A 57671-nucleotide genomic window follows, 5' to 3' on the forward strand; every position below is an offset into this window, starting at 1 on the left:
CGCAGTGGTCGACGTGGGCCTGCCGGACGTCGACGTCCAGTTCGAGAACCGGCCGATCGGCAAGACCAACAAGAACGGGAAGATGCTGGTCACTGGCCTTCGCGCCTTCGAAGAGAATACGATCAGCATCGACGCCGAAACGCTGCCGCCTGGCGCCACGGTCGAGGCCGTATCGCAGAAGGTTATGCCGCGCAAGCGGAGCGGCGTCGTCGTCGGCTTCAAGACGAGGGACACGAGCGAGGCTGTCACCATCACCCTGCGGCGTCAGGATGGAACCTATGTCGAGGCGGGGTCACTCTTGCGCGTCGAAGGCAGCGACGACCGCCATATCGTCGGATACGACGGCCAGGCCTATCTAGCGGGCCTGACCGGACCGACCCGGCTGACCATCGAGACATCGGGCCGCCCGCCGTGCCGAGTAGAGATCGATCCTGCCGCATCAAAAGCCTTCAATCCAGCCATTTGCGGAGAAGTCGAATGAGCATACACAAGGTCATGCTTGGCCTGCTGGGCGTCGTTACCAGTATCGGTTTTACATTGGCAGCGATGCCGGCCAACGCGCAGAGTTGCACGGTCACTATGGCGAACTTAAACTTCGGCACGGTCAACCTGCTGGGTGGCGCCAGTGTCGACAGTTCGACAACCGTTTCGATCAACTGTTCAAACACCTTAAACGTCAGCACAAATGTCCGCGTCTGCATCAACGTCGGCGGGGGCAGTGGCGGAATGGTGGGTGGTGCGCGGACGATGGCAAATGGTGCAAACCTGCTGCAGTACCAGCTTTACCAGGATGCCTCACGCTCGACACCCTTGGGCTCGCTCGATCTGCCGGCTTTGGGCGCGCCGCAGCCATTCGACCTCTTATTGCTACCACTAACAAGTGCATCGATGACCCGGTCCGTCTACGGGCGTATTCTTGCCACCCAGCCGACAACGCCCGGCGGCGCCTACTCTTCGCTGTTCACAGGTAGCTCGTTTCGCGTAAACTGGACACCGTACACTCTCACCGCCCCGGCCTGCAGCTCCGTGACTCAAAACCCGACATTCTCCGCCTTCTCAGTGCAGAGCTTTGTTGATCGCACGTGTAGCGTCACGGCGCAGAACTTGAACTTTGGCTCCCAGGGACTGCTCAAGACCAAGGTCGATGCTTCCACAGATCTGTCCGTCACCTGCACGTCCGGCTTGCCATTTTCCATCAGCCTCAATGGCGGCTTGACCAATGCGGTGCCGGCGCAACGCAAGATGACGAACGGCACAAATTCGATCACATACGGGCTGTTCCGGGATGCGGCAAGGTCGCAGCTGTGGGGTAGCTTAGCGGGGCTCCTCGCTTCGGGCACTGGTACCGGCCTCGTGCAGCGGCTCGTCGTCTATGGCCGGGTACCGGCACAGACAACACCGCCTATTGGGACCTACAGCGACACAGTCGTCGTGACTATAACATATTGACCTCGTTTTGGCGGAACGCTCTGATACATCAATAGAGGCCTACTGAAGCTCGTAGCGCTGCGCTGGCACCAGCTGGCGCAGCCCGGCAGTATTTGCCAGCGCGTATTTAGATCGTCGCCCGCGAGGCTTTGTTGCAAAGAACGTTGAGAGTTTCAGCTGGGTTTGCGCCAGAAAGGCTTTGCCGGGCTTGGATGACGGATAGATCCGGCTGGCTATCCGCCGGAAGCGCGACCGAGGCCGATCTGCGGCAGTTTCATTATCGAATTTCGAGGCGGCTGGCGGCAGATCGTTCGAATGCCATCCCCAATCATAAGGTTCCCCTAAGCTGTCACGCAGGCAGGAAGGTCTTTATGATCTCCTTTGCCAAGCGATGGGGACGTCGCGTCGCGGCGTTTATGCAGCACCAGGAGCTTTCTATCTCGGCGCAAAGCTCATCGCGGTGCTTCACCCGTGTGGTAAAGGACGCCCGGGGTCCAGAAGCGTGGGTCGCTGTCACCAACACATGGATCGGATCGCCCAAGAGCACCGGCTTTCTATATCGGATGTGATGGGCCAGCGCGACCCAGACCAGATCATTTCTGGCGTCGATTGGTGCGATGTGATGCCAGTAGCCGAGCACGGCTTCCTGCACCCACTGAAGATAGACGGAATTGTTGACGTGCCCCTGCTGATCGATGTCAGCCGGTGAAACGGTAATTGAAAGATTGAATGTGGGTGCGCTTGACGAAAGAAGCGAAGGCTCAGGGCGCTGCCTACGATCAACGGGTGGACATATCAATGGTCATGCTCTCGGTGGTTGGGGACGCGGCCTGGCTGACGCGGGCCAGGAAGGGCTTTGCCTTTTGAAAAGTGACGCAGCGGTCAGGCGCCTAGAGCTTCGGACCATGATCTGCCCATGATGGCGGCGCGCCGAGGAGGCCGAGGGCCAGTCCCGGGATTCCGGGCGAACGGCCGTAAGCTTCGCATGCGGCGTTCTTCGGCGCGCCTCCGAGTTGCGACTGCAATTTCTGCCGGGACGGGAGCGACAGGTTCAAGCCGGAGGTCTTCTTTCCCTTTGCAAGCATTTCCGCGAACTGACCGGCAAAGGACGACGCAAGGCCGTAAGCGTCCCCGACTTCGGAAATGCGAGCCTCGTTGGTGATAGAGTTGGCGCCGCGGGACCAGACAATAGCCGCCCTCTGTATCCCGTTATTGTCGAGGGCCTCCGCTTCCACCGCGAGGCCACCCAATCCAATGGGCAGACGAGGCACGCCGACGGGCAGGACGACCGAGCTTCCGAGACTGACCGCCGTAGACAAGCCGGCCGCGAACTTGCCGGTTGGAACTATGTCCGTAATGACGACCTTTACGATGATGTCGGCGGGCTCACCGGGACCGACGACATGGTATTTATCACTGAGGTCAACGCATAGCGCGCGATCAAGCGCATTGGAAACAAGACGGCCGTTGCCGATGTTGTGAACACGCGAGTAGGCTTCGGGTGACAACCGCGTCGGTGATATGGCAATTGAACTGGCTGCTAGCAACGCCGGTGTATCGACGTAGGAGCGGGACTTGGTGAAACGCCCTTCGCTTGCTCCCAGACTGCTGTACGAAGTCAGCGACCCGGACTCCGTGAGAGGAACCGAGCTGCAACTTCCAAGACTGAGGCTGACACAAAGTCCGGCCGCCTTCCAGCTGACGCGACGAGTCTTGAAAACGTGCTGGCTCAAGTCTTTGTTCGTCATAGCTATTAAAGTCCTACCTTAATTGAGATAAACATTGTCGTGGAATGGGACTTTGGTGTTGCGGCGCTCACTTCCGTCAACTCATGTCCTCGGCGCTCCGCGAGGGTCCCGCCGGAGCAGTCCGCCTGCCTTCTGCCGCAAGTAAAAGCGACATCGCGCAGGGCAGGAGAGTCAGGGTCAAGAGTGTGGCAACCGCAAGCCCGCCGATGATTGCTGATGCCATCGGGCCCCAAAAGATTTCGGACGCGATTGGGATCATGCCGAGGATTGCAGCGCAGGCTGTCAGGACGATGGGCCGCGCACGGTGCAGGGACGCCGCAATGATCGCCTCGTTGGGTAGTTTTCCCCGGGCAACGTTCTGGTCGATCTCCTGAATGAGAATGACCGAGTTGCGAATAATCATGCCGGCAAGGGCGATCACACCGAGTTGCGCGACGAATCCCATTGGCGTGCCCGTCGGCAGCATCGCAAGAACCACACCCACAAGCCCAAATGGCGCCATCAGAAGGGCAAGCGCCATGCGTGTGAAACTCTGCAGTTGGATCATGAGGAGCGCGACGATGACGAATATCATGACAGGAATGACCGCGAAGATGGAGGAATTGCCCTTCTCGGATTCTTCCGTGATGCCGCCTGCGGTGATGGTGTAGCCGGAGGGAAGTTCCTGACGCAGCGCGTTAAGCTGTTCGTCGACCTTTCCAGCGACCGTTGCGGCCAGGGCGCCATTCTGGACGTCCGACTGCACGATGATCATCGGTTTGCCTTGCCACCGCCAGATGATCGGGTCTTCCATGCCATAGGCAACCGTCGCCACCTGTCGGAGCGGTACATGGCTTCCATCGCCGGTACGCAGCTCAATATTGCTCACCTCGGAAACGGATGTGCGGTCAGGCTCAGTGCCCTTGACGACGACGTCCACCAGCCTGTTCCTGTCGCGGATCGTCGTGACGGTCGACCCGGAGAAGATCGCTGCGATCTGGTTGGTGATCGATTCCGAGCTCATCCCGAGCGCACGGGCCTCGATCTGGTTCACCAGGATGGTCACGCTTTTTTGCGGCTCCCCGGCGGTCATATTGATGTCTCGGGCATCCGGATTGCTGCCGATGACGGATGCTACTTTTGCCGAGAAGACGCGAACCTGCTGATAGTCAGGCCCGGACACCCGAAATTTCAGAGGCCAACCGACGGGAGGCCCAAGTTCGAGCGGCGAGACGCGCGTCACCAGATCCGAGAAATTCTCGTCCAGGGCCGTTTCGATTCTCTGGCGAACGGCCTCCCTCGCCTCGACGCTCTTGGCGACCACAACGGTTTCAGTCACGTTGTCGTTGTCGAGTTGAAGGTCCATCGGAAGGTAGAAGCGGACGGATCCAGATCCGACATAGGTGGTATAGTGATCGATGTCCGGGTCCTTGGCGAGAACGTCCTCCAGCTGCCTCGCGCGGATCTCCGTTGCTGCTCGCGACGCGTTCTGGGGCAGCGTCAGGCCAACCAGCAGCTCCGGCCTGTCGGATGCCGGGAAGAATTGCTGCTCGAGGCGACCGACACCCGCAACTGCAAGGCCGAAGGCCACAAGCGAGAAGATGATCGTCAACCATCGATGCCGCAGTATCCAGGTCAGACTCCTTCGGTAGAGAGTCGATATCCGGCCCGCATCGGCGTGAGAGTGAGTCAGGGCCTTCGGCAATATCCACGTGCCGAGAAGCGGCGAAAACAGAACCGCTACGATCCAGGACGACGACAGTGCAATGAGGATCACCATGAACAGGGAGAATGTATATTCTCCGGCACTGGACGCGGCGAAGCCGACGGGAATGAAGCCGGCGATCATGACCGCTGTACCGGTGAGCATGGGGAAGGCGGTCGTCTCGTATGCGTATGTCGCGGCAACTGAGCGTGATTTGCCGTTCTCCAGGCAGGAGACCATGCTTTCGACGGTGATCATGGCGTCATCGACCAGCAGACCAAGGGCGATGATGAGAGCACCGAGAGAGATACGCTGAAGACCGACGCCGGCGATTTCCATGCCGAAAAACGTCAGTGCCAGGACGAGAGGTATGGAGATCGTCACGACCAGGCCGGCCCGTGTGCCCAGCGAGACAAAGGAAACAGCAAGCACGATAATGATTGCTTCGACCAGGACTTTCGTGAAGCCGTCGACCGCATCCTCGACCACCGTAGACTGATCGGCGACCTGGGTCATTTCGACACCGGCTGGCAGCTGGGATGCAATGGCGTTCATTTGCTTTTTCAGCGCTTGGCCAAAAGTCAGGAGGTTGCCGTCTTTAGCCATGGAAATAGCAAGCGCGATCACCTCCTTGCCATTGACGCGCACGGATGGTGCGGGCGGGTCAACGATGCCTCGAGAGATGGTTGCTATCGAATCGAGCCTGACATATCGACCGCCGAGCTTCAGCGTCATATCTTTGAGATTGTCCTCGGAAGCGAAAGCCCCGCTGACCCGGACGGAGATCTTTTCTTCCGTCGTCTGGACCAATCCGGCTGGGTTGACCGAGTTTTGGGCACGGATAGCCTCGACTGCGGCAGCTGGATCAATCCCGAGACTGGCAAGTTTACCCGGCGAGAACTCGATCAGGACCTGTTCTTCCTGGGTGCCGAGCAGGATGACCTTGCCGATGTCGGGTAGCGAGAGAATTGCGTCGCGGATCGCCTCAACGCGATCCGTCAGTTCCCTTTGGCTAAATCCGTCGCCATGGAACGCGTAGATGCTTCCATAGGTGTCGCCGAATTCATCGTCGAAGAAAGGCCCGGAGACGCCTTCCGGAAGCGTCGCTGAGATATCCGACATCTTCTTGCGAACGATATACCAGATTCCATCCACCTCTGCGGGCGGCGTGTCGTCGCGCAAATTCACCATGATCACGGCCTGACCGGGGCGCGTATAGCTTTGCGTGTAGTCGAGGTGTGGGGTTTCGGAGAGTTTCTTTTCAAGTTTATCGGTCAGCAGACTGACAGTGTCATTGACGCTCGCCCCGGGCCAATTGGCGCTGACGACCATCGTCTTGATGGTGAACGGCGGGTCTTCGTTGCGAGACAGCTTCAGATAGCTCAGCACGCCGGCCGTGACCGCCGCGAGCATCAGGAAAATCACCAGCGAGCGGTGGGTAATCGCCCATATGGAGAGATTGAAGCGGTTCGAGGGGGGGCTCGGCTGAGGGCTCATAGGCGGTCGTCTTTCTCGATGGTGACAGCTTCCCCGTCACGCAGCTTGGTGACACCGGCTGTCGCAACGAGATCGCCGTCCCCGAGGCCATCGGAAACGAGCATGCTCTTGCCCGCGTACCGCTCAATCTTGACGGTCCGTGCTTGAATGGTTTTGCTCTGGGGCATGTAGACAAATACGGCCTGATCCTGTCCGAGACGGGCCATTGCCGCCGACGGGACCTCGAACAGGCGCTTTGGCGAAAGGATTACCTTGCCGCTGACGGCAGCGCCCATCGGGAAGCCCTGAACCGGGTTTTTCAAGGTCACCCTGACGCGATAGGTTCGGGTTGTTGCGTCGGCTGACGGCGTGACTTCCCGTACTTTTCCCGTTGCGGTCTTGCTGGGGTCGGATAGGAGACTGATCTGTACCTCGGGGTCGGTCAGGTTCTCGTTCCACAATTGCTCGGGGATATCGAAAACCGCATCCAGCTCGGCGTTCGAGCTCAACGTCAGCACGGTCTGGCCGGAGGTAACGACCTGACCTTCGTTGGCTGAGACGCCGGAGACTATACCATCCCGATCAGCTTTCAGGTCCGTGTAGGAGAGAGACTGTCTCGCGCTATCCAAAGTCGCGTTGGCGGCCTCCAGCTTGGATTTTGCTGCCTGGAGATTGGCGTCGCCTTGCTGAACCTGCGCGCGCGAAATCGCATTTTTTGAAAAGAGTTCCCAATTGCGCGCTGCGGTGAGCTCGGCAAGCCCGACGTCGGATTTTGCCACATCGACCTGGGCCGACGCCGACGAGACGTTGATCGATGACGGGATCTTGTCGACTCTGGCGAGAATATCGCCCGCCTTGACGGAAGAACCGTTCTCGATCCGAAACACGATCTGGCCATCCAGCCGGAAGCTCATCGGGATCTGATACCGCGGCTGGACCTCGCCGGTTTGACGGAAGGTTTCGCCAATAAGCTCCGACTTGACCGATACAACCCTGATGGCGTGCGCCCTTGCCTGAGGGGCCGCGTCGTCCGAGCAGGCAGTCAGTCCTGCTGCACACAGGGCGGCGCAACAGGCAAGGATACGGCTGAGCATGGGCACTCCGGTATGGCTATATGCCGCTCGAGAAAGCGGCGCAAATTCGATGCCTCATCTCTGCCACAGGGGTTTCAGCGCGCGCATTGCATTGTGTAAAGTTTTGTTTCAGCCGAAGTGCCGATCTTGCCCGCTTGCAACAAAACTTAATATTTCGCTCCCCGGAAGCACGGCGTACCGTGTTATAAATGACCAAATACGGGAGATAATTGCTCATGGAGCCAGCCTGCACCCCCACCTCTAGCGCGCCGAAAATCCTCATTGTCGAAGATGATGCCCAGATTGCAGGTCTCGTCCGGGATAGCCTCGTAGAGCAGGGAATGGTGGTCGAGGTTACGGCAGACGGTGCGGCTATGGACGCGAAGATGAGAACGGAGGACTTCGATCTCGTGGTTCTCGATGTCATGCTGCCCGGCGAGGACGGTTTTAGCATATGTCGGAGGTTACGCCGCGCAGGCGACATTCCCATCCTGATGCTGACATCCGTCGGTGGCGACATCGACAGGGTTGTCGGGCTGGAGATCGGTGCGGACGACTACGTCACCAAGCCCTTCGTCCTCAGGGAACTCGTTGCCCGCATAAAGGGGCTACTTCGAAGATCGAGACTTGCCTCCCCCCCGATCGAGGTTCGGCCAAAGCGCATTTTCCGTTTCGACAACTGGCGTATTGATACGATCCGGCGGCAGGTGCACGACCCGAGCCATGCGCGCGTTGCCATGACAACACATGAGTTCGACCTTCTGATCGCTTTTTGCCAGAACCCCGGTCAGGTGCTGACCAGGGAGCAACTGCTGGCGCTTACCCACGCAGGTTTAGCGGGGCCAATCGAACGCAGCATCGACGTGCACATAAGTCGCCTGCGGCAAAAGATCGAACTCGACCCTCGCGATCCCGTCATTGTCAAAACGGTACGCATGGGTGGCTATGTATTCACGGCGGCGGTGGAGGAGGTTGATGCCTAAGACTGCCACTAGCGTCCCCAAAACCCTTCGTGGTCAGATCACCCTCATCATTCTGGTGGCTTTGGTGACGGTCATCGTCTGTGGGCGGGCGCTGGAAAACCTTGCCAAACGGGACTTTACCGCACCCAACCTCGAAAGGGCTGTCGAGCAGGTCAAGACCCTGGCGATGCTTCTGTCGCAGACGTCTCCGGCTGATCGTCCCGCCATCGTGGCAGGCGCCCGGCGCGCCGGGCTGGACGTGTCGCTCGCCCCGGCCTCCATGGTCTCGCAATTCAAGGGATCGTCCGAACTCCAAAGCGTCGCAGAAACGTTTGCAGACTTGCTGTTTCCACCGGACGGAGAACCGCCTCTTGGCGGATGGCGCGCCCAATTGGAAGGGAGACGGGTCATCGCGGAGCCGGTAGACGAGCAAAACATCGTCGTATCCTTCGGCTTTCCGGACACGATTATAACGAGCTCTTTCCTCAGCCAAAGCACATACTATTTCATGGCGGTCATCGTACTGATCGTCTTCTTCTTCATCTTCGCAATTCGTACGGTCACAGAGCCGATCAAGAGGATCTCCGAGGCTGCAACGCTCTCGGACATCAGCAGTGGCTCGCAGATTTTCGAGGAACGCGGCAGCGTCGAGATCGTCTCCCTGGCGCGCGCGCTCAACGGCATGCGAAACCGGATCCATCTCATGGTGGAAGGCCGCACGCAGATGCTGCGAGGCATCAGTCACGACGTGCGCACGCCGCTGACGCGGCTCAGATTGCGGATAGAGCGTATGGGCGACGGATCGACGCGGGACGCGCTGCTGGCCGACATCGATCATATGGACAGGTTGCTCACAGAAAGCCTGAACTACCTTCGCGATGACTACGCCACCGAGGAGGTGGAACGGGTCGACGTCGCCAGCATCCTGCAGACCGTGTGCAGCGATTTCTCAGACGTTGGGTTCAACATGACCTATCGTGGCCCCAACAAAATGATCGCCAATTGCCGTCCGCTTTCCATGATGCGTGCTGTGACAAATCTCTGCGACAATGCCTCGAAGTTTTCCAACTCAGCGTTTGTTGAACTCCAGCAAACTGCGACCGGCATTTCCATCTCGGTGGCGGACGACGGACCGGGAGTATCCGAGGAACTTCGGGAAAAGGTGCTCGAACCTTTCTTCAAGGGAGACCCGTCACGAAGCGGTCAAACAGGCTTCGGTCTCGGCCTGTCCATTGTGGCCGACATCGTCCGCTCACACCACGGAAGCATCTCCCTGTCCTCCAATCGGCCGCACGGTCTGATAGCCCGGATAAGCGTGCCCGATGCCAGACAGGGTTGAAGCGAGGCGTATGGTGCCAAGAAGCCGATCTAAGTGAAAGCAGACTGATTCTAAACGGCGTCGGCAGAGGTTTTGGTTGCCGTCTAACGCGTGACCGCACTTGACGGTCCGCCTCTCGTCGGGCGAACAGATACGCTTTCTCGACCTCGCATCGCCTTCATGACAATTGTGAACTGCCTTACCAGCCGTAGCTGACAGTAGCGCCACTCCCGTCATCCCCGTCCTGGACTACGTCGGTTCTGGTGTTTCGCCCAAACTGGAAAATACCATAGGCATTGCGGTTGCCATTCTGTCGCAAGGTTGCGGAATGACCATCGCCCCGCTGCTGGATGAAGCCAATGTTTCCACTCCCAGCCTGGGCAATGCCCGCTGCGTTACCCCTGCCCAATTGCCGGATGTCTGCGTTTTTCCAATCGCGGTAGAGCGAGTAAGCGCGTAGTCCGGTTGAGAAGAGATCCGCATCGCTGGAATTCTGGGGCGCGAGATTGAGCGAGATCCGTCCACCGGCATGAGCCGGTAACGACAATGCGACCTGCCCCAGGCTCCCGACGAGAAGTGTGACAGAAAGGATCTTGAACATGTTGCTGGTCATCGCGATCTCCGTTTGCCGGCTTCCTGAACCGATGACCGATTTTCCCATCCTGCAGATGAACCCAGTCGGAATTGGCCGTTCAACAGCCGTTCAGTCGTCCTGTCTGGCCAACGAAAAAAGGGCACCAAATCGGGCGCCCTCCCAACGTATTTTCCAAGCGTGTCAGCCGGTTAGTCGCTGCCAATCTGCTGGGTGCACCTGAAACTCCTGGTTCCGCTCATGATGTCCAGCATAACCTTGTAGGTATCTCCTCTCGAGTCGAGCGTGACGGAGGAGAGGAGTTCCGCTTTGCCCGCTCTAGCGTCAAAGTCTCCACTCTGACTGGTCGTGGAACGTCCGCTTCCTCCCGATTTTTCGACTTGAAAAGAATAAGTGCCATAGAGGTGTTCGTCGGCGTGGGCAAACGCATCCAGTCTTACCATGCCCCCCGCCGGGGTCGCCTTGATTTCGCAAATCTGCGCATCGCCAGATTGTTTGGCAGTCATTGTCGCAAAAGCGCCGACGGGAAGCAGCAACAGCGTGAAGATTGCCATCAGGCGATAAGGATGTTTGACGCGATTTAGCATGCTTCGGCTCCCTAAGTGATTTGCGGATGCGTGGCGAACCTGTTTTACCTCAGCGGGTGCAACCGCTTATGGGCAGGCCTGGACGAATGCTGCAACATTGCCGTTGCCGCCTTGGCTGACATTGGCGCTGCAACCGTGACCGATCTGCACGCCTGCCGCGATGTTGCCATTGCCGTCCTGCGTCAGGATAGTCGTGTGGCTGGAACCAAACTGGCCAATGCCGGCCACATTGCGGTCGCCGTTCTGATAGGTGGCGCCATAGTTGTCATTGCCCTCTTGACCGACCGCCGAAAGGCTATGGCGACCATATTGGTGGCCGACAATCCGGTTGTGGCCGCCGTTCTGATAGGTTCTAATCCGGTTGCCGTACCCTTCCTGCGCTCCACCCGCAGAGTTCGACCACCCATACTGCTCAATTTGCACGTCGTTTGCGATGGCGGGGACGGTGATGCCGACAAGGGCAGCGATTGCGATTGCAACGAAAGACGTACGGATCATGACTATGTCTCCTTAGGCGGATATGACCGCGGTTGAACGTCTTTGTTTTAGGCGCTGGAAATGGAACGCATGCTGAAGGTGCTATTCAGTCGGCGTTCATTCGCGCAAGGCCGTGCCGCAGTTGAGAGTGTGGTGACATGCGTCAATTGCGTACGGCAACTCGCGGGTTGGCGATGTACCATGCATCGAGCCATGGTAAGTCGGGTTCATTCAAAGATGCTGGTCGAAAGGCTACGCAGCGGCGGGCTCAGGTCCGGCAAAACCAGTCGAGGCTTTGCTTGCGTTGCTATGCCTCTCGCTTTAATAAATTTCGCTGGGTGTTGCGCCCGTTGCTTCTCCGGAATCGTTGCGACGCGGAAAACGGCGCTTGGGTATCTCTCGACGGTCAAAGACCGTCTCTTACCGACTGGAAGAAGGGCTTTCACAACGATTAAGAGACCGCCATGGCTTGGTCGGAGAAAGCCCCCCAATAACTGAGGAAAGTTGATGCCATCTTCCGACCGAACGGTCCTTGAACTTTACCACGACAAGGCCTTTTTCCATCTGTTGGTCGATAGTTACCGGCGCATTGTCGGCAAACCGCTGGTCGCCGATGACCGCGATGCGTATTGGCTCTATCATCACGCCCCATTCGCTGTTGTCGCTCACAACACCGATCTCGATCCGATCTTCATCTATGCTAATATGTCAGCCCAACGTTGTTTCGAATATGATTGGGAAGAATTCACGTCTTTACCATCCCGCCTTTCTGCAGAAGTTCCCAACCGTGCCGACCGACAATTGCTTTTGGATAAAGTCACACGCGATGGGTATGCATCCGGGTACAGGGGCGCTCGCATCGCAAAGTCTGGCCGCCGGTTCTGGATTGAGGATGGCTGCGTGTGGCAGTTGATGGGGCAAGATGGTCAAAGGTACGGACAAGCCGCAACATTTCCGATCATCGATCAGGCGGTCTAACGCCTCATTTCTGTTGGAGCTCAGGCGTTTATGTTTCAGCCTGGCGGTTTAACGGAGGAACCCACGATATGAGCCGAGCGCTGTTGGTGGATCTTGGAGGATCCTTACTCAAGGCCGGAGTGTATGAACTGAGTGGCAGGCCCCTTGCGACCGAACGCGTCCTGAATGCCTTTGTAGAGGATGACATCGACAAGGCGGAACAGAATCCGGAAGTATGGTGGGAAGCGCTACGCACCGCTGTTGACCGGCTGGACGAGCAAATCCCCGGCGGACTGACCGGCGTTGTGGCCGTTGCCATTTGTGGCTTCACCCGCAGTCAGGTCTTCCTGGATAGAGAGGGTGAACCTGTGCGCCCGGCAATTACCTTCCGAGACTCGCGGGCCCAAGGCGCGGTTGAAGACGTGCTGTTGCGTCCCCAGGTCAAAAACCATCCGCTCGCTCGGCACCTCAACGCCTTCCATCCGCTGGCGCGCCTTTTATGGCTGAAGCATAACGAGGAGGCTGCCTGGAAAAATACCCAATCCGTTGTCGAGCCCAAGGACTATCTCAACTTCAAGCTCACCGGATCGCTAGCCTCGGATTCCATTTCGCAGTTCTGGCTTGTCAGCGCGATGGAGGGCGGGATTGGCGCGCTCGCAGAACTTGCTGGTTTAGACAAGGCCGTGCTGCCGACGATCCGAAGGCCGCATGAGGTTGTCGGAACCGTTCTGGCGAATATGCCGGGATCGCTCAGCAAGATTGCAGGTGCAGCGGTGTTTTGCGGGTCCAACGACACATGGACGGCGGCGGCGGGGATTGGCGCCCTCAAGCCTTCAAGGGGATACTGCATTTCTGGCTCATCGGAAGTGTTCGGCATCATGTCCGATGAGAAGGCCGAGGCGCCTGGTTTAGTGACGATCCCGTGGGGCGAGGCCATGTGGCAACTCGGCGGCCCCGGACTGAATGGCGCAAACGTGCTGACCTGGATGGTCAATAGCCTTATGCCGGACGAGCGTCCGTTCGAAGAACGGTTAGCGATCCTGCTATCTCAGCAGACCGGCTTACCGCTTCTTTTTCATCCCTACCTTCATGGCGAACGCACGCCGCTATGGGACCGGGATATCCGCGCATGCTTCATGGGACTGATGGCCGCGCACAAGCCCGGTGATCTCGTGCGCGGCACCATGGAAGGCATCAGTTTCGTGAACCGCATGGTGCTCGAGAGAGCCGAGGCTGCCAGTGGGGTCGAGGTGCAAGAGATTCGCCTCGCCGGAGGTGGCGCCCGGAATGCCTACTGGAATCAGATCCGGGCGGATATCCTCAAAAGGCCGGTGCTGGTCTCGGACACCGAGGAGGTCGGACTCCTGGGCTGCCTTGCATTGGCCCGGCTCGGGCTTTCACTGGCAAACGACATCGGGGAGGCGGCCGACGGGATATCGACACGCTTTCTGCGCTACGAGCCACGACTGGCCGAAAGCCGCGTCTACGACGACCTGTACGCTGTCTTTCAGGACACCGTAGAAACGGTTCGGCTCGCGTCCCACCGTCTGGCCGCACTGTCGCGGAATGCGCGGCACTAATTCCCGCTAACGCTGCGGGATGTCGCTTTTCAGTTTCGCCCGCTGCGCACCACTATCGGCCGCGATTGCCGCCCAACTGGCGCACGGGTGTGATCTTCTGACAGCGATCGGAATGGCGAAACAATACGTGCACGCGGCTCTGGCCGCAGCACGGGATCTGCGGATAGGAAGGGGAAGCGGTGCAGTCCACTATTTCCATGCCCAGTGGATGGACAGGGGAGCTATCGGGGAAAGTCACCGCGATGACCTCACCATAACCGCCGCCTCACCGCCGAGCTCGGTTTGGCCAGTCGGGCCGGTGCGCCATCGTAGCGACACCCGCCCCCATTTCTCAAGCGCCTCTGGTCGTATCAGGCTTGGTCGAGCTTGATACTGGTCGCATCCGCCGTCAGATAACCGACGGCCGCGCCGAAGCGGTCCTTGTAGTTGGCGCGAACCAGGGGATCGAGCGTATCCTTCACCTTGGCGTGGAGCTTTTCCCAATCGCCGGGGTGCTGGAAGTTGCTCATCACATAGGTCCAGCCGTTGAGTTCATCGACCGCGTGCAGGCCCGTCGATTCCGCGCCTGCCGGCACCGACATGATGCGCGACAGCTGCTTGGTGTCGACATTATATGCCCACAGGAAATTGTTGACATGCATGCCGCTGTCCTCGCCGACGAAGAGCGTGCGCAGGCGCTCGGAAAATTTTATGTTGTCCGGATTGCCGATCTTGTCTGGATTGGCAGTGTTACCAAGGGCGTCGGCAGCGATATCTTCGCCCGTCAGGACAAAGCGGGTCTGGAATGGCACCCATTCGCTGGTGATCGCCTCGCCGCCGCTGTCCTTCTGGGCGCCACCCAGAGTATGCTCCAGAACGCCGCCTGCCTCGAGCGGCTTGTCGAAGCCGATGCCTGACGTTTCGTAGTGACCCTTGCCGCCCTTCACCATCGAATCCTTGATGTAGGAGATCGCCGAGTAGGCAACCTTGTCCTTCGCATTGACGGTGGTGCCTTCCATCTTTGTGAACGCCATGCTGCCGCCCATGAGCGCAGCGTAGCGGTGGGTCTCCAGGAAGGCCGCTGCCTTTTCCATGCCTGGCTTCAGCTTCACCCAATGGAAGGAGCCGCTCATCGCGATGCGGGTGTAGCTCGGATCCTTGGGATCCTCCTTGGCGATCTCCATGATGGCCTCGGGCTTCACTGTGTCGGCGAGCTTTTCGATCTCCGCGCTGGTGGCATGGCCAAGCTTCACCCATGTGATCTTGTCGGCCGGTGCCGCAGTGTCGGTGGAGAGGCCGCCGCCGAGCTTGGCGACGTAGAGCGTCCCGCCGGAAAGGTCCGCTTGCCTGTCGGCAACGAACATGAAGAGGCCACCATTGGTCGCGTCGTCTCCCATCAGCAGCGTACGCTGGTCTGGCATCACCTGCACCAGTTCGTGCGAGATCCGGCCAATGCAGTAGTGCTTGGTCAGCGTGCCGGTTCCGTCGGCATTGACCTTCACTTCCGGCAGGTGCCCATAATGGTAGGGATTTGCAGCCTTCTCGTCGCCGAACAGGTTCTTGCTGTAAGCCAAGAGTTGCTTGTTCGATTCGGCCGTGAAGGCGTCGGGCTCGTATTCCTCGCTCGACAGATGGGTGTTCCAGGGCGAGAGGCTGGCGCCGCAGGTGATCCACAGACCATGCGCCTGAGCGGTGTCGACGTTGTGGTACTTCACCAGGCTGAGCTTGCCAGTGCCCGGATCCTGATCGAGCGTCAGGACGGCGATCGGCGAGGGCATGCGGCCATAGGTGTCGTCGCCCTTCTGGTCGCGCGACATGTATTCGAACTGCACGACGGCGAAGACCGTCTCGCCCTTGACGCCCTCGACCTTCGCACCGTCAATCGGTGCCAGCAGCGAAGTACCGTCCGGACAGTCGGAGAAGAACTGGCGTTCTTTGCCCGCCACCGAAGTATCGATGATCGGCTTGTTATGGATGTCGTAATAACCGCCGGCCAGGATTTGCCCGCCCTTGCCGTCCGGCACCATGTCGCCGGTCGTGAAGAAAGGCTGGTAGGATAGCTTGAACGCCTGTGTATTTCCGTTGTCGAGCGTGACCGTCAGCTCCGAAGCAACCGTCGTGGTCGCCATGGCGGCCGGATCCGCCAGGGAAGGCGCGGCCATCGAACTAAACGTTGCCGAGACGAAGTTGGCCGGCGCGGCCGTGGCGCTACGTGCCGAGCCGAGTGTGAGCAGCGCGGCGGACGCCGACATGCCGAGCGGCAACATGGGCACGCTGGCGAGGAATTTCAGCGCCTGGCGGCGTGTGGCATTGGTGGATTCAAACATCTGATACCCTCCGTTTTATTCTGAATTGAGACCCGGAGCGACCGCGCTCGTTGTGAGCAATGAACGGACGCCTCGCCTGTTGTCTGTTTCGAATAACGTGGCTGTAAGACGTCCTGATGAAGTGGGGTGCTGACTTTGCCCCCACGTTCTAGCCTGTCGTGTGTCGCTCCAGCAAAGTCTGCGTCAGTGGCGGGCACTCGATAAGCTACGGAAAGGGGGCATGCTTCCGCTCCACACATGACAAATCCATACCCAGACTCTCTGCAAGCGTCGTCTGAACCAGTCAAAGGCCCGCTTCAAGAAAATCCTGCAGATAGCCTGCACATCTCAGTCGGCCATGGCATTGTATCGGTAGGAACGGTATCCTGGCGCCGGATCGAAGCTGCGGTGATAGGCCTCGAGATGGGGCAGGAGCGCATCGACCGCATCCCAGGCTTCTCGCTCGCCCTGCGTTTCCGCTCGCTCCAGCCGCTCGCCGATTTCCGCGAGCACCGCTTCACGATCAATCGTAATGATCTTTCCGTCGTTGACGACGAGGCGGCCACCGACGAACACTTGCGCAATGGCATGCCGTCCGCCGCGATGCAGCACGCTATCCACGACCGGAGTTCTCGCATTCACATGCGGCCTGCCGATCTTGCGGCGGTCCATCAAAACGATGTCAGCCTGCTGACCGGGTTCGAGCCGACCCGTAAAGCCTTTGAACCCGACGGATCTGGCGCCGTGTTCCGTCGCCATCTGCAGCACGGCGGCAGCATCGGGGCGATCGTTCCACAGGCCTGTTTCTCGGTGCAGTGCCCAGACCAATTTCATTTCAAGCGTCATGTCGCGGTCGTCGGCTATGTTCGACTGATCGATGCCGAGCGCGACCGGAATGCCGCGGCGGTGCATTTCGTTGACGGGAGCGATGCCGCTGCCGAGCCTGAGGCCCGAGGAGGCATTGTGGCACATGCTGCAGCCGCAATCGGCGATGATGTCGAGATCCTCGCGGCTCATCCAGTTGCCGTGTCCGAGGGTGACGTTTGGCCCAAGGCATTCGAGCGCCTTCAGATGCTGAACGGCACTGTGGCCTAGTTTGCTGTGGGCGAAGCGCGATTGGCGTTCGGTTTCCAGAAGATGCATATGGATCTGCGCGTCGGTGTCGCGTGCCGTTTCGAAAATCGTCTGCAGGCACTCGTCAGTACACCAGTGCAGATTGGCTGGGGCGAGATTGATGCGGATATGATCCGGCCGGGCGTCGAGCCAGTGTTCCCTGAGCGCACGGTAAAATGTCATCAGCTCTGCGATCGGGATGTTCGACGCCTCGAGTTTCGGCGCAATCCAGTTGCGGGTGGATTCCGGGAGGTTCGCCAGAACCTTTGCGTCGTCGTCATAAGTGAGAATGTTGCGGTCTCGGATCATGAAGGAAAAGCCGGCCCGCATGCCTATCTCGCTGTAGGCCTCCAACGTGGCGTTTGCGGTCGTCATCCAGTTCTCCGGTGCTCCGACAAGTCCGCTGTTGATATGCTGCACCGTCGTCGTTCCGCTTTCCAGCATCTCGATTGCCGAGTAAAGCGTATCGAGGCGGACATCGACCGGGCGCATTGCCCGGAATCGGGGCAGCCACAATTCCAGTGGAGCGAAGGGTATTCCCTGCATCAGCGGGGTGATCCCGAAATGGTGGTGGCTGTTGATCAGGCCTGGCATGGCAATCATGTCGGGAGAGCCAAAACGGGCCAGATGGTCGTTGCCATAGGCAACGGCGGCAAGAGGCCCGATCTGCGCGATCATACCCCCTGCAACACGGATGCCGACGTCGTGGCGCATGGACATGCTGCCATCCGTCGAAACGCCAGATAGCACGGTTCCAGCTTCGATGATGCAGTCGCCGGTCACCGGTTTTTCCAGGCTCATTTTGTATAATCTCCGATAAGTCCGAGCCGGCGGGCGACCACGACGCGATAGAGCGGGTCGCCATACACTTTCATTTCGTCGCTGGCGGAAAAGGCAAGGCTGATATCATGTTCGTCAAAGCTCTGCGCGGCGATCGCATGCAGTTCGGCCCAGTCCGGTACCTGGATATGACGCCACCGATCGACTGTCGCCCTGTCCGGCAGGTTGGGAAACCCGAGCTCGCCCATCAGACCGGCGATCCCCTGCCAGAACACCCTCAACATCCGCTGCAGGGTCGCCTCATCGCAATGCGGCTCGAGCAGACGGATCCAGTGCAGCCCCGTGATGATGTGCAAGGCGGCGAAATGCTGGGTCGCAGCAAATATGCTGAGCGCGGTCGCTGCCATTTTCTCCATCGTGTCCGGTCCGATTTCCAGCCAGTCGACGACGGGCGCAAATTCGGGCACGTTTCCAGCGTCGCGCATGTTCTGCCATAGAAGGTCGTGAAGTTGCATTCCGTGCAATGGCTCGATCGCAGCTGTCAGGGACAAGACTTCAGCCGGATCGTCCGTGATCGCGGGCGTCCCTCGAGATCTCGGAAGCGGCAGATAGGTGGCCGCCCAGTAGGCGAGCGCAATGGCGACATCTGTCTTATCGGCGCGAAGCACGCCGTAGGCCGTTCGCATCAGCGCGTGAAAAGCGCTGGCCGCGATACCATCCGCCAGATGCGGCAGATAGAGCGCCAGAGCCTCGTGGATTCCCAGCCGCGCCACTTCGCCGACAAAGAACAGGCGCAGGTCGGGCTCGCGCTCGCGCAGGCCGATTGCGGTTCTCCAGCTCTTTTCATCGAGCTTTCCCAGAGGCTGGGCAAAGCGCAGGAGCTGCTTGGAATCCCGATAGTGGTGAAAGAACCGCCGGAGCTGCGCCGGCGCGGCGCCGATGCGGTGGAGAGCAACGAGCACCATCGGCGCATGGTTGGCGAATGTGTGCGAAAACTCGGAACCCCATTCCGGCATGCCGGCCAGCAGGGTCTCCAGTCCTTCCGACGAACTCTCTTGTGGAACCATGGGTGAACTCCTTCCTGAAACCTGCGGCTCGTGTCCTGCCGTGAAATAAGCGATGGCTAGATGTCTCCCCCCTGGCTGCCAGGCGTCACGGTGAACGGCCTTCGGCAGGCGCTAGGTTCGATGGGCTTTTGGCCCGCGGGCAATTTCGAAGATCTGGAAAGCCTTCCTGATCAAGGCTCATCCCGGCTGTCCTCCAAGCCATGGTGCCCGATGACCGGCAGTTGCAGTGTCGAAGCGCCGCCGCCCAGCCGGAGCACCAGAGTGGTGACCAGCCAATCCGTCACCGCCGCGTCCTGCGGACGCACGCCAGTGCCCGGATTGATGGGGAAGCCGGGGAACGATGCCGCCTGGATGGATAGCCGCAGACAATGGCCGGCCGGTACCGTCAGATGCATGGGGCGCAGCCTGACGAGCACGGCCGAGCCGTCGCCGTCCGGCTTTACCGTCCTATGACCCGATGTCACGCTGATCGCCGCTCCATCCGGGGCCAGCGCGCTCAAGGTGCAGTCGAGATCGAAACTCGGCCTGTCGGCGGTGACGGAGAGGGTCACTGTGGCGGCGCCTGCCATAAGGAGCGGGCGGTCGAGCGGATCCGAGGTGTATACCAAAACATCGCCCCTGTCGTCGACGGCCGCCCGGTCGGCGAAATCTGAGGGCGTTCCAAGATGCAAGCCCACGCTGGGGGCCGGACGCCAGGGATCGTGGACGAGATAGTCGGTACCTCCAATCGCTGGCTTCTCGGCAAGCGTTCCGTCGATGCTCGTCGCGGAAGCACGGCCGTCCGATGCGAGGTGAAGCACCAGTGTCTCGGCTGTCGGCAAGGTTTCGAAGCCGGCCCATCTCTTCTTGAACACATCGTAGAGCCGTACCTTGGCGTAGGGATTTTCGCGGCCCTTCAGGCTCTCGTCGAAAAAGGCGAGGATCTCGCGGTCGATACCATCCGCAGCGCCTGGCCCGGCATCCAGCGCTCCGACCCGTCGTCCCCATGGAATGTGCGACCACGGCCCAACGGAAAGCCGCTGCAAGCCGCTGCCGGCGGAAAATGCCTCGAAGGCCGCGAACGTGCCCTCGAGCATGATGTCGTTCCATCCGCCGATATGCAGCACGGGCACGTCGAGCGTCTCGCCATGAAGCAGGGAATGCGGCGACCTTGCGCGCCAGTAGGATGGCTCATCGGCGAGCCAGTCGTGATAATGGGTGTATCGGGCTCCCTTCTCCAGCGCCATCGGCTGCGCTGAAACTGGCCCGGAAGACAGAAAGGGCACGGCGGCATGCAGCAGATGGGCTGCGTCGAGATCGCCAGCCAGCCGGGCATTTTCGACAGCCATCTGGCAGGCCCACATCTGATTGGATCGCATACGGAACCCGTCGCCCTCGAAGGCCCAGTGGTTGCGCACATCGAAAGCCGCCATGGCGATCGCCATCGCATCAGGCGCTTTTCCGCCGGATTTCCGAGCGCCCGCCAACGCCAGGAACTGGTTCATGCCGTGGTAGCTGAAGCCGTAGCTCGCCACCTGGCCGTTGCCGCCGTTAAGATCGGCTGCCATGGAAAGCGTCTGCGCGCCATCCGCGACATCGTCCTCGAGAACTCTGAATATCCCTTCGGAATCTCCACGGCCCCGAACGTCCTGTATCACCACGACATAGCCCTGCGCCGCATACCATGCGGGATGCGCCAGAACGACCGTCGACGCAACCTTGCGCCCGTAAGGCAGACGCATGACCAGAACGGGGTAGCGCTCGGGGCCAACGGGACGATAGATGTCCGCGGTCAGATGTACGCCGTCCCCCATGGGCATTCGGACGGTTTCGGTGTCGCGGAGTGCCAGCATGGTTACCTCGTCACGGAAAAGCGGGTTTCGGAGGTAAGCCTCTTCATGTCGAAGCTGCCGGTCGCTTCGATCAGGCGCAACAAACCCTTTGCTGCCCGATCCAGTACCTGAGCGCCCTTGACGGCATCGGCATTGGCGGCATTGCCGCTGACACCTGCAGGATGGAGATCCTGCGCCTGCCAGCCGAAGCCGACAGCACCTTCCGCCGTCAACGGACTGCGGGAACTTTCGATATCGACGGTCAGCGGCACGAAGTCCTCGGCCTTGTCCATGGCGACCAGTTCCGGTGCGATGGCGAGCATCATGCTGGTTTCGATATCGCCTCCATGAATGCCATGAAAGATTTCCGCCGACGAAAACAGATCGTCGATCGGGGCGATCCTGAACCAGGAGCAGGCGACTGCGAGCATGTCGAGTTCGACGCGAATATCGCGGCAGGTCATCTCCATCAGGGAGATCTGCCCGCCGTGCGAATTGAACAGGATCATCTTTCGCCCGCCCGCCCGCTTCACGCTTCTGGCTATATCGAGCCAGACGAGGCGAAGGGTTTGCGCCGATATGGTCAGCGTTCCCGGAAAGGCGAGGTGCTCGTCTGACTTGCCAACGCTGATTGCCGGCAGAATAAGTACGTCGGCTTTTGCGTCCAGCAACGGCACCATCCGCGTGATGATGTCTGCGTTGATCGCGGCGTCGACCTGTACGGGAAGATGTGGCCCATGCTGCTCGACTGCGGCAATCGGCAGGATGACGACGGTCTCGCTCAGATCGCGGGATGCGAATTCGGCGGTCGAGTAATCGGCCCAGTAGAAAGAACGGGTCATGACCTACTCCGCAAGGCGAGTGTGTCAGCCTCGGGCGCGCTCGATGCCTGCCTGTTGACCTCGGCGATCACGACTTCGAAATCGTCCGGGATCGGCAGATCCGGTGAAACGTAGGACGCCAGTTCCGGCAGGATGACTGCTTCCCGATCGAGCAATAACCGGCGCAAAACACCGCGCACGAGCCGTGGAACGGCATATTTGTGCCCGCTGATCGACGTCGAATGCGGACCATGACTGACGAAACTGCTGCTGTTGAAGGCAAAGACCCGGCTGACCCATGTCTCCTCCGGATCTTTCGGCACGAACCCGTAAAAGCCATCGAGATAGGGAAAGCGTGCAAGACGCGCATCCGCAGTGCCGTCCAGCGGCGTGTAACGCTCGCCCCAAAGCGCGACCTTGTCATGGATGGTCTTCAGCTCCGGCCGAACGGCGAGATCGACATCCATGCCTGTCGCAAGAAGCAGGTGATCGAATTCCAGAACACCGTCGGGCGTGGTGACACGGATCGCATCGGCCTCCTGGGAGACCGCCAGCCATGGTGTTGCGGGACGAAGCCTGAAATTTTCAAAGCGCATAGCGGTCTCGAAACTGCGCACCGGCGGCGGCTGATCGGCACTTCTAAAGAACCGGGCGATATCCCATCGCGTGCTCTCGGAGAGGTCGGGGTAATGCGTCATCATGCCGGGCGTTTCGACCGCGCGGTGGGGATTGGTGCGCGGTAGCCGCTCCCGGCGGAAGCAGAGATCGACGGAGGCAGCACCGGCTTCCAGCGCCTTGATCGAATTGTCGAATGCAGAAGCGCCATGGCCGAGCACGCCGACGCGCAATCCCTTCAATGCATCGAAATCGACGGGCCCGTTCGTGTGATCGAACTTGTCGGCTGCAAGCGCTTCGGAAACAAAGGGTGGGACCCGCCATGCGCCGGCGCCGTCGTATCCGGTGGCGAGCACCACGGTTCGTGCGATGCGTTTCTCGATCATGCCTGCCGTTCGGGTCGTAACGGCGATCAGATCGCCGTCCGGGGCCACGTCCAGCACCTCGCAATGATTGTTTATGGAGATCTCGAAGACATCGGCATACCAATCTAGATACGCCTTCCAGTCTGTCCGCGGAATGCGCGACAGGTCCGCCCATGCCTGGCGCCCATAACGCGTTTCGAACCAGCGGCGGACAGACAGGTTGACGACATTGAACTCGTTGCCGACCTGGGTTTTCGGCGTGCGCAATTCCTCCATGCGCGCAAAGGTCAGCCATGGTCCTTCGGCGCCCGGTGCGCCGCTGTCCAGCACGCGGATAGTCCGCAACCCGTCCCATTTCAAAGCGGCAGCGATCGTCACGCCAGACTGGCCGCCGCCGACGATGATCGCATCGGCGATTTCGGCAGCGTCGGATCTCGGCAGATCGCTGAGCCATGCCGGGCCGGGGTAGCCGAGGGCTGCGAGATCGGCAAGCGCCTGCTGCTTCAGGTCATCAAGCGTCATGCGAGGCGGTTCCATTGGGGCAATCATCATCGGTCATCTCGTCCATGGGCCAAGCGTCCGCGCAGGCGATGTCGGCGATTGATTTCGGTCAGTGCCACGATCAGCGCCGTCAAGACGAGAACGGCTACCTGCATTGCATTGAGGTCGGGCTTCAGCTCGCGCCGGAATTCCGATGCGACGATCAGCGATAGAGGCTGCGTGCGCCCGGCGAGGAACATCGAGATGGTCAGATCGGCGAGCGACAGGATGACCCCGATGGAATAGGCCGCACTCAGCGCGACGCTCAGCTGCGGCAGCAGGACGCGCCGGAAGCTTTGCCATGAGGTCGCACCGAGATCCCGTGCCGCCTCCTCAAGCCGCGGGTCGAGGCGGATCATCACGGCAGCAAGTATCGTGGTGGTGAAGGGAATGGCGACCAAGGTCTGGGCCAGGATCAGCGCCGTTGCCCCACGGCCCAGTCCCACCCAGCTCATGAGCATGGCTTGCGCAATGGAAAGCACCGTCTTCGGCACGAGAAAAGGCACCAGGACCAGGATGGCGAATGCGGCGCGAAACTTCATGCGCGGCGACGTCAGGGCCAATGCCGCCATCAGTCCAATCAGCGCGCCGAGCACACCGACGGGCTGCGCAATCAGAAAACTGGTGACAAAGCCGCCCAGAAAGGCTTGGTTCCCGAACAGATCGCCATACCAGGAGAGGGTAAAGCCGCTCAACGGGAAAGCCATCGTGCTTGCTGCGTTGAAGGAAAAGATGCCGAGAACGACGATCGGCAGATAAAAGAAACACACGGCAAGACCGAGCGTGAGGATGACCAGACGACTCATCGCATCCCCCGCCGAAAGACTGCCCGTGCACCATCGAACCGAAGAAGGATTGCCACGAATCCGGTGGCGAAGGCGAACAGGACGACAAGAAGGCTGAGCGAGAGTGCGGACGCCAGGGGCCAATCGAACGCCGTCCCGAACAGGTTGTCGATCATGGCCATCGGGGTGGCCCCAGACGTCCCGCCGAGAAGGCTCGGCGTCATCATGTCGCCGGCGGCGAGCGCAAAGACCGTAAAAGTGCCGACAGCAAGCCCGGGCGTGGTCAAGGGCAGAACGACCTTGAAGAACGCATCGATCGGGCGAGCCCCTAGATCCCGTGCTGCTTCTATCAACCGCTTGTCGATCAATTCCGCCGAGATCCAGATCGCCAGAACCATGAAGGGCAGATTGTTGTAGAGAAGCACGAGATGCGTGGAGAAGGGTGAAAACAGCAGGAATTTCAGTGGCTCCGAGATCGCTCCCAGCCATTTCAGCACTGCATTCACCAGACCTTCGGAGCCAAGAACCACCCGCCAGGCGTAAATCCGGACGATCTCGCCGGTGTAGAGCGGCGTCAGCAGGATGATGCTGCCGACTCCCTTCCACAGAACGGGAAGACGCGTCATCGACACGGCGATCGGATATCCGATCAAGGCTGCCAGTAAAGCCGTGCCGGCGCCCGAGAGGACCGCCTTGCAGATCAGGAAGGAGAAAACCGGGTTGGTGAACATCTGCACCCAGCTCTGTCCGGAAAAGGCCGGAATGAGCGTGAACGCATCCAAATCCACCTCGAAAACGCTGAAGACAGCTAGCAGGGCCAGTGGCAAAGCGCATCCCAGCACCAGGATGCAGGTGACGGGAATAGCAAGCTGCGCTCGATGAAAGCCCGGAGCCATCAGTCGACCCTCGTGACGAAGGCGCGATCTCGATCGAAGACAAGCCCGACAGTCTCTCCAGGCGTCAGCGGATTGTCCGACATGAACCGCACGACCACGCCGTTGACAATGGCTTCGACGAGGTAGCGGTCGCCCTTGAACACCACATGCCGGATCGTCGTCTCGAGGCCGTCCGCACCCATGCGCACATGTTCCGGCCTGATGGCGAGGACTGCCTTGTCCCCTTTGGCCAATCCCTCCACTGCCGGGCATTGCACGATGCCGATGGCCGTGTCGATCGCCGCCAAGCCGGTGGCCCCGCTGCCATCGACGATTTCTCCGGGAATGAGCGTTGCTGCGCCGATGAAGTCGGCAACGAAGGCGGTAGCAGGGCGAGCATAGATCGTCAGCGGCGCAGCCTTTTGCACGATGCGCCCCTTGTTCATGACGACGACGATGTCGGAGAGCGCGAAGGCTTCTTCCTGATCGTGGGTAACGTAGACGAAGGCGATACCGAGACGTCGCTGCAGATCCTTCAGTTCGATCTGCAGGTGTCCGCGCATCTTCTTGTCCAGCGCCGAAAGTGGTTCGTCGAGCAGAAGCAGATGCGGTTCGGCGATGATCGCGCGGGCGACGGCGACCCGCTGCTGCTGACCGCCGGAGAGCTGGTGCGGATACCTGCTCCCGAACTCCCCCATGTGCACGGCATCAAGAGCTTTTTTGACGCGGGCTGTTACATCGACATTGCTCCGGCGCCGGAGGGTCAGGGAGAATGCAACATTCTCGACGACAGTCAGGTGCGGAAACAGGGCATAGCTCTGGAACACGGTATTGACTGGCCGCCGCTCCGGTGGAACGCCGGCCAGCGAGCGGCCGTCGAGCACGATCGATCCTGCGTCCGGCGTTTCGAAGCCGGCTATCATCCGCAGGATCGTCGTTTTGCCGCAGCCGGAAGGGCCAAGGAAAGTCGTGAACGCCCTTTCCGGAATATCGAGATCGATACCATCGACCACGCGCTGCCCGGCATAATTCTTGGTCAGGCCGCGGGCCGACAGCAGCAATCCCGATCCGGAGAGATCACGCTCCCTGTTAGGCATAGTCGACATGATCAGCTTGCCTTGACTTCATTCCAGACCTTCAGCCATTCGGAGTAGTTCTCCGGCGCCACCGGCCACATGAAGGACTTCATCACGTCCATGTCGTCGACGAAGATCGCTTCCTGCTGTTCCTTCGACAAGCTGTCGCGGATGACCGAGGACGTCGTTGCGTAGTTGCCGATCTTGGCGATCTCTGTCGCGAATTCGGGGCCAAGCAGATAGTCGATGAACTTGTAGCCGATCTCGCTCTTTTCAGGCGACAGCGTCGCTGGCATGGCAAAGCAGTCGCACCAGCCCATGATGCCCGCTTTCGGCTTGGCCATTCCCATGGCCAGCTTATCCTTGAGGGCGTCGTAGGGAACCCGCCACGAAAATGCGCAGGAAACTTCGCCCGTGGCGAACAGATTTGTGAGGTCACCGATCGTCTGCCAGTAGGTGCGCAACAGCGGCTTCTGCGCTATCAGCAGCTTCTTGGCTTCCGCCAGCTCCCTGGTCTGCATGACGAAGACCTTGTCGCGCGGCACGCCGGCAACGAGGCCTGCGATCGCGATGGATTCCAGCGCATAGTCGCGCATCGCGAGCTGGCCCTTGTACTTCTCGTTGAACAGTGTCGTGTAGTCAGGCTCGCTGTCGAACTTGTCCTTGCGGTAGACGATGGGATTGAGGCCCCAGAGATAGGGAACCGCAAACTGCTTGCCGGAGGCATCGAGCACCTTGGGCGTTGTCTTGAAGACATCGTACATCTTGGCGGCGTTGGGGATCTTCGCCATGTCGATTTCTTCCAGAAGTCCGGCCTTGATATAGCGCCAGCTGCCGTTCAGAGACGGGTTGATCATGTCCCAGTCCGAAGCCGTGCCGGTTTTCAGCGCCGCGAATTGTGCATCCTCGCTGGACAGGTACGAGAGCTTGATTTTGACGCTGGTCTGCTTTTCAAATGCGGCGATGTATTCAGGATGCCCGTTGGAATCCCAGGTTGCCCAGACCATTTCGGAAACGGCAGCGCGGGCACTGCTCGAGAAACCGAAAGTCGCTGTCGCCGCGCCGGCGGCGATCCCTGCAAGCACGTCACGTCGGGTAAATCCTGAACCTGCCATCATGCCCTCATCTGGTTGCGAGTGAACTTCGACCAGTGTGGTGTGTTTGGACAGGAAAGCCTATAACGGAACCCCAATAGACTATATTGCGCTTTGTCAGTTTGCGGCGGTTCGGTCGTCAAGCAGTCCGTAGCGCCGCTCCGTTGTAGACCGGCGTCTGAGAAACAAGGTACTCGATCGTTGCCGGCTTCTGATCGCAAGCGCGTATACCGGCGGCCACCGACTTGATCATCTGCCGCAGCCATACGTGATCAGGCGACTGATGCTTGCACTCGTGCCAGAGCATGTAGAACTGCATCTGCCCAAGTTCGCGCGGTGCTTCCAGAACTTCCAGCGGAAATGACTGTGCAATTTGCTCGGCAAAAATTCGACCGGTGGTGAAGACTAGGTCCGATTGTGTTAGAACATAGGGGGTGATGGCGTATTCGGGCACGGATACGGCGATGTTGCGCTTGAGGCCAAGTTCTATCAACCGCCCATCTATCGGGCTGAGGTGGGCACGCTTGTCGGACGTTGGAGAAAGGTGCTTCTCCTTCAGGAACTCGTCCATCGTGATCGGCCCAAGTTGCCTTGCCAGACGATGGTTTGATCGAACGACGCACACGATGTCAGTGGTCAACAACGGCGACATCCGCAGATATTCAGGCGGGTGCGGCCAGTTGCCGATGACAGCGTCGATGGATCCATCCGATAGTTGGCTGATCAGATCCTCGTAGCTCGGCATGTGAGACGCATCGACACCGACATTGGGCGCGTTTTGTGCAATTTTTCCGACGAGCTGGGGCAAAAACACGGCTCCAAGGCAATTGTCGGCAATGATACGGAAGTTTCGCTTCGCGGTCTTCGGATCGAAGGTGGCATGAGGCGCAAGATGTGTGTTGATCTGGCCAAGGATATCGTGAAGCGCCTGCTTCAGGGCCAAACCTCGCTCTGTCGGGACCAACGTTCCCCCGGACCTGACCAAAATTGGGTCGTCAAGCATATCGCGCAGCTTTTTCAGGGTCAGGCTAACCGTCGGCTGCGCCTGCCCCAGGATATCTGCCGTTCGCGAGACGCTGCATTCCGTCAGCAAGGTCAACAGCGTGCGCATCAACCGAACATCCATCATACCATTTGCCTGACGCGTCATGAATAGCCTCGTTCTTTTGGACTGTTACAAGCTGTTGAGAAGCATGTTTCATGCCAATAACTCGACTGATCTGGATGACGTCAACGTGGTGTCATTTTTTGCTTGGCCTCACGGCGCTACGCAACTCGATAAGACGATCAAGCGATCGCAATGTTTTACCTCGCGCGACTGTGGCTAGCGCCAGCATCAACGCTTCGATGCAAACCATGGTGGAGCCGTGCAGGGCGACGTGTTCCGTCTTCGCCCGTGGAATGACGATCGATGCATCCGCATGTCGGCGCAACACGGTGTCGGGCTGTCCTACCAGCATGACGATGGGGATACCGAGACGCTTGGCTTCGCCGATTGTGGCCATGGCTTCACGATGTGGTCGGCCGTATGCCATCATAATGAGCGCGTCGCCGCTCTCCATCGACAGCAACTGCTCGGCAAGAGCGATCCCAGTAGCGTTCAGCGCATAGGATCGGTAGCCGTTTCTCTGGAAAAGGCGGGAGGCGTAGCTTGCGATGATGCCGGAAGCGCCTATCCCGAAGACCCCGATGGATCGTGCCTCCAGAAGCAGGGGCACCGCCTGTTTCAGGGCCTCGCGACTGGATGGTTCCGCTAGTGCTACCATCGCCTTTCGATGATCGTCTATCACAAAATCGATCGCGGCATCCGCGCCGCTGTCGAGTGCCTCCGTTGTCGCCGCCATCTTTTCGGAAGGCGAGTCTGTTTCGCCGATATGAGCCTCTAGCGTATCCTTGAGGTCGACTAGGCCTTCGAAGCCGAGCGCCTGGATCGCGCGGATGACGGTCGCATCCGAGGTCACGGTGTCAGCGGCAATTTCGAGCGCAGATTTACCAAGGACCGCGTGGCGGTGCTGATCGATGTAATCCACAACGCTGATCAGGCTTGGCGAAAGAGACCCGCGGCGGCTCTTCAGTCTTTCGCCAAAGCGATCAATGCGTCGCGGCCGCCGTGGCTTTTCAGGCGGGCCGTCAGGTTCTTTTGGCATCGTTTATTCCCAAAGTTTCAAGGCCAAAGCGCCGTCTTGTCCCACCCGGTTCTATTTCAGCGGCATCGGTGGCTGGCGGCCTGAAATTTGAGACTGGACGACAGAGACCATCAACGAAAGTGCCGCGTAAGAATTCGAGATTGCTTCCTCCCTCGGGAGGACAATATAGCGACCTTCGCGGCAGGCCGCGAGGAATCGGCAATAGTCCGGCAGTATCTTGTTCATGGCCGCGATCTCGTCTGCAGGCGTGCCGCCGATGTCTGACCGGTAGGTATCGAAGATATAATCGGCATCGAGCTCCGGCAGTCGTTCGGCACTGACTTCCACGCGGCCGCCCTCCGGAATGCTGTCGATGATCTCGGGAAACCTGAAACCGGCATCGCGGAGGACACGACCGAGCGAACGGTAGGTATGGTAGATGCTAACCTTGCCATTCTGGGCCTGCAGTACGGAGACGGTGACCTTGGAGGTATCCACCAGCTTTTTCAGTTGCTCTATCTGGACCTTGTAGCGCCGGTCGAGCACCGCAAGGCGGCCTTGAGTTCCCGTCAGGTCAGCGAGTTTCTCGTATATGTGCGGCGCCCCGCCCGACGTATCGTCGATGACGACTGTCGGGGCTATCCTGGCGAGTTGCTCGACGGGCGTCGTGCGACCCGGTTCCGTGATAATAAGGTCCGGCTTTGCGGCGACCACAGCTTCCATGTCGGCGGTGACCGCGCCAATGTACTGAATGCCGGAATTGTCGAAGTCCACACCTGTCAGGATCGGGCTCGACCGCAGATATGGCTTGCCGTCGACGCCGGCACGGCCATGGCTGGCGACAGGGGGTGCGCCAAGTTCAATCAGCGGTATCGTGATATCGAGGTCGTGCATCGAGACGATCCGAAGCGGACGCTTCGGCAATTCGACGACCCTGCCGGCGTCGTCGGTAAAGGAGCGCATCTCTGCTGCGTTGGCTGCAGTAAACGAGGCCATCGACAGAGCGATGATGGCGGCGGCAAATGCGGAAGATCTTTTCATTCTGTCATCCTAAAGCTGGTCACGGCGTTTCCAGAGAAGTGTCAAGAGAACGGGGACGCCGACGATCGACATGACGATGCCGGCCGGCAACTGGTGCGGAGCAAATGCAGCGCGCCCGATCGTGTCTGCGGCCAGAACCAGCGCTGCGCCATAGAGCGCGCTTGCGCCCAGCAAAGCGCCCTGGCTGCCACGAACCGAAAGCCGGGCGAGGTGAGGGGCAATCAAACCCACGAAGCCAAGACTTCCAACCAGCGCCACGCAGGTAGACGTCAGCAGCACGGGTGCCGTGAACCTTATTATTGCGAGTGTTTTCAGCGACACGCCGAGCCCTGCCGCTGCCTGAGGACCGAGCATCGCGGCATCGGCTGCGCCTGCAGTCAGGAAGAGCAGGCAGGCACCAATGAACATCGCGGCAAAAGCGATCGGTACCGCTTCCCACGAAGCGCCGTTCAGGCTTCCGGCAAGCCATACGAGGGCCGCCTGGACATCGCGGATATCGGCAGTCGTGACGATGACGGATACGACTGCGGCTGCAAGCCAGGACGTGCCGATGCCGACCATCACAAAGCGCATGCGGGTCACGCCGCGGGCGATCAGAACAACAACGAGCGCAATCGCAAGCCCTCCCGCCATGCCGGCAGCAGTCCGCCCGTAAAGCCCGGCAAAAGGCGCGTACAGCGAAAAGACGATCGCAGCGGCGCTGGCACCTTCCTTGACGCCAAGCAGGCCAGGATCGGCCAGTCCGTTGCGCGTCAGCGTCTGCATTGCCGTGCCGGCAAGTCCGAGCATGGCGCCGACCATCAGTGCCAGGAAAACGCGTGGCAGTCGCAGATCCCAAAAGATGCGCATGGTTTCATTACTGAGGCGCGCCGGATCCACGACGAGATCGAAAGCATCCCTGAGGTTTATCGGCTGGCTTCCGGCAAGGATGGCAAACAGGGTCAGGCAAACTGTGCCGAATGCCAGGCCCAGAATGGTGATCGAGGTGGCCACATGAATGCGTCTCGAGAAAAACGGACCGCTGACGACCAGGTGCGGGTTCGGAGTGTCGTAACCGGTCATTTGAGAGCCCGCGAGGCGATGGCGACGAAGAGAGGCGCTCCCAGCATGGCGGTCATGATGCCGGTTGCCAACTCGTACGGCGTGAACAGGGTGCGCGCGCCTATGTCGGCAGCGACGAGCAACGCTGCACCGAGAAGTGCGGCAAGCGGCAGGGCAATGCGCGCATCTCCGCCGGCAGACCATCGTGCGATGGCAGGCACGATCAAGCCGACAAACCCGATCGGCCCGGCGATGGAGACAGCAGTTCCGGCGAGAATTGCCGTTGCGCAGAGGCCAACGAACCGTGTCGTCCAGATCGGAACGCCGAGCGCCTTCGCTACGGTATCGCCAAGTGCCAGAGCGTTGAGCCTTGGGCCAATGAAAAAAGCGAGCAGAAGGCCAACTGCTATCGGCACGAGCGCTGCTGCAATGGTGCCGTAGCTGACGCCGGCCAGATCGCCCGCAAGCCAGAAACGCAAGGATTGCAGGGTCTCCTCGTCGAAAAGCAGTATGGCCGAGGTGATGGACGAGGCCAGCGAAGACAGCGCGATGCCGCAGAAAGTAACCTTGAGCATCGTAGGGCCGGAGCGACCAGCGGAAGACACTGCCAGCACAAGGATAAACAAAGTGGCGGCGCCGACGGACGCGACCAGCGGACGACCGAGACCGCCAGACAGGAAAGGCACGCTGCTTGTCGCCGTGACCGCCAGTGCGGCACCGGCATTGAGGCCGAGAATATGAGGCTCACCCAGCGGATTGTGCAGTAGCCCCTGAAGGAGAAGCCCGGAGACGCCGAGTGCCGCACCGACGAGCAGGGCGGCTGCCAGGCGTGCAAATCGCAACTTGACCAGCAGTTGATGATCGAAATTAGCGGGATCGAAATGGAAGACCGCTTGAAAAAGGGTCAGCGGTGAAACCGCTCTGGCGCCTATACTCACATGGATGCAGGCCAGTGTCAGGATCGCCAGGAGAAGCGCGCCCGTTACAAGGCCGGCGCGAATCCTGCCTGAGGGCTGGCGCCTGGTATCCGAGGACATGACATAGTTCACGTGATCGGTCCCGTGCCATGGGCAGGAACGAAAACCGGTTTTCCAGTTTGCGGATGGGTCAGTCGAATGACCTGCACGCTGAAGACATCCTCTATGAGTTCGGCAGTGCAGGTACCTGGATCCGCCGCAATGTGCCGAATGGCCCCGTTTTTCAGGAAGACGACGCAATCGGCATACTGGACGGCGAAGTTCAGGTCGTGCAGCACGACAACGATCGTCCGGTCGTGATCCCGGGCCAGATGCCTCAGCAGTTCCATCACCTCCACCTGATAGTGGAGGTCGAGGTAGGTCGTCGGTTCATCCAGCAGGATAACCGGGGTTTGCTGCGCGAGAGCCATGGCGATCCAGCACCGCTGCCGCTGGCCACCGGAAAGGCTATCCACCGGGCGGTGGAGGAGATCGGACAGATCTGTGACCTCGAGCGCTTGCCTGACCGCTTGCTCGTCCTTGTCGGTCCACTGTTTCAGAAAGCCCTGGTGCGGATGGCGGCCACGCGACACGAGGTCATAAACCGTCAAGCCTTCCGGAACGACGGGGCTTTGCGGCAGGAGGCCCAGCTTCCTCGCCACCGACCGCGTCGGTAAAACGTGGATGTCGTGTCCTTCCAGAAGCACATTGCCAGCGCTGGGCTTCATCAGGCGGGCGAGGGTCGCCAGAATCGTCGACTTGCCACAGCCGTTGGGGCCAACCAGCGCGGTCAGCTTGCCTGCACCGATGTCGAGCGATATTCCGGCTAAGACTGTCTGCCGTCCGTAGCCTGCAGAGACGTCGCGTGCGGAGAGGGGAGGCCCTCGCTCGGCTGCTCGAACGTTCGAGTTTAATCTGTCCGTCATGCCCGCGGCGGTCCTGTTTTTTAAAATCCGACCCCTCCTACCGTCTCGAAACCGCGCGAGAAAGAGAATTCTTGAGTGTAGTAGTCAATTTTAAATTCGCAAAGATGCGATCGCCATTGTTTGCTGCGCCTACGTGACAGCCATATCGCGGCTCGCCTCTCCCGCAGGCGCACGCCCAACACATTGCATCTATTTTTATATTAGGGGCATCTCAGGGTCGAGAGCCTGATGGGAACGGGAACGCAGGTAAGCACGCCCGGCATAAAAATGCGGATATCTCGGCAATTAAAGTTGACTACTACATTCATGAAATCATACCTGCCATCGGCTCGCAGGCGGGCAAGGGGTAGTTTCTGACGAAGATATCCGTGAGGATATGGGGGTACGACATGATTGAACGGCGAGCCGCGGGGCGCTACGGTTACAATATCCTGAGGGCGACTGTCTTGGCGCTGGCTGCCTGCGCCGCCTATCCGGCATTCGGCGAAGACGCTCAACCAACTGCAACGGCCGAGACCGATGTGTTGCCCAAGGAGAGCCGGATAAAGGGCGACACCGTGCTGAAGCCGATCGTCGTCGGTAAAGGCAGCAACGCCGCGACGCAGGGCTATCAACCGATCTCGACCGTAACCGCGACCCGCACGGATACACCTCTACTCGATATCCCGCAGGCCGTGAACGTTGTCAGCCAGGACGTCCTGAGGGACCAGAATGCCCGATCGCTGGACGATGCACTTGCAAATATCAGCGGTGTTGCGCAATCGAATACGCTCGGGGGCACGCAGGAAGCCGTCATCCGCCGCGGTTTCGGGGACAACAGGGACGGTTCGATCCTCATCGATGGCATGAAAACCGCGATGTCTCGCAGCTTCAATGCAACGACCGATCGCGTCGAAGTGCTGAAAGGGCCGGCGTCGACACTTTACGGCATTCTTGATCCCGGCGGCATGATCAACATCGTGACGAAGAAGCCGGAACAGACTTTCAGCGGCAAGACCTATACCAGCGTTTCAAGCTTCGGCGGTGGCTCTGCCGGATTTGATTTCACGGGCCCGATCGAAGGCACCGATTTAAGCTATCGCGTTGTCGGCGACTACAAGCACGTCGACTACTGGCGCAATTTTGGCGTCAACAAGGATTGGGTGCTCTCACCGTCGCTCACGTGGTCCGGTGACGATACCGAAGTGACCGTCTCCTACACGCATGAAGACTATAGTGTCCCCTTCGACCGCGGGACGATCTTTGATCTCGCCACCGGCCATGCCGTCAATGTCGACCCGAAGATCCGCTTCGACGAACCCTATAACATCAGCGACGGGCAATCGAACCTTGCGTCTGTCCACGTCAAGCGCGACCTTGCCGAAGACTGGAAGCTGACATTCGATTACACCTACAGCATCAATACCTATTCTGATAACCAGGCCCGCGTAATCTCCTATAATGCAGCGACCGGGATCCTGACGCGGCGGGCGGATGCGACGCAGGGCTCGACGATCTACAATCACGCCGTTCGAACAGATCTGTCCGGTGACGTCGATATTGCCGGTTTCCGAAATGAGCTGCTGTTCGGGACGTCCTACGATTATGCGGATACGCTCCGGACCAAGTTGATCCGCTGCGCCAATCGCTCCGGGTTCAATATCAATAATCCGACCTACGGTACGCTACCGGAATGCACCACCGTATCGGCTGCCGACAGTGACCAGACAGAGCAGATCTCGACGGCTTCCATCTATGCCCAGGACGCGTTGCATCTCAGCGATCAATGGATCCTGGTCGGCGGTTTTCGGTATCAATATTATGATCTGATGGCCGGCAAAGGGCGTCCTTTCAACGAGAATACCGATAGCAACGGCACTTCTTTCGTTCCACGGGGCGGCATTGTCTACAAGATGACCCCGGACTTCTCGCTGTACGCGAACGCTGCCAAGACGTTCCGTCCGCAGTCTTCCATCGCCAGTTATTACGGCAATCTCGACCCCGAAGAAGGCGTGGCCTATGAGGTCGGTGCCAAATTCGACGTGCTTGACGGCATCACCGCGAACGTCGCGCTGTACACTAGCGACAAGAAGAATGTCGCTTATTCCAGCCTCGATCCGGTGACGGGCGATACGGTGGTGAAGACGGCAGGCCTCGTGCGGGCAAGCGGCATCGAAGCCGATCTGGCGGGCGAAATCACCGATGAGATGAGTTTCATTGCAAGCTACGGCTATACGCACGCGCGGATCCTCGAGGATCCCGACTACGCCGGAAACGAGCCGGTCAATGTACCGCATCATACGGGCTCGCTCTATCTCACCTATGATTTTGGTGAGATCGACAGTCGTGGTGATTCACTGAAGCTTGGAGGCGGTGTTCGCGCCGTCGGGCGGCGTCCCGGGATCAACACGAACGCCTACTACCTGCCGGGCTATATGGTGGCTGACGCATTTGCAGCCTACACTTGGAAAAACGACCGCCCGTTGACGCTCCAGCTCAACCTCAAGAATATATTCAACAAAACCTACTACACGTCATCGATCGGCACGACAGCGTTGGGAAACCAGATCGGCGAGCCTTTCAGCGCGGTATTGTCAGCGAGCATCCAGTTCTGACAGGTAGCTGATAAAATCGCTTGTCGATGGGTGGCTTGACGGCAGGCTTCCGTGAAGTCTTTTCACCAGCCTCTTTGGCTCGTTTTCCGTAGTCCGCTTTCGTGAGGCGGACTACGGCCGCTCCTATCCTTTGTCCGCAGCGTTGGCATCTCTGTCGGAAAACACACCCACCGTCCGGATCTCCCGTCGCCTATCTCGCAGCTCCTCAATCCATGAGGAATCCCTGCAGATACATCTGGGCCAGAGCCTTTGGCCGCCCCCCCTTCAAACCCGAAATCATCCTGATTGTGGCGGCAAGGTGGGCCGCCGCAACATCTCTCAATATAACTAGACCCAACTCAATAATGAGCCATGCCATACCTTTGGACACGGCAGCTTGATTGCCACGCAGGAATTGCGAGTGCAGGCAATCAAGCGCCGACAACGATCCAAGGGAGCTTTGACGTATGTTCTTACATCACTCATCTGCACGGAATTCGGGACCAGTCAGTACCCTTGGTCTGATGCGAGTTCTGAACTGGATGTAAAAGTCCAAATCTCCCGAACTTAACCATCGTGTGCAGAAAAACTCGTCGACGGCCCTGTCGTGAGCGGACGGTCGTCGGCCGGAATAACGGCCGGGCTTTCGTCGAAAATTGCATCCCATTTCTCATTTTTCACCACCGCTAAAGCGAGATCGTCAGTTGTTTCTCACGGCCCTCCATAAACGCTACGGGATTGAGCCTCTGCTACAATCCGAAGCCGCTGAATGCGGGCTTGCGTGCCTGGTGATGGTGGCCGGCTTTCACGGTCATCGGATAACCTTGTCAGAACTTCGCCGCCGCCACGCTGCATCCGCAAACGGTACGACCCTGAAAACGCTCATCGCCGTCGCTGACGATCTCGGTTTGACGAGTCGGCCGCTGAAGCTGGAAATGGCAGATATCGGCAAGCTGAAGACACCCTGCATTCTCCACTGGGATATGTCGCACTACGTCGTGCTGACGCATGCATCCGGCCGGTGGGTGGACATCCACGATCCCGCGAGCGGCCAGCGGCGGCTTTCCCTCAACGAAGCATCGAAACATTTTACCGGGATAGCGCTGGAACTCACGCCGGCAACCACCTTCCGAACACGCAAGGTGGTCGAGCGGGTGCGCCTGGCCGACCTGTGGTCCCGGAGCGCAGGCTTCATTCCGAGCCTGCTGCAGATCCTGGCGCTCTCCACCCTGTTGCAATTCTTTGTTCTGCTGTCGCCGCTGGTCAACCAGATGATTGTCGACGAGGCCATCTCAAAAGGTGATTTCAGTCTCTTGAACGTCATAGTCATCGGCGCGGGATTGCTGCTGCTGGTCCAGAGCGCCACGACCTTGTTGCGCGGGTACGTGCAGATGCACTTCAGCACGCTTCTCACCTTTCAGATGCGCGGCAATCTGTTGCGCCATGCCTTGCGCCTTCCTGTCCCGTGGTTTGAAAAACGTCGTCTCGGCGATATCCTGTCGCGTTTCAACTCCCTTCAACCGGTTCAGGATCTGCTGACAGGTGGCTTTGTGTCAGGCGCGCTGGACGGTTTGATGGCGATCATCACGCTGGCTGTGATGTTGATCTACGCGCCCTATCTGGCAGGCATTGTGCTGGCCTCGCTGGCGCTGGTCATTTGCATCCGCTTGGGGACTTTCCCTTGGCTTCGCAGCCTGACCAACGAGGGCATCCAGCACCAGGCCAAGGTGGATGGTATCCTCCTCGAAACTATCCGTGGAGCGCGAGCATTCAAGCTGTTCGGACGTGAACTGGAACGCCACGGTGTCTGGCAAAATGCCTATGCCGACAGCATCAACAACAATGTACGCGTCCAGAAAATCAGTCTCAAAGGCTCGGCAGGCCTATCCTTCCTGACGGGTGCCGAGATGCTTCTGGTCTTCTATTTCGGCGCCGGCAGCATCATCAGGGGAGAGATGACGCTCGGCATGCTGCTGGCTTTCCTTTCCTATCGGAGCCAGTTCAGCACGGCAGCGTTTTCACTCGTCGATCAGTATTTCAAATTTCGCATGATCGGCCTTCATCTCGAGCGCCTGGCCGATGTGGTGCATCAGGATCCCGAGCCCGCCCTCAATGCCGCAGCACGCGAGGATCGTCCCCTTGCCGGATCGCTCCTCGTGCGCAACCTCTCCTTTCGCTATGCCGAACGTGAGGCATGGGTTCTGAAGGATGTATCCCTCTCCATAGAGGCGGGGCAGTCCGTCGTCTTTGTTGGCCCTTCCGGCGGCGGCAAGTCTACCCTCTTGAAATTGTTGATGGGCCTCTATCCGCCGGGCGAAGGCGAGGTGCTTGTCGACGGTCTCCCGCTCGGGGCGTTCGGGATGCGCGCCTATCGAGCCAAGGTTGGTGTGGTGATGCAGGACGACCAGCTTTTTGCGGGGACGATTGCCGACAACATCGCCTTTTTCGATCCTGAGATCGATATGGCGCGGGTCGAAGAAGTAGTCCGCCTCGTTGGCCTTCATGACGAAATCATGCGTATGCCAATGGGCTACATGACCCTGGTTGGCGATCTTGGATCGACGCTGTCGGGTGGGCAGCAGCAGCGAGCTCTCCTCGCCCGTGCGCTTTACCGCAAGCCGTCCATATTGTTCCTCGACGAGGGGACGGCCAACCTGGATGTTCTGTCGGAGCGCCGCCTCATGCAATCGCTGAGCAAGCTCCGTATCACCCAAGTGATGGTCGCACATCGCGCCGGAGCCATCGAGGGAGCTGCCCGCGTCTTCGCAGTGGAGAACGGCAATATACGCGAGCTGAAGCGCGACGTGCCGGCACAGCCGCTGCAGGTGGTGCCATGAGTACCTTGTTCCGCACCGAAGCCACTGAACATCGCCGCCGTATTGGCGGGGAGGTGATGATCGCACAACCGGTGAGCCACGGGATGATGACGGCCGTCCTCGGCTGCCTCGTGGTGGTAGGTGCAGCCTATCTCATGACCGGCACCTATGCGCGCAAGGAGACGGTGCAGGGCTACATCGCCCCGACTGGCGGCCTGGCGCAGATCTACGCCGCCAGGGGCGGTACGGTAACACGCGTGCTCGTCCATGAGGGAGACCTGGTCATCCAGGGACAGCCGATGGTGGAGCTGTCGCTGGAGATGACCGGCGCTGACGGCACGGTTGGTGAAAAATTGCGGATCGAGACGCAAGCCCGTATCCAGTCCATCGACACACAGATCAAGGCATCCAACACCCGCTTCGACCAGGAGGAGCGGCGCCTGTCTTCCCGTGTCGAAGGACTGGGCAGCGAACTGGCGAGCCAGGAGCAACGTCTGGAGTCTGAACGCCGGCTGCAAGCCCTGCAGACAGACGATACCGGCCACTACGCCAAGCTCCAGGTCAATGGCGGCGGCACGCGTTTTGAACTATCGCGCCGCCAGCAGCAGATCTTTGCCCAGGAGAGCGTCATCCACGAACTCGAGCGGCAAAAGGAACAGCGGCAAGGCGATCTTGTCGATGCCCGCTCGCAATTGGCCAGCCTGCCGGCTGGAAGGGACGACAAGCTCGCTCAGCTACAAGGTCTTCGCAGCGAGCTTGAGCAATCCCTCGCCCAATTGCAGGTCAACCGCGCCTATGTGGTCGTCGCGCCGGTGGCCGGCCGGGTTGCGGCGCTGCAGGCCCAGCCCGGGCAGACTGCCATCGCCCAATCGCCTCTTGCCGCCCTCGTGCCTGGTGGCAGCAACCTCGAAGCCAATCTCCTCGTTCCGCCGCGCGCTGCTGGCCTTATCCAGCCAGGGCAGGAAGTACGGCTCAAGGTCGATGCCTTTCCATATCAGCGTTTCGGGATGCTTTTAGGACATGTCGTTCAGGTCTCCCGCGCAACCTATCGCGAGGGTGAGCTTCTGGCTCCCATCGCCCTCACAGCTCCCGTCTACCGGGTCACAGTCAGCCTCGAGCGTACCAGCATCGCCGCGTATGGCGAAGAGCGTCCGCTGACCCCCGGTATGACCCTAATCGGCGATATCGTCACAGATCGCCGACACTTCACCGACTGGATATTGGACCCTCTGATGGCCATAGGCAGCCGGTGATGACTGAAGGAGGGGAAGGCCAGGCAGGCCACCCCCCAACCCAACCTGAAAGGAGACTAACATGAACAACATCATCGAACTCGACATCGCCCAGCTGGATCTCGTGAGCGGCGGCGCCTCCACGGTCGCTTCCACGGTCACCATCGGTGCCGATGGTGCTGTCAGCGGCAGCTACACCTTCGGTTCGAAGTCAGGCACGTTTTCGGCATCGCTGCCGGCTGAAGTTGTACAGAAGGCTGGAACATTCTCGTTCAGCAACGCGTCTGGCGGCTTCAACTTCAATAGCTCGTTTGCTAGCTAAACGCCTCTGATCGCATGAATTCCGGCAGCCGGTTCCCGGCTGCCGGTCCATCCGGGCCTGATCGGCACTAACGCCTGGGCATTGAAGCGGCCAGCCTCTGGCTTTTTAGCGCCGACTTCCTGGGCCTGCACGGAGCTGCAGGTCTACCTGCCTTGCAGCGTCATCGAGTGCCGCTCTGTCAGATTTAAACCCCGACAGGGCGTTGTGGACCTCTTCGCCGAGAATTCGCTCTATCGCCGTATACTGGGGGATATTCGGCCGTTGCCAGGTGTGCAGAAGGTTCTTTTTTGCCAGCTGATCGACGAACCTGACGATTGGCGAGCTTGCCGCTGCCTCCGGGTCGGCGCTGACCGAAAAACGCGGCGCAATGGGAAAGCCGTTCTTGACGTGAGCCTTCATCGCCTCGCGCGATGCCATCCAGGCGATGGCGTCGGCAGCGAGCTCCACCCGTTCTTCCGGCAGGTTGGTCGGAATGCAGAAAAGAAACCCGCCGATGGGTGACGCGCGGGTGCCGCCGGGTCCCGCGGGCTGGGGTAGATATTCGACCCGTCTCTTGACCACGGAATGGACGTCGTATTCGAAACGCGCGGTGCGCATCGTCCAGAAATAGCCGAGACTGGCCTTGCCGGTCATGAATACGTCGAGTGTGCGGTCCCATGCCATGTTGAGGATGTCAGGAGGCGAGATCTCGATCAGGCGGCGCATGAAATCCAGAGCCGCCAAACCGGCATCGGAGGAAATCGTGCAGTGCAACTGTTCGAGATCGACGCCTTCCAGGGTAAAGCCGGCACGGGTTTTTCTCAGCGAGATTGTCGGCTGGCCGCAGGCGCCGAGGAAGAACATGAAGCTCGAGGCTATCGGCATGCCGCGTGCACCGTCCCACACCGCGCCGTACATGCCATGGTTCGGCGCGTGAAAATGCCGCCCGGCCGCGATGACGTCTTCGAAATTGCGCGGGAAGTCCAGGCCTGCATCGGCAAAGAGGTCCTTGCGCGCCGCCAGGATTTCGACGGTGCAGTAGCCGGGAACGCCGTAATCCTGCCCGTCCCATCTCGCCGTCGACCATATGGATGGGTGAAAATCGAGTGGATTGATGCCTGTCTTCTGGACCAGTGCGTCGATCGGACGAATGATGTCCTTTTCAACGAACTCCCCGAGCCACGGCATGTTGATGGCGATCACATCGTATTCGGAGACCGTCTTCTTCCGGTTTTCGAGGGCCCTGTTGTACAGATCCGGAAGCGACAGGAGATCGAAGCTTTTCCGGGATGCAAGGTTGTTGCGGAAATCGGCCCACATGTTGCGCATCGCCGAGAAATAATTGTCGTTGTTGAGCAGGAAGCGCAGCTCGATCTGGGATTCGGCACGTTTCTGCATCAGCCGCATCGGTGGAATGATGTGCGAGCCGAGCGGGGTACCGCCAAAATAATAGTCGTCTTCCTGCTCGCCGCTTCTGAGGCCCAACGTCTGCGCGAGCAGGGACTTGGTCTTGCCGGCATAGGCCTGGAAGGCCTTCAGCAAGCTTTCGCTCGGTTGCAGCGCAAAGCTCTTGCCCGTCGTTCCCTTGGCGACCTTGAGAATATATCCGCTGTCGACGAGCCGGTTTATCAGCCGCATGGACGTGGCATAGGGCAGGCCGGATTCCTGGCCCAGCGTCGAGATCGATACGGTCTGGGTGTGGATGTGGGACTTGATGAGATACATGACGATCCTCCAGACAGGATCTTCGTCAAAGCCGACGACGACGTCCTGAAAAGGCCTGCGGGTCCTTTCCAGAAATTCGATCACGCGCAGCATTTCGTATTCGTTCACGTCGGCCCTCCCGCCCGTCGCGTCATGACATATGGTCGTAGCTCTACCTGATCCTTTTGGCTAGGATCGGTGCAGATAGGGACCAGAATGCCGGCGGGCTATTTTTCGGTAGGAGGGGCAAGTCCGGCGAGGCGTTCCGATTGCTCGAAGAGCACGAAGAAGTCCTTGTCGGCCTGGCCGCCGGCGTAGGCCGCCTCGTATTGCTGGCGGATCATCGATGCCAGATACATCGGAGTGTGGTCGGCCCGTGCCGCATCCAGGATGAGGTCGAAATCCTTCATCATCTGGGATACAGAGAATGCAGGATCGAAATTGCGGTTGACCAGCAGGTCCCGCTTGTAGGCGATCAGCGGTGAGGCCACGGCGCTCTCGCAAATCACCGACAGCATGGTCTCGACCGTGAGATTGCCCTTCAACCCGAGGGTAAGGGCCTCTCCCAGAAGCGCCGACGTTGCGCCGACGAGCGCATTGAGTACGAGTTTAAGGTAGCGCGCCTCCTCGGCCTGGCCGACATAAAAGCGGCGGGACGCAAAGCATTCGAACATCGGCTCCACGCGCTTGTAGGCCTCCTCAGGTCCCGACGCCATGACCGACAGGGTTCCGGACGATGCGGTCGCGGTGCTGCCGGAGACTGGTGCGCGCAGGTATGAAACGCCAAGCGCCGACATTGCCTCGTTGACTTCCGTAGAAATTGCCGGCGACACCGTGCTCATTTCGACCAGGATCTGTCCGGTCTTCATCGTGGTGGCAAGGCCGCCCGGCGAGAAAACGAGCTCCCGCAGAACGGCGTCATTCGGGATTGTCAGAACGATGACGTCGGAAGCGGCTGCCAGATCTTCCAGCGAATGCGCCACATTGGCGCCCTCGGCAACGATGGTGGCGCGGTTCTCGGGCAAGGGCTCGTAGACGTGCAAGGCATAGCCGGCATCGAGAACGCGGCGGCTCATCGGGGCACCCATTTTGCCTATGCCTGCCCAGCCTACTGTAAATCTCTCGCTCATCGACCTCTCCCTTGTTCCCGACGACCAGCAGCGCCGGTTTGCCGATCCCTTGCCTGCGGGGGGAACGTGCGTGTCGACCAATGCTCGGCATTCGGCCGCATAAACTGTCTCCGTCCTCCCGGAGAAATTAATAGGACGAAGTCGGGATGGAATGCTTGGCAGAAAATATCCAATCCGGACAAATATAGGTTTGTCGGACATCGTGTTTATCCACTAGCTTCCTGACAGGATGGTCAGCCGTTCCCGGGAGGAACACGAACCGACAATTTTGCAAATTGGCACGCTTTACTTCGGTAATGCGGCACCGTTGCCTGTTGTCGATATTCCGGGACTGGAGGATCTGGGGTGAGGAGGAGGACTTGATGATTGGATCGCTGCAGGAAGGGTCGTTGCCGTAACCGGCTTTCGGTCACCCACCATTGAATTCCTGGCGTCTGCCGTGTCCGACCAAATCACCTGAATTGAAGAGAGCGAGGAGCGCGCATGCTACCCGCTTCCGCGAATTAAGTCTGAGGGCGAGGCCGGTGCGCCTTGCCAGCCGCAATCATTCAAACGCGCGGCTTGCCACGTGAAAATGAGAGGATCTCCGTATGAAAGCCGTTCGATACTATTCGAAGAAAGACATTCGCGTTGAAGATGTACCCGCTCCGTCCGGGCCGCTGGGCGATGACATGGTTCTCATCGAGCCGCTGGTTTGCGGCATCTGTGGAACCGATCTGCATGAATATATTGCAGGACCGATCGTCACGCCGAGCACGCCGCACGTCTATTCCGGCGCGGTCCTGCCGCAGATCCTCGGGCACGAACTGTCTGCCCGGGTCCTGGCGGTCGGCAAGAACGTGACGCACGTCGCGCCGGGATCGCGTGTCTCGATCCAGCCGCTGATCTCGCCCCGCGACGACTATTACGGTCGCCGGGGACTGTATCATCTCAGCGAAAAGATGGCCTGCTTCGGCCTGTCCTGGGAATGGGGTGGCATGGGGGAACAGGCGGTCGTCAACAGCTACAATGTCTTTCCGGTGCCGGACAGCGTCAGCGATGTGCAGGCAGCCATGATCGAGCCGGCAGCGGTTGCTCTCTACGGCGTCGATCGCGGCGGCGTGGAGGCAGGCAGCACTGTGCTGGTCTCCGGCGTCGGCCCGATTGGCGCGCTGGTTCTGCTTGCAACGCGGGCAGCCGGTGCGACGACCATTTTCGTTTCCGAACTGAACCCGAACCGCCGCGCCCTTGCCAGTAAGCTGGTGCCGGAGGCGATCGTCTTCGATCCGCGCGAGGTGAATGCCGAAGCGCTGTTCCGCGAGCACACCGAGGATGGCGTCGGCGTCGACGTGGCGCTCGAATGCGTCGGCGCGGAGGCTTCGCTCAACCTCTGTGCCAGGGCCGTCAAGCGTCAGGGTACGGTCGTGCAGGTCGGTCTGCACGTCAAGCCGGCTGCCATCGATGCGATGCTCTGGGCTCTGAAGGACATCACGGTCGAGGCGACCTGGTGCTACCCGGTGACGATCTGGCCAAGGATCGCGCAGATGATCGGATCTGGCATCTTCCCTGTCGAGCAGATCGTCACCGCGCAGATTTCTCCGGACGACGTAGTCGAAAAGGGCTTCGAGGCGCTGCTCGATCCCAATGCGTCCCACATGAAGATACTCGTCAATATGAAAGCTTGACCGGAGCACTGCCCATTGGATTTCGGCGGCCGCATTAGGGCGGTGGCGTTGGTAACCGCCGAAACCATCGGCGGCGCTATGGGTCAATGTCCGATGATAGACGGCGGCTATTCGATCGCCTGAACAACGAAGAGGTTTTGTAATGCACTATATCGTTCACTGCCTGGACCATCCGGGCGCCGTGGAAAAGCGGCTTGCCAACTACGAAGCGCACAAGGCCTATCTCGGCGCCGCAAAGACCAAGACCATCATTTCCGGGCCGCTCCTCGCCGATGACAACGAGACGATGATCGGCTCGCTCTTCCTGTTCGAGGCAGACACCATCGAAGAGATCGTCGCTTTCAACAAGGCCGATCCGTTCACGGCAGCCGGCGTCTGGAAGTCGGTCAATATCCATCCCTTCAGCAAGCGGGTGGACAACAGATGACAATGATCGAAAACAAGCCGGTGCTTGCTGCCATCGTCGGCCTCGGCTGGTGGGGCAAGAAGATGGCGACCCTGGTCAATGCCGGGGGTGCGGAAATGCACTTCGTTCGTGCTGTAGATCCGAGCCCGGAGGCAGAAAGCTTTGCCGGCGAGATGGGCCTGCAATTCTCCTCGGATATCGCCGATGCGCTGGCCGATCCCGACATCGAGGCTGTTGTCCTTGCAACGCCCCACTCCCTGCATCAGAAACAGATCGCCCAGGCAGTGGCTGCCGGCAAGCACGTATTCTGCGAAAAGCCGCTGGCGATGACCAGGAAGGATGCCGAAACCTCCGTGGCGTTGTGCCGTGATGCCGGGCTGGTTCTCGGCATGGGCCACGAGCGTCGTTTCGAGCCGCCGATTGCCGAGATCCTCCAGGCGGCAAATAGCGGCAAGCTCGGTCGTCTGCTGCAGATAGAGTCCAATTTCAGCCACGACAAGTTCCTCACCCTCGATCCGTCGAACTGGCGGCTGAACGCGGAGCAGGCGCCTGCCGGTGGCATGACGGCAACCGGCATCCATCTGACCGACCTATCGGTCAAGCTTATGGGGCCTGCAAAGGATGTCCGTGTCATCTGCGAGAACCTCGCTTCGGAGATCCCGCAGGGGGATACGATGAGCGCCCATATCCGCTTCGAAAACGGCGGTTCGGCCTATGTGTCCGCGACGCTGGCCACACCGTTCATCTCGCGGTTCGCGGTCTTCGGGACGTTGGGTTGGATCGAGGTGCGCGACAAGGCGCACGTCGAATCGCCGGACGGCTGGATCGTTACCGAGGGTTGGAAGGGCAAGCCCATCACCGTGCGCGAAGTCGCGCCGGCCGAGCCGGTTCGCGACAACCTGCGAGCGTTTGCCCGAGCCGTGCGCGGCACCGATCCATATCCGATCAGCGGCGAGGAGATGATCAACAACATTGCGCTTCTCGAAGCGATTATCCGCTCCGCACGCTCCGGCGTCGTCGAGCAACTTTGACAGGGAGAGTGTCATGAAAGCTTTGGTATTCGAGGCCCCTGACAGGCCGGCAATCGTCGATGTGGCGATGCCGGAGGTTTCGGCCAACGAAGTGCTCGTCCGCACGCGCGCTGTCGGCATTTGTCACTCGGACTACGAGTTGCTCGCCGGACGATACATCATCCCGATCTCCTATCCGGTGACGCCGGGGCACGAGTGGAGTGGCGAGATCGTCGAGGTCGGTCGCAACGTGACGGGCTTCAAGGTCGGCGACCGCGTCGTCGGCGAATGCGTCGTGCGCACGCCGGAGCGGCTCCATCATTTCGGATTTTCGATGAGCGGCGCCGATCGCGAATTCTTCAACGTCAATCCGGAATGGCTACACAAGCTGCCGGATGCGGTCGATGACAAGAAGGCGGCACTGATCGAGCCCTTTACATGCGGCTTCTATGCGGTGCTGCGCTCCGGGGGCACCAATGCCAGCGAGACTGTGGTCGTTTCGGGCGGCGGCACCATCGGCCTCGTGTCGGCAGCGGCTGCTATCGGCATGGGCGCACGCGTCATCGTGGTCGATCCGCTGGCTACCCGCCGCGACGTGGCCCTGAGGCTCGGGGCAGACGCCGCGCTCGATCCGTCCGACGGGGGTGCCGCGGACCGTATCCGCGAAATGACCCGCGGTCACGGCGCCGACCTGGTTGTCGAGGCATCCGGTCACGATGCATCGCTGGCTGCGGCCTTCGACTACGCACGGGAAGACGGCCGCATGTCGATGGTCGGGATCAATATCGGGCGCAAGGTGCCGGTCGTCATCGGCCAGATCCAGATAAAGAACCTGACCGTCAGGGGATGCATCGGTTCGCCGGGCGTGTGGCCTGCAGCGATACGCTTCCTAGATCGTACAGGGATCGATCTCTCACCGATCCAGACTCACGACTACGCGCTGACGGACGCCGTCGATGCTTTCAGCTTCGGCAAGGACGCAACCAAGAGCGTCAAGATCACCCTCCTGAACAACTGATCGCCGCCTGCGGTTGCGGCGATCAGGGAACGACCAAACCCTCACGGATGCGACCGGATCGTGCCGCGGGGCCTATGGGAAAGGACAACGGAAATGGCTGACCAGCAGACGAAACATGACGCTGAGAGCGGATACTTCTCCGAGGAGAGCTCGGTCGAAGTAGTCCTGGCACGGATGGCAGGGAAAACCGATCCGCGTCTGCGCGAAGTCATGAGCGCAGCAATCCGCCACCTGCATGCGTTCGTCAAGGAAGTGGAGCCCAATCAGCAGGAATGGGGCATGGCCATCGATTTCCTGACCGAAACCGGCCAGATCTGCAACGAATGGCGGCAGGAGTTCATCCTGCTTTCCGACATTCTCGGCGTTTCCATGCTGGTCGATGCGATCAACAACCGCAAGCCATCCGGGGCGACCGAGACTACGGTGCTCGGTCCGTTCCATGTCATGGACGCACCGCAATACGAGAATGGCGCCAATATCTGTCTGGATGGCAAGGGCGAACCGCTGCTGGTGAGGGGGCGCGTCACCGATACCGACGGAAAGCCGATCGCCGGCGCGATGCTCGATGTCTGGCAAGCCAACGACGAGGGCTTCTACGATGTCCAGCAGAAGGGCCTGCAGCCCGAGATGAACCTGCGCGGCATCTTCAAGACGGATGCCGACGGGTCATACTGGTTCAAGTCGGTTCGGCCAAAATTCTATCCGATCCCCGATGACGGCCCTGTTGGCAAGCTGCTCGGCCAGATGGGGCGCCATCCATTCAGGCCAGCCCACATCCACTTCATCGTCGGGGCTGCCGGCTTCGAGCCCATCACAACACATATCTTCACGCCCGATTGCCCCTACCTTCATTCGGATGCGGTTTTCGGGGTGAAGGAAGACCTGATTGCCGATTTCGGCAAGCTGGACGATCCGAAGCGCGCTGCCGAGCTCGGCTTCGACAATCCGTTCGAGGCCGTGACCTGTGACTTTGTGCTGGTCACGCCGCAGCAGAAGCTGGAGGCATAGCGATGCAGGCCTTCACCTATAACGCCAATCCCGGGCGCGTGATCTTCGGGCACGGCACGATCGCAAGGCTTGGAGAAGAGGCTGACCGTCTGTCGGCCGACAAGGTTCTCGTCCTGTCGACACCGGAGCAGGCCGAACAGGCGCGGGCCGTGGCCGATCATCTCGGACCGCGTTTTGCTGGCAGCTATACGAAGGCGCAGATGCACACGCCAGTCGACGTGACCGTCGATGCGATGCGTGAAGTCGAGCGGCTGAAGGCGAACGCGGTGCTGGCAATCGGCGGCGGATCGACGACGGGGCTCGGAAAGGCCATCGCCTTTCGCACCGATATTCCGCAGATCGTGGTGCCGACAACCTATGCCGGCTCCGAGGCGACGCCTATCCTTGGCGAAACTGAGAATGGTCGAAAGGTCACGAAGTCAGACCCGCGCATTCTGCCTGAGGTCATCGTCTACGACATCGACCTTACCCTGACACTGCCGGGCTCGATGTCCGTCACTTCAGGCCTCAATGCCGTGGCCCATGCGGTCGAGGCACTGTATGCGCGCGAAACCAATCCGATCATTTCGCTATTGGCGGAGCAGGGGATCGCGGCATTCTCGCGCGCCTTGCCGGTTATCGCGAAAAACCCGGAAGATCCCGAGGCAAGAGCCGATGCGCTGTACGGGGCGTGGCTTTGTGGCGTCTGCCTGGGTTCCGTCGGCATGGCGCTCCACCACAAGCTCTGCCACACCCTCGGCGGCATGTTCAACCTGCCGCATGCGCCAATGCACACCGCTGTCCTGCCGCACGCCGTCGCCTACAACGCGCCGGCGGTACCGGAAGCGATGGCGCGGATTGCCAAAGCGCTCGGCGCTGACGATGCGGCGACGGGCTTGTTCGATCTCGCCTCCGGTCTCGGTGCGGATATGGCCCTCAAGTCATTGGGCATGCCCGGCGATGGGATCGACGCGGCGGTCGAGCAGGCGATGTCCAATGCCTACTGGAACCCGCGCGCATTGGAAAAGGATGGTCTCCATCATCTGCTGTCTCGTGCCTATGAGGGCGCAAGGCCGGCAGGCGCGTCTGCGTCGTCAATCTGACCCGGGAAACAGAAACGATGATCAAACATATCGTCATGTGGAACGTCCGCGGTGACACGGCCGAGGAAAAGCAAGAGGCGGCGCGCAACGTCAAGCACAAGTTCGAGGGTCTGGTCGGCCAGATCCCGGGCTTGCGGACGCTGGAGATCGGCATCGATATCAGCCGGATTTCCTACGCCTGCGACGTGGTGCTGTATTCCGAATTCGAGAGCCAGGCCGATCTGCAGGGATACGCGGAGCATCCGGCTCACCTGCAGGTCAGAAACGAGCTCGATGGGGTCCGCACGGACCGCTATCAGGTCGACTATATCCCCTGAGACGAAGCGTCCGCACGTCATCTCTGCGTCTCGCGAGGGACAGCCAATAAACTCTCTCACATGCGCTGACGATTGGGCGCGATCATACCCGAAGGAGATACCGCATGAGCTGGGATAAAGAGGGCGGTCCGAGGATCGCGTTTCTGGGCACGGGCGCGCAAGGCGCTTCCATCGGCGCCGATTTCGCGCTTGCGGGCCTGGACGTAACCTTCATCGAACAGTGGCCGGATCACGTCATCGCAATCCGCGAGCATGGCATCACTGTCAACCTGCCGACACGCACGATCAATGCCAAAGTTCCAGCACTGCATCTTTGCCAGGTGGCGGAAATCAAGGAACCCTTCGATGTCGTCTTCCTGGTGGTCAAGGCCTACGATACGAAATGGGCCTGCCAGCTTATTGAGCCGGTCCTTGCGCCAGACGGCTTGGTTGTCGGCCTGCAGAACGGCATGACCCATGAGGATATTGCCGCGATCGTCGGCCGGGAGCGGACCATCGGCGCGGTGATCGAGATCGCCTCCAACATGTGGGTGCCCGGTGTCACCAACCGTCAGAACGACCACGACACCTCTTGGTTCGCTCTTGGCGCGCTCGATCCGCAGACGCAGCCAAGGGTCGAGGCCGTTGCCGATCTGCTGCGCAATGCAGGCACGGTCGAGGTCACGGACGATATCCGTTCGGCAAAATGGATGAAGCTGGTCGTCAACGCGGCCGAACTTATTCCTTCGGCGATCATCAATCTGCCGCTGGGAGATGCAGCACGGACCCCGGGTATGCTGGAGACGATGCGTGCGGCCGGCTATGAGGCCATGCATGCGGCCCTCGCCGATGGTGCCACGATTGTACCCATCATCGGCATGCCGCCGGTGACGACAAACGACCCGGAGCGCTATGTCGACAAGATATTCGAAGAGGTACTGACGGTCTTCTCGCAAGCCGACACGTTGACAACGTCGTTGCAGGACTGGCGAAAAGGACGTCGTGCCGAGATCCAGGAGGTCAACGGCTGGGTCGTCGACACCCTGAAAGCGCACGGCCGGCCAGCGCCGGTGAACCAGCGCGTCATGGAAATCGCCTACGAGATCGAAAATGGCAGGCTCGAAGCCAGGCCGGAGAATTCGAAGCTGCTGATCGAGGCCTTTGAAGCTGCTGGCAAGAGATGACACGCACGTCCAAGCCAGTCTGCAGCTGAAACAGTCCAGACGGTCGGGAGTATGACGCCTTTGATGCATGGACGGTGATGCGCCGAAGTTTCTGATTTTTTCGCGTGAAATCCGGACGATCAAGCTTCCAAAAAGCGCCTTATCCAATCCGGACATCTTCGATGTTTTCAGGCGCTTCAAAATGCATAAAGGTGGAGACGAGGAGTTGGGAGGAGTGCCCTTACCTCAACAAATAGATCGAAGCCGTAGCTTTCTCGAGAGGGAAGGTCTCTTGTTCTGTGACTTTATTTTGCAGTTGCTTGGAGGAGCATGGATATGGACGACGAAATCTACAATTCGGCTGCCTGCAATTGCGCCGACCCAGTGGAACTGCGCGAAATGACCATGCTTTCGAGCGATAGGTATATTTCCATTCGGGCGCGTGAAGTACAAAATTCAGAATTGCTAGTAAATGCCCACGAGTAACCGCCGGTAGTCTCAGGCTAGTGGGCTCACTTGTGCTCGTTCCGGCATGGCGCATTCGAGTATATCGGCTGCCCGAATTTTTCAGCATACGGCCATAGGCAGCCCGGGCAGCAAAGGTGTTTTTCGTGAGCGATTCCAAGAAAGGTGAGCTGAGATGAACTCAAGCTCGATGACATCGACCAGCTTGCAGAAGCAAAGCCTGTTTCGGATCCCGATGGCGCGGAGTTTCATGACGGTCGTCTTCTCGACCATCCTGCTGCTGGTCGTCTGCAAGGTATTTGCGCCCTCGAGCGTCTCCTGGGGAGCGCTGTCGGGAAGCCTGCCGTTCGCAGCGATCATCGCCGTCGTCGGTCTTGGGCAGCTGCTCGTAGTGCAGCAGGGCGGGTTCGACCTTTCACTTCCCGGCTCCGTCTCGCTCGCCGTCGTGGTTGCCACCCACTATCCTCAGCAGAACGATGCGCTGCTTTATCAGGCAGTTCTGATCGCGCTCGGGATGGCCCTCATTGCAGGTTTCGCGAACGGGATCCTCGTCAGCTTCTTCCGGTTGAACTCGATTATTGCGACGATCGGCATCAATGCGCTGCTTTACGGCGCAGTCTTTGCCACGTCGGGCGGGGTTCCTTCGATCACGACGAACCTTCTTGCGGAAATAGCCGGTGGTGAGACCTTCCGGGTCCCGAATGCTGTGTATTTCGCGCTTGCCGCCACCGTTGTCGTTTCTTTCGTGCTCAAGAAAACACTGGTCGGGCGCCGCTTCGAGGCCATCGGCGCCAGCCCTCCGGCCGGTCGTGCCGCCGGACTTCGCGTTCGTGTTCATCAGATGATGGCCTATGTCTTCGCGCAGCTGCTCTATTGCATGGCCGGAATCCTGATCGCCGGCATCACCCGCGAGCCAACCGCGTTTCAGGGAGACACGCTTCTGCTGCCGTCTGTTGCGGTCGTTGTGCTGGGAGGCACTTCGCTCCTGGGTGGCCGGGGCTTCCCGATCTCGACTGTCATCGCGGCCTTCTTTCTCAATCAATTGAGCCAATTCGCCCTGTCAGTAGGGGTTCCATACTCGGCTCAGACCATCATCCAGGCCCTGGCCCTGGGTTTTGGCATCGGTGTTTACTCGCTGCGTTGGCGAAGAAACGTAAGAAAAACGACCTGAACGAAAAACTGTGGAGGAGAAAAACATGAAACATTCGACATTCAAGAAGGGCTTTGCGCTCTCCGTCGCCGCCGCCGTCATGGCGCTCGGCAGCGCGGGCCTTGCCAAGGCCGAGACGCCCTCGTGGTGCGGCCCGAAAAAGGCGTCGTTGGCACTGCTCGACGGCTACGGAGGCAATAGCTGGCGCCAGGTGACGACGGCATCGGGCAAGCAGGTCGTCGATCTCTGCCCGAGCATTACCAAATATGAATATGCAGATGGCCAAGGTGATACGCAAAAGTCGATTTCAGACATCAAGGGTATGGCTGCCAAGGGTATCGACGCGCTGGTCGTGTTCGGCGACGCCGGCCCTGCCATGCTTCCGGCCATCACCAGCGTTTACAAGTCAGGCAAGGTCATCGTGCCGTACCGGGTAGCCGTTGGCGGCAAGGAGGGCGTCAACTATTCGAAGTTCATCGGCTCGTCGTTCGAGAACGATGGCGTGACCTGGGGCAACTGGATCAAGGGTATCCTCCCCAAGGGGGGCAATCTGCTGTTCCTCAGCGGTCCGGCAGGCAACAGCCAGGGTCTCGATGAACTGAAGGGCCTGAAGAGCGTCCTCGGTCCGGAGTATGTCTTCGTCAACCCGCAGCCTTTCGCGGTCACAAACTGGGATCCGGCTTTGACCCAGAAAGTATTGACGGCCGAAATTGCCAAGAATGCCAAGATCGATGTCATAGTGTCGGACTTCGGCCCGTCGCTGGTAGGCGCGTTGCCGACATTCACCAAGCAGGGAAAGTCGATCCCGGCGCTGGCAACATCCGACGGCAATTCGCTGGGCTGCCTGTTCGATGAGAGCAAGGCCAAGAACCCGGATTTCAAGCTGTTCACTGTCGCGACCGGCAATGACAACGTGCGGCTTGCCGTAGAATGGGCCGTTGCGCTTGCAACCGGCGGCGAGAAGCCAAAGGACGAAATCTTCAAGGCCCCTGCCTTCGAAGACTCGGTCTCCGGCACGCCGAACCCCGTCAAGTGCCGCAAGGACCTGCCTGGCTCCATCTATCTGTCGTCCGCACTTTCGGCAGAAGACCAGGCCAAGGCGGTCACCAAGTAGCCGACGAACAGGCATGGATTTCCCCGGAGAGAACACTCTCCGGGGCAAGTTTTCGAGGACGGATAACAGATGTTGCAAACAGGCGTTAAAGCGGTCGAGGCAGAGACAAGGGACGTGATTATCCGTCTCTCCGGTATCTCCAAGTATTTCTCTGCCATCCCCGCACTCAGCGATGTGAACGTCGAGTTCTGCAAGGGCGAAGTGCACGCTATTCTCGGAGAGAACGGCGCCGGCAAATCGACGCTGATGAATATCATCTCCGGCACGTTGCGCCCGACCGAGGGCGAAATCAGTTTCGAGGGTCGTCCGCTCCAGCAACTGACGCCCGAGATTGCGAAGTCGCTGGGGATCGGTATCTGCTTCCAGCATCCGGCCATTCTCGAAGATCTATCAATCATGGAAAATCTGCGCGTGGCGCTTCCGTCTTCGGTTTTTGCCGGCCGGTCGCCGCAGGAGGTCGTACAGGAGGTTCTCGATACGGTCGGGCTTCAGGTGCCGCTCGGCATGCGTGCCGATAGCCTGACGGTGGCGCAGAAGCATCTGCTTGAAATCGCCAAGGCCCTGGCGCTGAAGCCACGGGTTCTCATCCTCGACGAGCCGACCGCTTCCCTCGACCAGGATTCGACCGACATGTTGTTTGGGCGCATCCGCGAAATTGCGAGCGCCGGCACAGCGGTCATCTACATTACCCATCGCCTGGCAGAACTCCGCCAGATTGCCCATCGTGTCACGGTGTTGCGCGATGGCAAGGTGCGCGGTGCAGAAATGGTGCGGGACATCAGCGACGGTGATCTCGTCAACATGATCGTCGGGCGTACTCTGAAATCGGCCTTCCCCCCGAAGTCGCAGCGGGCAGAGGCCGAAACCAGCCTTTCCGTCAGCGGCATCAGCTCAAAGGAGCTGACAGACATCAGTTTCGACATGCCGCGCGGCCAGATCATTGGGGTCGCCGGCGTGGCTGGTAACGGCCAGCCGGAACTCATGCGCGTGCTGGCAGGATTGCATCCTACAGAGGGTACGATAACCCTTCGAGGTCGGCAGCTGACGCAGAGCGAATTGCTGCGCGAAGCAGCCTTCATGCCATCCGACAGGCATGTGGAGGGGGTGGCAACCAGCCTCACCGTGCGCGAGAACGCGACTTTCTCGGCGCTCGAAAAATTCTCGGTCGGCGGCATCATGAGCCGCAAAAAGGAACTCGAGCAGGTCAACGCGATTTTCACCGAGCTTGCCGTGAAAGCGCCCGGCATGGAGGCGCCCATCCTGTCGCTTTCCGGTGGCAATCAGCAGAAGGTTGTCATGTCGCGGGCAATGCTCTCCGATCCCGGCCTCATCATTGCCGACGAGCCGACGCAGGGCGTAGATGTCGGTGCCCGCTTCGAAATCTATCGTATCCTGCGCGAAGTCTCCGACCGCGGCACGCCGGTCATCGTCAACTCCTCTGATGCCGTGGAGCTCGAGGGGCTGTGCGACAAGGTCATCGTCATGTCGCGCGGTCATCTGGTCGCTACACTGACTGGCGATGAGGTCACCGAAGGTCGCATCGTTGCCGCTGCCGTCAATGCCAGCACGCATGGAGGCGCCAGCGTTTCCAAGGCTGCGGAAAAGACCGGCGCGTTCCGCCATTTCCTGCAGTCCGACAACGCGCCTGCTGTGCCCCTCGCGCTCGTCACCATCCTGCTCGGGCTCTATGTCTACAGCCAGAACGACAACTTCTTCTCGGTCTACAACATCTACAACATCTTCCTCCTTGCAACGGCGCTCGGGTTCATTGCCCTCGGACAGACTGTCGCACTGCTGATGGGTGGCATCGATCTTTCCGTCGGCCCGCTCGCCGGCTTCCTCGTCGTCGTCGCCTCCTTCTTCATCAACGACGATAAGTCCTCTGTCATGATGCTGGCGGGCTTCGTGCTGATGCTTGCAGGTGCTTTCATCACAGGCACAATCAACGGGCTGTTGATCCGCTTTGCCAATTTTACGCCGATCGCCGCCACACTGGCCATGTATATCGCCATACAGGGCTTGAGCTTCCTGCTGCGCGACAATCCAGACGGCTACATCAGCGCGACTGTCACCGATTGGGTCAATTGGCAGTGGGGACCGTTTCCGGTCGCCTTCCTCGCATTGGTTGCCATTGCGGTCGGCGGGGAATATGTGCTGCGCCAGACAAAGGCAGGCTGGCGGCTGCGTGCCGTCGGTTCTGACGAGCATTCGGCACGCCGGGCCGGCATCCGCGTCGACCTGACGTTCATTGCGGGCTATATCGCCTGTTCGCTGCTCACCGGCCTCGGCGCAATCATGCTGATGACGCAGATCGGCGTAGGAGATCCCCGCCAGGGCATCAACTACACGCTGTCGAGCATCACGGCGGTGGTGCTGGGCGGCACCAGCCTGACCGGTGGCCGGGGAACGTTTATCGGAACGTTGCTGGGCGCAGTCCTGCTGACCGAGGTTCTGAACGCCGTCACCTTCCTCGGGCTCAGCCAGACATTCCAGTATTTTTTCCAGGGCCTGCTGGTCGTCGCGGCTGCGCTCATCTATTCCGGCGTTCGCAGACGCGCCAGCAACTGAGATCGCGCGGATACGCTTTTCGCCAATCCGGCTAGGGTTCCGATACCCTTTCCAGGCAGGGGCTCCGGCCAGGCCAATTGACGGTACCCGGCACTAGCGAAGCTTGGCCAGCAGCGCGTCCGCACCTTTTTCAACGCCCACCATCGAAGCTTGCATCGATCCCATGCTGGCGCCGATGTTCATTGCGCCCGGAAACTGCTTGCTGACATAGGCGAGCAACAGGCGGTTCGCTGTCGCATCGTAGACCTCGACCGCGTAGTTGACCGATCCCGTCATCGACCCTTCGCCTCCGCGGACAGCCTGGACTCCGTTGTAGACGCCGCCCGCGACGTCGAAATGGGACAGCGTCCCGAGCACAGGGGTATTTGCTTTCACGCCCGTTAGCGTCAGGTGCAGCCTGAGAGTGTTAGGCTGCGGAGCCGTCACGATGGAGAACCGCGTCTTCAGCCTCTCGGTGAATTCGGACTGCATGTAGCGCGCAAGAGCCAGTTTGTCATCGGCGGAAACCTTGCCAAACTGAGCGTCGGTGCCGGCATAGACAGTCACGGGATCCACGATGATCCTGGTATATTGTCGAAAGCTGGTGTCGCCCCGGAAAACATAGGGTTCGCGACCATTCTGGTCATTGGGATTGGGTTTCAGCGCTGACGCCGAAGCCAGTCCCTCGTAGACAACGGGACCGGCGGCTGTACATCCGGTAGTGACTGCGCACGCAAATGCAGTCGCGAAGATCGATTTGATTGATGGCATAGGAAGATAGCCTCCGGGGGGTAAGATCCAGGAATGACCATCGGACATTTGTGTATTGCCGTGTCTTCTTTGATGTTCTGAAATGTTCGCAGCCAAGAATAACCCAACCGGGCGCTGCACGCCTGTCACGTTGCGGGCGGCAGCCGGATATCGGCCATCAGCCCTTTCGGCATATTGTCGAGCAACTGGAAAGTGCCATTGTGGCCTTTCTCGACGATGCCCTTGGTAATCGTCAGGCCAAGGCCAAAACCGCTCCCCATCGCTCCGCCCTGCCGGGATGCATCAGCCTTGAAGAACGGCTCGAGCACGCGGACTTTCATTTCGTCGGGAAGGCCTGGCCCGTTGTCCTTTACCGCGATCCGCACGCCTCCGTCTTCAAAACATTCGAGCGCTACGCAGACCTGATCTGCATAACGGGCGGAGTTTGACACCAGGTTGCTCACGGCTCTCGTCAGGCCTTGCGACTTGCAGATGTACACGACACGTCTCGGACCTTCGAACGTAACGTTGACGCCAGTGTCCGCAAAATCGCTGGCGACCGTCTGGAGGAGGCTCGACAGATCGACTTTGCGAGTGTTTTCGACCTTGTCGTTGAGGAATGAAAGGCTTTCGTCGATCATCATGCCAAGAGTAGTGACATCTCGCAGCATCAAATCCTTGAGGTCGGAATCTGCCAGCCGTTCGGCTCTCATTCGAAGCCGGGTGAGGGGCGTTCTGAGGTCATGGCTGATTGCGCGCAACAGCCTCGTGCGATCGACTGTCATCTGCTGGATACGGCTGCGCATGGTGTTGAGAGAGTTTGCAAGAATTCGGATCTCGCTCGCACCCTCGACCGTGAAGGGCTCTGCGTAGGTTTCGTTCAGGACCGTTTCTCGCTGGGCCGCCGTCGCGATGCGCTCCAGCGGCCGGGTTATCAGCCGGCTGCTGAGATAGGCCATGATCGCCAGGGGAATGATGATCTTCAAAAGCCCGCTGGCAACAGCTGGAGCAAACCAGAGATATTTCGGAAACATAGGGGCTTC

The 57671-nt window shown here is 59.7% G+C and carries 50 protein-coding genes (2 of these 50 running past the window's edge); 23 read left to right on the plus strand and 27 right to left on the minus strand.

The genetic code is table 11. The features are described from left to right. A protein-coding gene (locus PR017_RS27745; protein WP_161959310.1) for a fimbria/pilus outer membrane usher protein crosses the window boundary here: on the plus strand, positions 1-481 show its end. 1913 nt of this gene lie to the left of the window's left edge; only the last 481 of its 2394 coding nucleotides appear in the window; its start codon lies beyond the left edge, outside the window; its stop codon occupies positions 479-481. After that, positions 478-1449: a Csu type fimbrial protein gene (locus PR017_RS27750; RefSeq protein ID WP_240538929.1), complete on the plus strand. Its 972-nt coding sequence runs from the start codon at positions 478-480 to the stop codon at positions 1447-1449. Before PR017_RS27745 ends, PR017_RS27750 begins: the two co-directional genes overlap by 4 nt. Positions 1450-1777: 328 nt before the next feature. Here the strand turns inward: PR017_RS27750 and PR017_RS28645 are convergent, their stop codons facing one another. The 4 genes from PR017_RS28645 to PR017_RS27770 all read right to left on the minus strand — a co-directional run bounded on the left by PR017_RS28645 (position 1778) and on the right by PR017_RS27770 (position 7430). Beyond that, the gene (locus PR017_RS28645; RefSeq protein WP_111218383.1) at positions 1778-2227 is read right to left on the minus strand and encodes an acyl-CoA thioesterase; all 450 of its coding nucleotides are present in this window, start codon (positions 2225-2227) and stop codon (positions 1778-1780) included. 91 nt (positions 2228-2318) lie between these two features. Then, complete coding sequence (locus PR017_RS27760) at positions 2319-3176, minus strand: DUF3313 domain-containing protein (RefSeq protein ID WP_111218381.1); 858 nt, start codon at positions 3174-3176, stop codon at positions 2319-2321. 76 nt (positions 3177-3252) lie between these two features. Next, on the minus strand, positions 3253-6357 hold the full coding sequence (locus PR017_RS27765; protein ID WP_111218379.1) for an efflux RND transporter permease subunit: 3105 nt from the start codon (positions 6355-6357) through the stop codon (positions 3253-3255). Then, a complete protein-coding gene (locus PR017_RS27770; protein WP_111218377.1) occupies positions 6354-7430 on the minus strand; it encodes an efflux RND transporter periplasmic adaptor subunit in 1077 nt (358 codons plus the stop codon). Before PR017_RS27770 ends, PR017_RS27765 begins: the two co-directional genes overlap by 4 nt. A gap of 215 nt (positions 7431-7645) precedes the next feature. Between PR017_RS27770 and PR017_RS27775 the strand changes: the two genes are divergently transcribed. Both PR017_RS27775 and PR017_RS27780 read left to right on the plus strand, forming a co-directional pair. Beyond that, positions 7646-8392, plus strand: coding sequence for a response regulator (locus tag PR017_RS27775; RefSeq protein WP_111218375.1), 747 nt, complete (start codon positions 7646-7648; stop codon positions 8390-8392). Next, positions 8385-9710, plus strand: coding sequence for an ATP-binding protein (locus PR017_RS27780; RefSeq protein ID WP_111218373.1), 1326 nt, complete (start codon positions 8385-8387; stop codon positions 9708-9710). Before PR017_RS27775 ends, PR017_RS27780 begins: the two co-directional genes overlap by 8 nt. Positions 9711-9888: 178 nt before the next feature. On the opposite strand, the gene PR017_RS27785 is transcribed toward PR017_RS27780, so the two are convergent. The 3 genes from PR017_RS27785 to PR017_RS27795 form a co-directional block, all read right to left on the minus strand. Beyond that, entirely contained in the window at positions 9889-10302 is a 414-nt protein-coding gene (locus PR017_RS27785) for a curlin (protein WP_111218371.1), read from the minus strand. 170 nt (positions 10303-10472) lie between these two features. Next, the gene (gene csgH, locus PR017_RS27790; protein ID WP_111218369.1) at positions 10473-10868 is read right to left on the minus strand and encodes a curli-like amyloid fiber formation chaperone CsgH; all 396 of its coding nucleotides are present in this window, start codon (positions 10866-10868) and stop codon (positions 10473-10475) included. A gap of 66 nt (positions 10869-10934) precedes the next feature. Beyond that, complete coding sequence (locus tag PR017_RS27795; protein WP_111218367.1) at positions 10935-11366, minus strand: curlin; 432 nt, start codon at positions 11364-11366, stop codon at positions 10935-10937. Between the two features lie 486 nt (positions 11367-11852). Between PR017_RS27795 and PR017_RS27800 the strand changes: the two genes are divergently transcribed. The 3 genes from PR017_RS27800 (at position 11853) to PR017_RS27810 (ending at position 14252) form a co-directional block, all read left to right on the plus strand. After that, the gene (locus PR017_RS27800; protein ID WP_111218365.1) at positions 11853-12323 is read left to right on the plus strand and encodes an MEKHLA domain-containing protein; all 471 of its coding nucleotides are present in this window, start codon (positions 11853-11855) and stop codon (positions 12321-12323) included. Between the two features lie 68 nt (positions 12324-12391). Continuing rightward, on the plus strand, positions 12392-13882 hold the full coding sequence (locus tag PR017_RS27805) for a xylulokinase (protein WP_111218363.1): 1491 nt from the start codon (positions 12392-12394) through the stop codon (positions 13880-13882). Positions 13883-13994: 112 nt separating this feature from the next. Then, positions 13995-14252, plus strand: a complete 258-nt coding sequence (locus tag PR017_RS27810; protein ID WP_240538927.1) for a hypothetical protein — start codon at positions 13995-13997, stop codon at positions 14250-14252. Here the strand turns inward: PR017_RS27810 and PR017_RS27815 are convergent. The 16 genes from PR017_RS27815 to PR017_RS27890 form a co-directional block, all read right to left on the minus strand. Then, positions 14233-16188: a PhoX family protein gene (locus PR017_RS27815; protein WP_111218359.1), complete on the minus strand. Its 1956-nt coding sequence runs from the start codon at positions 16186-16188 to the stop codon at positions 14233-14235. The two genes, PR017_RS27810 and PR017_RS27815, sit on opposite strands and share 20 nt — an antisense overlap. A gap of 327 nt (positions 16189-16515) precedes the next feature. Next, a complete protein-coding gene (locus PR017_RS27820; RefSeq protein ID WP_111218357.1) occupies positions 16516-18081 on the minus strand; it encodes an amidohydrolase family protein in 1566 nt (521 codons plus the stop codon). Continuing rightward, positions 18078-19127, minus strand: a complete 1050-nt coding sequence (locus tag PR017_RS27825; RefSeq protein WP_111218355.1) for a questin oxidase family protein — start codon at positions 19125-19127, stop codon at positions 18078-18080. The genes PR017_RS27820 and PR017_RS27825 overlap by 4 nt, the downstream gene beginning before the upstream one ends. Positions 19128-19297: 170 nt before the next feature. Beyond that, entirely contained in the window at positions 19298-20959 is a 1662-nt protein-coding gene (locus PR017_RS27830) for a CocE/NonD family hydrolase (protein WP_111218353.1), read from the minus strand. A gap of 2 nt (positions 20960-20961) precedes the next feature. Then, the gene (locus PR017_RS27835; RefSeq protein ID WP_111218351.1) at positions 20962-21780 is read right to left on the minus strand and encodes a creatininase family protein; all 819 of its coding nucleotides are present in this window, start codon (positions 21778-21780) and stop codon (positions 20962-20964) included. Continuing rightward, positions 21777-23261 (minus strand): NAD(P)-binding domain-containing protein, encoded by a 1485-nt coding sequence (locus PR017_RS27840; RefSeq protein WP_240538926.1) that lies wholly within the window; start codon positions 23259-23261, stop codon positions 21777-21779. Before PR017_RS27840 ends, PR017_RS27835 begins: the two co-directional genes overlap by 4 nt. A 26-nt stretch (positions 23262-23287) precedes the next feature. Next, the gene (locus PR017_RS27845) at positions 23288-24085 is read right to left on the minus strand and encodes an ABC transporter permease (protein WP_111218347.1); all 798 of its coding nucleotides are present in this window, start codon (positions 24083-24085) and stop codon (positions 23288-23290) included. Then, on the minus strand, positions 24082-24960 hold the full coding sequence (locus PR017_RS27850) for an ABC transporter permease (RefSeq protein ID WP_111218345.1): 879 nt from the start codon (positions 24958-24960) through the stop codon (positions 24082-24084). The genes PR017_RS27845 and PR017_RS27850 overlap by 4 nt, the downstream gene beginning before the upstream one ends. Then, complete coding sequence (locus tag PR017_RS27855; protein ID WP_111218343.1) at positions 24960-26045, minus strand: ABC transporter ATP-binding protein; 1086 nt, start codon at positions 26043-26045, stop codon at positions 24960-24962. Before PR017_RS27855 ends, PR017_RS27850 begins: the two co-directional genes overlap by 1 nt. A 2-nt stretch (positions 26046-26047) precedes the next feature. Further along, complete coding sequence (locus PR017_RS27860; protein WP_240538925.1) at positions 26048-27133, minus strand: ABC transporter substrate-binding protein; 1086 nt, start codon at positions 27131-27133, stop codon at positions 26048-26050. A 115-nt stretch (positions 27134-27248) separates the two neighbouring features. After that, positions 27249-28259 (minus strand): LysR family transcriptional regulator, encoded by a 1011-nt coding sequence (locus PR017_RS27865; protein WP_240538924.1) that lies wholly within the window; start codon positions 28257-28259, stop codon positions 27249-27251. A gap of 91 nt (positions 28260-28350) precedes the next feature. Next, on the minus strand, positions 28351-29256 hold the full coding sequence (locus PR017_RS27870) for a MurR/RpiR family transcriptional regulator (protein ID WP_111218341.1): 906 nt from the start codon (positions 29254-29256) through the stop codon (positions 28351-28353). Positions 29257-29307: 51 nt separating this feature from the next. Next, positions 29308-30231 carry an ABC transporter substrate-binding protein gene (locus tag PR017_RS27875; protein ID WP_111218689.1) on the minus strand — a complete coding sequence of 308 codons (924 nt, stop codon included), beginning with the start codon at positions 30229-30231 and terminating at the stop codon, positions 29308-29310. Between the two features lie 54 nt (positions 30232-30285). Then, on the minus strand, positions 30286-31338 hold the full coding sequence (locus PR017_RS27880) for a FecCD family ABC transporter permease (RefSeq protein WP_111218339.1): 1053 nt from the start codon (positions 31336-31338) through the stop codon (positions 30286-30288). Then, positions 31335-32354 (minus strand): FecCD family ABC transporter permease, encoded by a 1020-nt coding sequence (locus tag PR017_RS27885; RefSeq protein WP_111218337.1) that lies wholly within the window; start codon positions 32352-32354, stop codon positions 31335-31337. Before PR017_RS27885 ends, PR017_RS27880 begins: the two co-directional genes overlap by 4 nt. A gap of 8 nt (positions 32355-32362) precedes the next feature. Further along, positions 32363-33199: an ABC transporter ATP-binding protein gene (locus PR017_RS27890; protein ID WP_111218335.1), complete on the minus strand. Its 837-nt coding sequence runs from the start codon at positions 33197-33199 to the stop codon at positions 32363-32365. A gap of 389 nt (positions 33200-33588) precedes the next feature. Here PR017_RS27890 and PR017_RS27895 point away from each other — a divergent pair, with 389 nt between their 5' ends. The 4 genes from PR017_RS27895 to PR017_RS27910 all read left to right on the plus strand — a co-directional run bounded on the left by PR017_RS27895 (position 33589) and on the right by PR017_RS27910 (position 40142). Continuing rightward, a complete protein-coding gene (locus PR017_RS27895) occupies positions 33589-35793 on the plus strand; it encodes a TonB-dependent siderophore receptor (protein WP_111218333.1) in 2205 nt (734 codons plus the stop codon). Between the two features lie 770 nt (positions 35794-36563). Next, positions 36564-38609: a peptidase domain-containing ABC transporter gene (locus tag PR017_RS27900; RefSeq protein ID WP_279619581.1), complete on the plus strand. Its 2046-nt coding sequence runs from the start codon at positions 36564-36566 to the stop codon at positions 38607-38609. Continuing rightward, positions 38606-39841, plus strand: coding sequence for an HlyD family secretion protein (locus PR017_RS27905; protein WP_279619578.1), 1236 nt, complete (start codon positions 38606-38608; stop codon positions 39839-39841). The genes PR017_RS27900 and PR017_RS27905 overlap by 4 nt, the downstream gene beginning before the upstream one ends. Positions 39842-39902: 61 nt before the next feature. After that, positions 39903-40142, plus strand: coding sequence for a flagellar hook protein (locus PR017_RS27910; RefSeq protein ID WP_111220922.1), 240 nt, complete (start codon positions 39903-39905; stop codon positions 40140-40142). Between the two features lie 105 nt (positions 40143-40247). Here PR017_RS27910 and PR017_RS27915 read toward each other — a convergent pair whose 3' ends face one another. Further along, the gene (locus tag PR017_RS27915) at positions 40248-41954 is read right to left on the minus strand and encodes an extracellular solute-binding protein (RefSeq protein WP_111221655.1); all 1707 of its coding nucleotides are present in this window, start codon (positions 41952-41954) and stop codon (positions 40248-40250) included. A gap of 98 nt (positions 41955-42052) precedes the next feature. After that, a complete protein-coding gene (locus tag PR017_RS27920) occupies positions 42053-42955 on the minus strand; it encodes an NAD(P)-dependent oxidoreductase (protein WP_161959371.1) in 903 nt (300 codons plus the stop codon). 590 nt (positions 42956-43545) lie between these two features. Here PR017_RS27920 and PR017_RS27925 point away from each other — a divergent pair. From PR017_RS27925 to PR017_RS27980, 12 genes are all read left to right on the plus strand, one after another. Beyond that, positions 43546-44619, plus strand: a complete 1074-nt coding sequence (locus tag PR017_RS27925) for a 2,3-butanediol dehydrogenase (protein ID WP_111221657.1) — start codon at positions 43546-43548, stop codon at positions 44617-44619. A 142-nt stretch (positions 44620-44761) separates the two neighbouring features. Beyond that, a complete protein-coding gene (locus tag PR017_RS27930) occupies positions 44762-45046 on the plus strand; it encodes a YciI family protein (RefSeq protein WP_111221658.1) in 285 nt (94 codons plus the stop codon). Further along, positions 45043-46056 (plus strand): Gfo/Idh/MocA family protein, encoded by a 1014-nt coding sequence (locus tag PR017_RS27935; RefSeq protein WP_111221659.1) that lies wholly within the window; start codon positions 45043-45045, stop codon positions 46054-46056. The genes PR017_RS27930 and PR017_RS27935 overlap by 4 nt, the downstream gene beginning before the upstream one ends. A gap of 13 nt (positions 46057-46069) precedes the next feature. Beyond that, positions 46070-47053 (plus strand): zinc-dependent alcohol dehydrogenase, encoded by a 984-nt coding sequence (locus tag PR017_RS27940; RefSeq protein ID WP_111221660.1) that lies wholly within the window; start codon positions 46070-46072, stop codon positions 47051-47053. 93 nt (positions 47054-47146) lie between these two features. Continuing rightward, positions 47147-48061, plus strand: a complete 915-nt coding sequence (locus tag PR017_RS27945; RefSeq protein WP_111221661.1) for an intradiol ring-cleavage dioxygenase — start codon at positions 47147-47149, stop codon at positions 48059-48061. A gap of 2 nt (positions 48062-48063) precedes the next feature. Then, positions 48064-49143, plus strand: coding sequence for a maleylacetate reductase (locus tag PR017_RS27950; RefSeq protein ID WP_111221662.1), 1080 nt, complete (start codon positions 48064-48066; stop codon positions 49141-49143). Between the two features lie 17 nt (positions 49144-49160). Further along, positions 49161-49460, plus strand: coding sequence for a Dabb family protein (locus tag PR017_RS27955; protein WP_111221663.1), 300 nt, complete (start codon positions 49161-49163; stop codon positions 49458-49460). A 104-nt stretch (positions 49461-49564) separates the two neighbouring features. Beyond that, a complete protein-coding gene (locus PR017_RS27960; RefSeq protein ID WP_111221664.1) occupies positions 49565-50623 on the plus strand; it encodes a ketopantoate reductase family protein in 1059 nt (352 codons plus the stop codon). Between the two features lie 315 nt (positions 50624-50938). Further along, positions 50939-51088 (plus strand): hypothetical protein, encoded by a 150-nt coding sequence (locus PR017_RS27965; RefSeq protein WP_154677477.1) that lies wholly within the window; start codon positions 50939-50941, stop codon positions 51086-51088. Between the two features lie 154 nt (positions 51089-51242). Further along, positions 51243-52238, plus strand: a complete 996-nt coding sequence (locus PR017_RS27970) for an ABC transporter permease (RefSeq protein ID WP_206423214.1) — start codon at positions 51243-51245, stop codon at positions 52236-52238. Between the two features lie 25 nt (positions 52239-52263). After that, a complete protein-coding gene (locus tag PR017_RS27975) occupies positions 52264-53331 on the plus strand; it encodes a substrate-binding domain-containing protein (protein ID WP_111221666.1) in 1068 nt (355 codons plus the stop codon). A 69-nt stretch (positions 53332-53400) separates the two neighbouring features. Continuing rightward, positions 53401-55899: an ATP-binding cassette domain-containing protein gene (locus PR017_RS27980; protein ID WP_111221667.1), complete on the plus strand. Its 2499-nt coding sequence runs from the start codon at positions 53401-53403 to the stop codon at positions 55897-55899. Positions 55900-55992: 93 nt separating this feature from the next. Here the strand turns inward: PR017_RS27980 and PR017_RS27985 are convergent, their stop codons facing one another. Further along, positions 55993-56649 (minus strand): DUF3313 domain-containing protein, encoded by a 657-nt coding sequence (locus PR017_RS27985; RefSeq protein ID WP_111221668.1) that lies wholly within the window; start codon positions 56647-56649, stop codon positions 55993-55995. Between the two features lie 125 nt (positions 56650-56774). After that, on the minus strand, positions 56775-57671 hold the 3' portion of the coding sequence (locus PR017_RS27990) for an ATP-binding protein (RefSeq protein WP_111221669.1). 432 nt of this gene lie beyond the right edge of the window; 897 of the gene's 1329 nt are visible here — the last part of the coding sequence; the start codon falls outside the window, past its right edge; the stop codon is at positions 56775-56777.

It is taken from the genome of Rhizobium tumorigenes (genome assembly GCF_003240565.2).
Lineage (GTDB): Bacteria > Pseudomonadota > Alphaproteobacteria > Rhizobiales > Rhizobiaceae > Rhizobium > Rhizobium tumorigenes.

What these genes read in the sequence shown, in the direction of transcription:
- PR017_RS27885 (WP_111218337.1), bottom strand. Translation starts at nt 32,354, where the DNA reads ATGTCCTCGGATACCAGGCGCCAGCCCTCAGGCAGGATTCGCGCCGGC.
- PR017_RS27830 (WP_111218353.1), bottom strand. Translation starts at nt 20,959, where the DNA reads ATGCTGGCACTCCGCGACACCGAAACCGTCCGAATGCCCATGGGGGAC.
- PR017_RS27800 (WP_111218365.1), top strand. Translation starts at nt 11,853, where the DNA reads ATGCCATCTTCCGACCGAACGGTCCTTGAACTTTACCACGACAAGGCC.
- PR017_RS27820 (WP_111218357.1), bottom strand. Translation starts at nt 18,081, where the DNA reads ATGAGCCTGGAAAAACCGGTGACCGGCGACTGCATCATCGAAGCTGGA.
- PR017_RS27835 (WP_111218351.1), bottom strand. Translation starts at nt 21,780, where the DNA reads ATGACCCGTTCTTTCTACTGGGCCGATTACTCGACCGCCGAATTCGCA.
- PR017_RS27910 (WP_111220922.1), top strand. Translation starts at nt 39,903, where the DNA reads ATGAACAACATCATCGAACTCGACATCGCCCAGCTGGATCTCGTGAGC.
- PR017_RS27970 (WP_206423214.1), top strand. Translation starts at nt 51,243, where the DNA reads ATGAACTCAAGCTCGATGACATCGACCAGCTTGCAGAAGCAAAGCCTG.
- PR017_RS27870 (WP_111218341.1), bottom strand. Translation starts at nt 29,256, where the DNA reads ATGCCAAAAGAACCTGACGGCCCGCCTGAAAAGCCACGGCGGCCGCGA.
- PR017_RS27850 (WP_111218345.1), bottom strand. Translation starts at nt 24,960, where the DNA reads ATGGCTCCGGGCTTTCATCGAGCGCAGCTTGCTATTCCCGTCACCTGC.
- PR017_RS27890 (WP_111218335.1), bottom strand. Translation starts at nt 33,199, where the DNA reads ATGACGGACAGATTAAACTCGAACGTTCGAGCAGCCGAGCGAGGGCCT.
- PR017_RS27805 (WP_111218363.1), top strand. Translation starts at nt 12,392, where the DNA reads ATGAGCCGAGCGCTGTTGGTGGATCTTGGAGGATCCTTACTCAAGGCC.
- PR017_RS27965 (WP_154677477.1), top strand. Translation starts at nt 50,939, where the DNA reads ATGGACGACGAAATCTACAATTCGGCTGCCTGCAATTGCGCCGACCCA.
- PR017_RS27930 (WP_111221658.1), top strand. Translation starts at nt 44,762, where the DNA reads ATGCACTATATCGTTCACTGCCTGGACCATCCGGGCGCCGTGGAAAAG.
- PR017_RS27980 (WP_111221667.1), top strand. Translation starts at nt 53,401, where the DNA reads ATGTTGCAAACAGGCGTTAAAGCGGTCGAGGCAGAGACAAGGGACGTG.
- PR017_RS27855 (WP_111218343.1), bottom strand. Translation starts at nt 26,045, where the DNA reads ATGTCGACTATGCCTAACAGGGAGCGTGATCTCTCCGGATCGGGATTG.
- PR017_RS27985 (WP_111221668.1), bottom strand. Translation starts at nt 56,649, where the DNA reads ATGCCATCAATCAAATCGATCTTCGCGACTGCATTTGCGTGCGCAGTC.
- PR017_RS27860 (WP_240538925.1), bottom strand. Translation starts at nt 27,133, where the DNA reads ATGATGGCAGGTTCAGGATTTACCCGACGTGACGTGCTTGCAGGGATC.
- PR017_RS27765 (WP_111218379.1), bottom strand. Translation starts at nt 6,357, where the DNA reads ATGAGCCCTCAGCCGAGCCCCCCCTCGAACCGCTTCAATCTCTCCATA.
- PR017_RS27785 (WP_111218371.1), bottom strand. Translation starts at nt 10,302, where the DNA reads ATGACCAGCAACATGTTCAAGATCCTTTCTGTCACACTTCTCGTCGGG.
- PR017_RS27900 (WP_279619581.1), top strand. Translation starts at nt 36,564, where the DNA reads ATGGTGGCCGGCTTTCACGGTCATCGGATAACCTTGTCAGAACTTCGC.
- PR017_RS27875 (WP_111218689.1), bottom strand. Translation starts at nt 30,231, where the DNA reads ATGGCCTCGTTTACTGCAGCCAACGCAGCAGAGATGCGCTCCTTTACC.
- PR017_RS27935 (WP_111221659.1), top strand. Translation starts at nt 45,043, where the DNA reads ATGACAATGATCGAAAACAAGCCGGTGCTTGCTGCCATCGTCGGCCTC.
- PR017_RS27945 (WP_111221661.1), top strand. Translation starts at nt 47,147, where the DNA reads ATGGCTGACCAGCAGACGAAACATGACGCTGAGAGCGGATACTTCTCC.
- PR017_RS27760 (WP_111218381.1), bottom strand. Translation starts at nt 3,176, where the DNA reads ATGACGAACAAAGACTTGAGCCAGCACGTTTTCAAGACTCGTCGCGTC.
- PR017_RS27775 (WP_111218375.1), top strand. Translation starts at nt 7,646, where the DNA reads ATGGAGCCAGCCTGCACCCCCACCTCTAGCGCGCCGAAAATCCTCATT.
- PR017_RS27825 (WP_111218355.1), bottom strand. Translation starts at nt 19,127, where the DNA reads ATGGTTCCACAAGAGAGTTCGTCGGAAGGACTGGAGACCCTGCTGGCC.
- PR017_RS27920 (WP_161959371.1), bottom strand. Translation starts at nt 42,955, where the DNA reads ATGAGCGAGAGATTTACAGTAGGCTGGGCAGGCATAGGCAAAATGGGT.
- PR017_RS27795 (WP_111218367.1), bottom strand. Translation starts at nt 11,366, where the DNA reads ATGATCCGTACGTCTTTCGTTGCAATCGCAATCGCTGCCCTTGTCGGC.
- PR017_RS27905 (WP_279619578.1), top strand. Translation starts at nt 38,606, where the DNA reads ATGAGTACCTTGTTCCGCACCGAAGCCACTGAACATCGCCGCCGTATT.
- PR017_RS27955 (WP_111221663.1), top strand. Translation starts at nt 49,161, where the DNA reads ATGATCAAACATATCGTCATGTGGAACGTCCGCGGTGACACGGCCGAG.
- PR017_RS27865 (WP_240538924.1), bottom strand. Translation starts at nt 28,259, where the DNA reads ATGACGCGTCAGGCAAATGGTATGATGGATGTTCGGTTGATGCGCACG.
- PR017_RS27960 (WP_111221664.1), top strand. Translation starts at nt 49,565, where the DNA reads ATGAGCTGGGATAAAGAGGGCGGTCCGAGGATCGCGTTTCTGGGCACG.
- PR017_RS27840 (WP_240538926.1), bottom strand. Translation starts at nt 23,261, where the DNA reads ATGACGCTTGATGACCTGAAGCAGCAGGCGCTTGCCGATCTCGCAGCC.
- PR017_RS27780 (WP_111218373.1), top strand. Translation starts at nt 8,385, where the DNA reads ATGCCTAAGACTGCCACTAGCGTCCCCAAAACCCTTCGTGGTCAGATC.
- PR017_RS27940 (WP_111221660.1), top strand. Translation starts at nt 46,070, where the DNA reads ATGAAAGCTTTGGTATTCGAGGCCCCTGACAGGCCGGCAATCGTCGAT.
- PR017_RS27975 (WP_111221666.1), top strand. Translation starts at nt 52,264, where the DNA reads ATGAAACATTCGACATTCAAGAAGGGCTTTGCGCTCTCCGTCGCCGCC.
- PR017_RS27950 (WP_111221662.1), top strand. Translation starts at nt 48,064, where the DNA reads ATGCAGGCCTTCACCTATAACGCCAATCCCGGGCGCGTGATCTTCGGG.
- PR017_RS27750 (WP_240538929.1), top strand. Translation starts at nt 478, where the DNA reads ATGAGCATACACAAGGTCATGCTTGGCCTGCTGGGCGTCGTTACCAGT.
- PR017_RS27895 (WP_111218333.1), top strand. Translation starts at nt 33,589, where the DNA reads ATGATTGAACGGCGAGCCGCGGGGCGCTACGGTTACAATATCCTGAGG.
- PR017_RS27815 (WP_111218359.1), bottom strand. Translation starts at nt 16,188, where the DNA reads ATGTTTGAATCCACCAATGCCACACGCCGCCAGGCGCTGAAATTCCTC.
- PR017_RS27845 (WP_111218347.1), bottom strand. Translation starts at nt 24,085, where the DNA reads ATGAGTCGTCTGGTCATCCTCACGCTCGGTCTTGCCGTGTGTTTCTTT.
- PR017_RS27810 (WP_240538927.1), top strand. Translation starts at nt 13,995, where the DNA reads ATGGCGAAACAATACGTGCACGCGGCTCTGGCCGCAGCACGGGATCTG.
- PR017_RS27925 (WP_111221657.1), top strand. Translation starts at nt 43,546, where the DNA reads ATGAAAGCCGTTCGATACTATTCGAAGAAAGACATTCGCGTTGAAGAT.
- csgH (WP_111218369.1), bottom strand. Translation starts at nt 10,868, where the DNA reads ATGCTAAATCGCGTCAAACATCCTTATCGCCTGATGGCAATCTTCACG.
- PR017_RS27880 (WP_111218339.1), bottom strand. Translation starts at nt 31,338, where the DNA reads ATGACCGGTTACGACACTCCGAACCCGCACCTGGTCGTCAGCGGTCCG.
- PR017_RS27770 (WP_111218377.1), bottom strand. Translation starts at nt 7,430, where the DNA reads ATGCTCAGCCGTATCCTTGCCTGTTGCGCCGCCCTGTGTGCAGCAGGA.